The sequence below is a fragment of the Pedobacter sp. GR22-6 genome, assembly GCF_037402555.1.
In the GTDB taxonomy this organism is placed as follows: Bacteria; Bacteroidota; Bacteroidia; order Sphingobacteriales; family Sphingobacteriaceae; genus Pedobacter.
The window spans coordinates 1,551,318-1,608,988 of record NZ_JBBEUC010000001.1 but is presented as its reverse complement, the minus strand read 5'-3'; the positions used below and the strand labels follow the sequence as shown (position 1 = coordinate 1,608,988).

Sequence of the window (57,671 nt, the reverse complement as noted above, 5' to 3'; positions counted from 1 at the left end):
TCAAGGCGGATATCAGCATGACCTCAGGGAAGTAAAATTTAATGATGGTAAACAGCCCTATGGTGGTGGAGTTGAATTTAATGAAAAGGGATTCTCAGAAGCCAAATGGAGAACTAATCACTCCGTATACCGTAATGGCGATTTGTATCCCACTCATGGAATAGGCCCGATAGCAAACTACATTGACATCAATAGGGGCAATCGTTTTCTGAAATTAAATTCCTTCGCCACCAAGGCGAGGGGATTGCACAATTACATTGTAGAAAAAGGTGGAGCAGGACATCCCAATGCGAAAGTAAACTTCCGTCTGGGAGACATTGTAACTACTACAATAGACTGTGCAAATGGCGAAACCATCATTCTTCAGCATGATACCAATCTACCAAGACCTTATTCATTGGGCTTTAGAGTACAGGGGACTAAGGGACTTTGGATGGATGTCAATAAAAGCATTTATGTAGAAGGCGTGAGCAAGCCTCATCAGTGGGAGTCTGCGAAGGAATGGTTGGACAAATACGACCATCCCTTATGGAAAAAATATGGTAACGACGCACAAGGTGCAGGGCATGGCGGCATGGACTTTTTCGTTATCCATGCTTTTATAGAATCAGTAAAGCGTAATTTGCCAACACCCATGGACGTCTACGATGCCGCCGCCTGGAGTGCAATTACACCGCTGAGCGAACAGTCTATTGAAATGGGAAATGAAACCATAGATTTTCCCGATTTTACCAGTGGAAAATGGATGAACAGAAAACCAGTGTTTGCCTTTAATGACGATTATTAGACGGATTGATTTTTAATTCAGGCCTCGCAAATGGCAATGCGGGGCTTCTTATTTACACCATTTTTAAATTCTGATTTCTTAACATTAACTTAACATTAAGAATGCATCTTTGCATATGTTTTTACCAGTATTAGCACTTACATTTTCTTTTTTCGCGCTCTTTGCAACCTTTAAAATGGACAGCCTTACGCAATCGTTGTTGTTCATCCTACTGATTTCTTCTGTAGCTGGTCTTATTTATTTATTTGTATTATTTCCGGGATATTCGGGTTTGGCCGTCGCTATGGGTCTAGCTGCATTTATTTTCAGGCAAAATAGAAAATAGACAAAAAGTGTAGTTATTACTTTAAACAGGCCTTTTTTTTAATTGCAGTTACGAAAATAAAAGCCGGCTACTAAATAAAATTTAACAGCTAAAGAAATCGCGCGCCCAAATAGTTTAAAAAAAACCTATGGATTGGGTAATATTGTATTTAATAATTCTTAAATTTATTTCAACCAAAATAGGGGGAGTTTTAAAGATTATTGATTATGAAAACATTAGGGGAGAAATTTAGAATTTTACGTCAGAAAAAGGGGGTCAATCAAAAAGCAATGGCTGATTTGCTGGAGATTTCCATTCCAGCGTATTCAAAACTCGAGACCAGCATTACAGATCCCAATTTCAGCAGGATCAATCAAATTGCGGAGGTTCATAATTTGACATTGAGAGAACTGCTTGATGTAGGTGAAGAGGGGGGTAATGAGCACACACAATTAATTGACGAGTTAAAAAACAAGGTAAGCGAACTGGAAAACACCGTTATTCGCTTACAAAGCAAGTTAATCGATCTTTACGACAAGGAAGATCAAAGGAATAAAAAATAAGCTTAAACAGGAAGTAACCCTACTTCCTGTTTACCATATTAACCAGTAAATGGCAACTTTCAGTAAGCCAGTCGTAACCAGAAGCACCTGCAGGTTTTAAAAACAGTTTAGAACCAAATCCCAGAGCGCTGACCCCAGCATTCAGCCAATTATCTATATTCTCTTTAGTTACATCCACGCCACCTGTAGGCATAAACTTAAGGCCGGGAAAGAGCGGCTTAATTGCTTTGAGAAAACCAGGGCCTAAAGTATCTCCAGGAAAAAGTTTAACCAGAGGTGCACCCAATTCTTCAGCCAGGTTGATTTCTGTAGGAGTCATACACCCAGGTATCCACAATGTACCTTTCGCCAAAGCCAGCTTCGAAATATCCTCTTTAACAATAGGACTTACTAAAAAATCTGCACCAAGATCCAGGTACTGCTCTGCTTGTATTACATTTTTGATTGTCCCGATTCCCAGTTGCAGATCAGGAAAATTTTCATCCCGATATTGCAACAGGATTTTAAAATTTACTGCGGCATTGGATCCCCTGTTGGTAAATTCAAATACCCGTATACCACCCTCATAACAGGCTTTTACAATAGCCTTGCATTCTTCCGCATCTTCGTGATAATATACCGGGATAACCGGATATTGCTGTATGTGCGTTAATGTGTTTGTCTTCATTATTTTAATATCTATTGATTTAAGTCTGGAGGATTTATTTGTTATTTGTAAATAGCCCCGTTCCCAAAATCACCTTTTACAAATAGTTTTTGGTATCCGGCATTCGTTGCTTTATCAATGATTTCCTGACCATCCGTAGTATCGATCAACGCATAGATTAGTCCCGCCATAAATGCGTCTCCACTGCCAATCCTATCTATCACTCCATTTGTTTCCCGTACTTCAGAAATAAAATGGGCATCCCTTGTGTGGTAAGTACCATAGAATAAATTGTGTTGGGCATGGTCCATGAACCGGAAGGTATTAGCTACATGACTGCATTGCGGAAATTTTTCAAAGATCTCATTTGCTGATTTCTTTGCGTGTTCGAAATAGGCTTCAGTACTGGTCTGCCTGTCCAGGGAACTTTCTACAGCAGTTCCAAGCATTTTATTGGCCGCCCAGATATTCCCCATGATGACATCGCAATGCTGTACCAGTTCCGGCATCACCTCTATTGGTTGCTTACCATAATCCCACAAGCGGCTTCTATAATTCAGATCTATGGATATCTTCAAACCTTTCCTCTTAGCAGCCTCTAACGCTTCTTTACATACAAGCGCTGTATTTTCATTAAGGGCAGGAGTGAGTGCTGTAAAATGAAACCAGGTGTGGCCGTTCATTATCGAATCCCAATCAATGCTGTGAGGTATAAGTGAACTAAACGAGGAGAATTTCCTGTCGTATACAACTTCACCATTTGTAAGGCCGTTAGCAGAGAGTAAAAAATACAGGCCAAGTCTACTGCCCTGTGACAGTACTTTTGAAGTATCGGCACCCAGGTCTGATAACGTTTGCAGCGCATTTCCCGCCAATGCATTTTGCGGTGCTGCAGTAAGATAGGAGCAAGGCACAGCCCATTGTGCCAGTGAGGCCGCGACGTTGGCTTCAGAACCTCCGGGAAATAAGGATACGGTATGTTTTTTAGAAATGAACTGTTCTTCCGTAGCGCTAAACCTAAGCAAAAGTTCTCCAAAGACCAGAATGTTCTCTCGTTGCTGCATATTTATAAATTATCAATATGCAATTATACAGGTTTAACTTTTTAAATCCATCAGCCAGACCATTTATATAAACGCAATCGTTTTCGGCTTTCTATGTTTTAGATTTTGTAGAAGCACGTACTTGAATGCTCGTTTCCAATAAAATTGTTTCGTATTCAGGTTCCTGATATTTCTTTTCTATCAGGGAGATCAATTTGGAAGCTGCCAATTGTCCGATCTCGAAGGCGGGTTGATGAACCGTACTCAGAGCCGGGTGAAAAGCATCTGCCAGATCTGTATTTGTAAAACCAATCAAGGCAATATCCTGCGGAATCTGATACCCTAGTTTGTTCAATAAAGCCAAACAACGTGTTGTGATTTGGTCCGTACTGGTCAATATGGCATCAGGACGCTCCTTTAAGGCCATATAATATTGAATTGAGGCTTCCAAATCAGAGATTAGCCTTTTAGGATCGGAATAATCGCAGGAACGAAGCAGATCTGGTCTGTATGGAATACTGTAATCTTTTAATGCTTGTTTATAACCATTCAGTCGCTCAGTAGCTATGCTCAAAATCGTGTTGGTATTTAAATGTGCAATGCATTTGTAACCATTTTTGATTAGATGTACTGTCGCATCGTATGCACCTTTAAAGTTATTTGCACCTACTTTATGTGTATTGATCTGATCGCTCAACCGGTCAAATAATACAACAGGAAACCCAGACTCCTGCAATGACTTCAGATAGCTGAAATCAACAGTATCACAAGCTGGAGAAATCAAAATACCATCTACACCGCCAGCATATAACAATTCGATACAAGCCCTTTCCTGCTGTTGCGATTCCTTACTCTGCATAATGATGATCTGGTAAGACTTACCTGTACTTGCGCTGTCTATGCCATCCAACATCTGTGCTGCAAAATTATTTTCCAGTGAGCAGACCACCACACCGATCGACCTGCTTTTGCCTTCTTTCAATCCCTTCGCTAATCTGTTTGGGGAATAGTGGTGCTCCTGGGCATAATCCAAAACCAACTGTTTGGTTTCGGCACTGATTTCGTGACTATCGTTCAGCGATTTAGAAATGGTAGAAATGGATAAATTTAGCGCTTTGGCAATATCTTTCAGAGTAACGCTGTTGTTCATACGGTTCCTTATTGTGTGTAAAAGCGAATTTGCGATTTATAAACGAATAAAGTAAAGTTAATGATATATTTGAGCATCTTACTTTAAAAAAACACAAGAATGCCAATGCTCTATAACTACCGATTCTTTTTATTGCTAATACTGTTGCATTTCCTTTCTTCCTATTCCCGGATCGCAGACTAGATTAGGCCATTTGATTAGATTTGACAAATAAATGATATGTAATCCGAAAAGTGTTTTTACATTTGCTTAACGGTGTTAGATTATTTACACCCCGTCACAATTGAATTATGGGAAGCAAAGAAAGAATAGCAAGGCTCAAAGACGAAACCAGGCTCAATATACTGGATGCAGCCTTGGATATTGTGAAGGATGAAGGATGGCAGTCGCTGAGTATGCGTAAAATTGCTGACAAGATTGAATATACAGCACCAATCATCTACGAGTATTTCGCCAATAAAGAGGGGATTTTGCTGGAACTGACGAGGCGCGGTTATATTATCCTGGCGGGAGAGGTGAGAACAGCCATGCAGCAACATACGGATTTGGCCGAACAGTTGGAAGCGATGTGGATTGCATACTGGAATTTTGCCTTCAAATATAAAGAACTGTATCGTTTGATGTATGGGGTCGACACCAATTGCTGCGAACTTAAGAAATCGATGCCAGAAGCCGAACTTGCAGATGACATGATTTATGATGTGATAGAAAAGATCATGAAAGATGAAAAACCAGCTGAAGATCTGGTATGCAGAAAGTTCTATACATTCTGGTCTATTATACACGGATTGATATCCATTAATCTGGTGAATAAAGGTCGCGATGAAGAAATGAACCAACGCATTTTAAAAGATGCGATAAAAGGTATTATTAAATATATTAATGATTAAATCAAGATAAAAGGTATAAATACCTTTTTTTAATAACATTTACTTAACACTGTTAAATGACTTAAGAGGCATTTGCAGGTCAGTATTGCCAAATTTTCAACCCAAGTACCCATTAAATCAATATACATATGAAAAATCCGCCAAACTACACCCAATTACTTAACACTGTTAAACCATCTAATCACGTTATGAAAACATCAATACTCGTTTTAGCTATATTTCTTTATGGATGTTCAGGCAAGACTGAAACTCCACCTCCGGCGCCAATACAGGCACTGCCTGTCGCTTCGGTAGAAAAAACTTCAGAAACCACCTATACCGAATACCCAGCCTCCATTGAAGGCGCGGTAGATTTGGAGATCCGACCTCAGGTTTCAGGCGCTCTGGACAAGATTTTTGTAAATGAAGGCGCCCTTGTAGAAAAAGGACAGGCCTTATTTAAAATCAATGAATTGCCTTATAGGGAGGCGCTTAACAATGCCAAAGCAGCATTACTCTCAGCAAAAGCAGCTTCATTAAATGCACAGCTTGAAGTGGAAAAATTGACGCCACTTGTGGCCAATAAAGTCGTTTCAGAGTTCCAGTTGAAGAGTGCGAAAGCAAGCTACGAAGCAGCATTGGCCAACGTTGAGCAAGCAAAGGCCGGAGTAGGGACAGCGAATATTAATCTTGGCTATACCCTAATAAAGGCGCCTGTAAACGGCTATGTAGGTCGCTTGCCTAAAAAACAGGGAAGTCTGGTATCCCCAACTGATCCCGCACCCTTAACCTTATTGTCTGATGCACATGAAGTACATGTATACTTCTCACTTGGTGAAGATGATTTTATCGGTTTCAATGCGAAATATCCAGGGAAGAGCCTTACAGAGAAAGCCAGCAAAATTCCAGGTGTAGCCTTAGTACTGGCAGATCAGACTTTATATGCACAACAAGGTAAAATCGACATGGTAGACGGACAGTTCGACAAACAAACAGGTTCTATTTCTTTAAGGGCTACTTTTCCAAATGGTCAAGGAGTGCTGAGATCAGGAAACACAGGAAAAATCAGGATCGGGGTTTCGCATACAGATGCCCTGGTTGTTCCTCAATCTGCGACAATAGAAATGCAGGATAAAATATTTGTTTTTGCCCTGGCCGACAGTAACAAAGTTAAAAAGCTGCCAATTACCATCTTGGGTAAAAGCGGCACCAATTACCTGATCAAGGATGGGCTTAAAACTGGCGATCAAATTGTGCTGAGCGGTATCGATCGGCTACAAGAAGGTCAGGTGATTAAACCAGAAAAAGCAGCGCAAAAGGTCGCATTATTAAATTAATCTTTAAAAATCACAACAATGTTTAAAATATTCATACAACGACCTGTGCTGGCGACAGTGATCTCCATTCTACTGGTGATCCTGGGGGTTTTAGGTCTTACGAAATTGCCGCTGCAACAATTCCCTGATATTGCACCACCCTCGGTACTGGTAACTGCGGTATATCCGGGCGCAAATGCCGAGACGGTACTGCGTTCAGTTGCTCCATCCATAGAAGAATCCATCAACGGAGTGGAGAACATGAGCTACATGAGCTCTACAGCCAGCAATGATGGTTCATTGGCCATCACCGTATATTTCAAATTGGGTACAGATCCGGATCAGGCAGCTGTCAACGTCCAGAACAGGGTGGCCCAGGCAACCAGTCAGCTACCGGCCGAAGTAGTGCAGCAAGGGATCATCACTGCAAAACAGCAAAATAGTTTCATTATGGCAATCGGCATGTTTACCGAGGACGAGAGCAAATATGACCAGACGTTCGTAGCGAACTATGCGCAGATCAATATCATTCCTGAGATCAAGCGTATCCCCGGTGTGGGTGCCGCCAGTATTTTTGGTGGTGTAAAGGACTATTCAATGAGGGTATGGCTGAACCCGACCCAGATGGCTACTTATAAAGTGACACCAAATGAAGTTACACGAGCCATACAGGATAAGAGTCTTGAAGCTGCTCCGGGCAGATTCGGAGAGAAAAGCAAAGAAGTCTTCGAATATGTCATCAAGTACAAAGGAAAACTCAACAAACCAGAAGAGTACGAAAATATTGCTATCAGAGCCAACGCCGACGGAACAATACTCCGGCTAAAAGATGTAGCAAGAATAGAGTTCGGTGCCTATTCTTATTCGAGTTTAACACGCCTCAACGGTAAAAAAGGTATTGTAATAGGTGTAATTCAACTTGCTGGTTCAAACTCTAATGAAATCCAGATTGCGATCAATAAACTCATGGAGAAATCTGCAAAAGATTTTCCTAATGGAATTAAACATAACATCTTCTACAGTACAAAAATTGCTCTGGATCAGTCTATTGATCAGGTTAAACATACCCTGATCGAAGCTTTCATACTCGTATTTATTGTAGTATTTATTTTTCTTCAGGATTTCCGTTCCACATTAATCCCAGCGATCGCGGTTCCGGTTGCCATCTTAGGTACCTTCTTCTTCATGCAACTGTTCGGCTTCTCCATTAACCTACTAACCCTGTTTGCGTTGGTTTTAGCTATTGGTATCGTAGTCGATGATGCGATTGTGGTCGTTGAGGCCGTACATGCCAAGATGGAACATAAAAAGCTATCTCCTAAGATAGCGACAACAGAAGCCATGCATGAAATCACTGGGGCGATCATTTCCATTACACTGGTAATGGCTGCGGTATTCCTTCCTGTAGGTTTTATGGAAGGATCTACAGGCGTGTTCTACAGACAATTTGCATTTACAATGGCCATCGCTATCGTAATATCGGCTGTTAACGCCTTAACACTTAGTCCGGCCCTGGCTGCATTATTTCTGAAAGACCAACACTCGGATCATGATGCCGCAACACCGGAAAAGAAAGGTTTTAGTCAGAAATTCTTTGCGGGCTTCAACAGTAGCTTTAACGCCATGACAAATAGGTATGTGGGTGGCCTAAAGTTTCTTATCCGTAATAAATGGGTAAGTCTGGGTGGATTGGCAGTCGTAACGCTAGCTACAGTATGGATGGTCAAAACTACACCCTCCGGATTTATCCCAACTGAAGATCAGGGATTCATCGCCATAGCGGTAAATACCCCTTCCGGAACTTCACTTGATGGAACTTCTAAAGTGATGACGCAGGCAGAAAATGCTTTGAATGAGCTGGATGCCTCGAGGTTTGTAACCGCGATCTCTGGATTCAACTTGCTAACCAACTCTACAAGTCCATCTTCTGCAGTTTGCTTTGTACTGTTGAAACCCACGGAAGAACGTGGTAAAGTTAAAGACATCAATGCCATCATGGATCTGGTACGCGCCAAACTTGGCGGTATTACAGGAGGTAGTTTCTTCGTATTTAGTTTCCCTACAGTTCCCGGTTTCAGTAATGTGGAAGCACTGGATTTAGTATTACAGGACAAAACCGGCGGCAAACTAGATAAATTCAGTGGAATAGCTAATGGTTTTATCGGTGAGCTGATGAAACGTCCAGAGATCGCAGTGGCCTTTACTTCATTTAAAGCCGATTATCCTCAATTGCAGTTGGAGATCAACAACGAGAAAGCAGACCAACTTGGAGTAAGTGTGAAAGATATACTGCAAACCATGCAGACTTATTTTGGTAGCGCACAAGCTTCAGACTTCAATCGTTTTGGTAAATATTATAGAGTGATCGTCCAGGCTGATGTTGCAGACAGGGCCGACCCTACATCTATAGACAGGGTATTCGTAAAAAACAACTCTGGAGAAATGGTTCCAATAAACACGCTTGTAAAACTCCACCGCATATATGGCTCAGAGACCGCTTCGCGTTACAACCTCTTCAACTCGATCCAGGTTAATGCGATACCGAAGCCAGGATTTAGTTCCGGCGACGCCATTAAGGCCATACAAGAAGTAGCTACGGAGCAATTGCCATCAGGCTATGCTTATGAGTTTTCCGGTCAAACCAGAGAAGAGATTTCTTCAGGTGGACAATCTACGATCATTTTCATGTTGTGTCTGGTATTTATTTACTTCCTGTTGGCGGCTCAATATGAAAGTTACATTCTGCCACTAGCTGTGATTTTATCGATCCCTACGGGTGTTCTCGGTGTATTTATTGCTATTGGCTTCGCAGGAATAGAAAACAACATCTATGTTCAGGTTGCACTGATCATGCTCATCGGTTTGCTTGCGAAGAATGCCATCCTGATCGTGGAGTTCGCTTCGCAGCGCAGAAGGGCTGGACAGCCTTTGGTCGCTGCAGCACTCGAAGCTGCCAAACTTCGGCTTCGGCCAATCATCATGACCTCGTTGGCTTTCATCGTTGGTATTTTACCAATGAGCGTCGCTACCGGGCCTTCAGCTCAGGGTAACCATTCCATCAGTATAGGAGCAGCAGGAGGGATGCTGTCTGGAGTAGTACTGGGTCTGTTTATTATTCCAGTATTGTTCGTTGTATTCCAGTTCTTACAGGAAAAGATCAAACGCAATCCGACAGCACCCATTGTCAATCATAAAAATCACGTTAAAGAATTAGTCAATGAAATCGCATAACCATTTAAATATATTTCTTTTACTGGCTTTATTTGTAGCCGGATGTAAGGTATCGAAAGACGTCCTGAAACCCGCAGATGCTACGCCAGCAGCCTACAGGGGATCCATTGTTTCTGACACAAGCAGCATCGCTTCTATACCGGTAAAGGACTTTATATCAGCACCTGATGTCCAAAAGTTGATCGATACGGCAATTGCCAAAAACTACGATCTTCAGCTCGCGGTAAAAAACATAGAGGCATCAGAACTGCTGTTCAGGCAATCTAAACTGGGAAACCTGCCTACGCTAAATTTGCAGGTCACGGCCAATTCAAACAGACCTTCTGACAATAGTTTGAACGGATTGACGTCAAGTCAGTTTCTCGGCACTAAACACATCGAAGATTACAACGCAAATGTCGGCCTGAGCTGGGAAGCAGATATTTGGGGTAAGATCAAAAGTCAGAAACAAGCTGCGTTGGCCAGTTACCTGCAAACCGCAGAAGTGAGGAAAGCGGTACAAACCCGACTGATCGCCAATGTAGCACAGGGTTATTATCAATTGCTGATGATGGATGCCCAAATGGCCATTGCGAAAAAGAACCTGGCTCTAAACGACAGCACCTTGCGTATCATTCATATGCAATTTGATGCGGGTCAGATTACTTCATTAGCCATCCAGCAAGCAGAGGCACAGCAACTGGTTGCAGCACAACTGATCCCACAACTGGAGCAGAACATCAGCATTCAGGAAAATGCTTTGAAGATTCTTACTGGCGCGATACCTGGCCCTGTGGAGCGTAGTTCAAGTTTGGATCAAACGAAGGTACCCGAATATCTGTCGGCTGGTTTACCCTCCGCAATGGTGAGCAGAAGGCCAGATGTAAGGGCAGCAGAATTATCGCTTGACGTGGCCAATGCCAGAGTGGGGGTAGCAAAAGCAAGTATGTACCCATCATTGAGTATCACTGCCAGCGGTGGATTAAATTCTTTCAAGGCGAGCAACTGGTTCAATGTCCCTGCATCGCTATTTGGAGTAGTAGCGGGGGGCATCACACAACCTGTTTTTCAGAGGAAACAGTTAAAAACTCAATTTGAACTGGCTCAAATAGAGCGGGAGAAAGTTGTGATCCAATTTAGGCAATCCGTATTAACTGCTGTTGGAGAGGTATCCGATGAACTCGTAAAACTTGAGAAACTAAAGACTCAATATGATATTTCGCAACAAAGGGTAAATACACTGCAAAAAGCAGTAAAAAACGCAAATCTACTGTTTAGAAATGGAATGGCGACCTATCTCGAAGTCATTACTGCACAGAGTAATTCGCTACAAAGTGAACTGGAACTGGCAGCTATTAAGACCGCCAGGTTAAACGCCTCCATCGAATTGTATCGCTCATTGGGCGGCGGAATATAAGATGACTAAATTTTAAAAAAGGCCGATGAAAGTTCATCGGCCTTTTTTTTATTAAAGAGGGTATGCAGTATCACTTTTAGTCTCTGATAGCACGAAAAAGCTTTGGACGGTGCTCACGTTCGGCAGCGTCGCCAATTTATTGCGAAGAAACAAATGGTAAGCATCCATGTCGCTTGTAGCGATGCGTAAAATAAAATCATAAGCTCCGGTCATCTGAAAACATTCCATCACCTCGCTGAACTTTGCTACTTCGGTTTCAAATTCAACCAAAGTTTCCGCAGTATGCGCTTTTAAAAATACATGTGAGAAGGCGATCAGGCTTCGATTGATCTTTTTCCTGTCCAGAATGGCCACGATTCGCTTGATATAACCCTGCTTTTTCAAACGACGAATCCGCTCATGTATAGTAGCTATAGATTTGTTTAGTTTAAAAGCTATCTCCTTATGGTTCAGAGTCGCATCTATCTGCAACAATTTCAAGATTTCTGTATCGATTGGATCTAGGTCTGTTTGCATATCATTTATTATAACCCTATTATTAATTGAAGATGAAATGAAAAAAAATCAGCTAAGGGCATTATTAAAATACCAAAACTGAAAAAAAACACAATTTTAACCCAAATATCTGAATAATTTATGGATATGTGGCAGAAGCATTGTTTTTAAAGGCTATTGTATGGAGTTTTGTTAATATTAATTAAATCAAAATATGTCAGCTAATACCGCAGAAATTGCATGTTTATCTAACGATCTAGCCAGTAAGTTTGAACACTTATGGCATCTTGTCGGCAACACTCCGATGCTGGAACTGCATTACGAATATAAAGGTAAACCAGGTAAGATTTATGTGAAATGTGAACATTATAACCTCACCGGAAGCATTAAGGATAGAATGGCTTTAAACATTATGTACGAAGCATATAATTCATGTGCGATCAAACCGGGTGACACTATTGTAGAAGCCACTAGCGGAAATACCGGAATTGCTTTTGCCGCAATTGGCAAAGCGTTGGGACACAATGTAAAAATCATAATGCCAAACTGGTTGAGTAAGGAACGCATAGACATCATCAGAAGCATGGGAGCAGAGGTAGTATTGGTGACTAAGGAAGAGGGCGGATTTTTGGGCAGCATCAAGATGTGTGAGGAACTGTCTGCAAAAGGAGGAGTATTTCTTCCTAGACAATTTGAAAACCGTTACAACGAAGAGGCCCATGAGAAGACAACTGGCATGGAAATCTGGGAACAACTTAAATTGAATGGACTGACACCTGATGCATTTGTTGCAGGTGTAGGTACAGGCGGAACGGTAATGGGTGTAGGTAAAGCGTTAAAAGCACGCAATCCTTCGATCAGCATACATCCGTTGGAACCAGCAGAAAGCCCTACTTTGACAACCGGGTATAAAGTTGGGAGTCACCGAATCCAGGGAATTTCAGATGAATTTATACCTGAGATAGTTAAACTGGATCAGCTTGATGAAATCATTCAGGCCAATGACGGTGATGCGATCATTATGGCGCAGAAACTGGCCAAAGAACTGGGATTAGCGGTGGGAATTTCATCTGGTGCAAATGTGATCGGTGCGATTAAACTAAAAGAGAAAATGGGAGTCGAAGCTGTAGTGGTTACTTTACTATGCGACAGTAATAAAAAGTATCTCAGTACTGATTTAGTCAAAGAAGAGTCAATAAAGGAATCCTTTATTTCTACTGACACTAAATTTACAGGCTACAAACCTATTTGTCGTTTAAAATAGTCAAATTAGAACCAAATTTTATAAGTTTGTCAACACATAAAAAAACAATAAACATGAAAAATCTATTATTTTTAGCTGTAGGACTGTTTTTCAGTCTCTCAGCAAGCAGCCAGATCCTGAAGCCAGTAAAATGGGCTTATTCAGCAAAGAAAATTTCCAAAACCGAAGCTATTGTGGCAATGAGAGCAACAATCGATGAGGGATGGCACTTGTATTCTCAGTATATGGCGGATGGCGGACCTATCAAAACCTCATTTACTTTCGCACCTGCAAAAACCTATTCACTGAATGGTAAAACAACTGAGCCAAAACCGGTAACTAAATTTGAGAAAACCTTTGATATGAACGTAAGTTACTTCGAGAAGACCGTTACTTTTACTCAGAAAATTAAATTGACTGGTGCGGCTAATCCTGTTGTAAAAGGTACCGTAGAATATATGGTTTGTGATGATTCACAATGCCTTCCACCGGAAACAGTTGATTTCTCCATTGCTGTAAAATAATAAATACATAAATGATATTAAGAAATTTAAAAGCAAGCATTAAGGTGCTTGTTTTAGGGATCATATTTTTCTTAGGTGCGTCAACGTTAGTATCTGCTCAGGAAGCAGATACTACGTTTTCCGACATGGAGTTCACTGAAATCACTGACGATACCACAGCAACTACTGATACCGCATCTGTAGCTGCAGTTGCAAGTGTCGGTACAGATTCAATCAAGAAAGACTCCACAGCAACTACGGCTGCTGCAGCTCCTGTTAAGGCAGAAAAAGAAAAGACACTTTGGGAAACCTTCATTGCAGGTTTAGTTGGCGGATTTTTGGCATTTTTTATGCCTTGTATTTTTCCAATGGTTCCTTTGACCATCAGTTACTTTACAAAAAGAGCTGGTAGCAAAGAGAAGGGAATTGGTCAGGCGCTCATCTACGGGCTTTCAATTATTGTTATTTATGTAGTATTCGGATTATTGATCACTTTAATCTTCGGTTCTGCAGGATTAAATGCGTTCAGTAGTAGCGGATTGTTTAATTTCTTCTTCTTTATATTATTAGTTGTTTTTGCGATATCGTTCTTTGGTGCATTTGAAATCACATTGCCAAGTTCATTTGTCAATAAAATAGACAACAAAGCAGATAGCAGTAAAGGTCTTGGTGGAATATTCTTCATGGCGGCTTCATTGGCCCTGGTCTCATTTTCATGTACTGGTCCCATTATTGGAACCTTATTGGTGCAAGCGAGCTCTAAGGGAGAATTATTGGGCCCAGCTATAGGAATGTTTGGTTTTGCCCTTGCATTGGCTTTACCTTTCACATTATCGGCAGTATTCCCTGGATTCTTGAGCAGTATGCCAAAATCAGGTGGATGGTTGAACAGTGTTAAAGTATGCTTAGGATTCCTGGAATTGGCATTAGCATTGAAATTCCTGTCTGCAGCTGACTTGGCATGGCGTTGGGAATGGTTTGACAGAGAGGTGTTTCTTGTACTGTGGATCGTTATTTTTGTGATGATGGGATTATATCTTTTAGGTAAGATCAAATTTTCTCATGATAGCGATTTACCATATGTATCGGTTCCTCGTTTGTTCTTATCTATACTATCATTCTCATTTGCAGTGTATATGGTTCCTGGTCTTTGGGGTGCTCCTGTGAACGTGCTGAGTGGTTTAGCACCACCGATGTACACCCAGGATTTCTTATTGAATTCTGGCACTGGAAGCGCGGCTCCTACATCTTCTACCACATTCCCTGCTAAAGTTAAGCATAGCGAATTTCTGCATGCTCCAGTAGGATTTCATCCATTTTTCGATTTAGAAGAAGGTCTTGCTTACGCAAAACAAGTAGGCAAACCCGTGATGATTGATTTTACAGGTCATGCCTGCGTAAATTGCAGAAAAATGGAAGATAAAATCTGGATCGATGAAGAAGTAGGACGCCTGATTAAGGAAGAATACGTTCTAATTCAGTTGTATGTTGACGAAAGAAACGTTCCAATGCCAGCTGAAAAGGTGCACGAATCGAAAATCTTGAAAAGGAAAACCGATGATTTGGGGTATTGGAATTTAGATTTCCAAGCTACGCAATACGGATCAAATGCGCAACCATTGTACGTACTTACAACTGCGGATGATCTGAATCCACTGGTTCCTACTCAAGGTGCTATTTTTGATGCCAAAGAGTATGCAGCATATCTCCAAAGTGGCTTAGATGCCTTCAAAAATAAAACTAAGTAATACCCTTTACTTGTTAAAGAATAGGCCGGCACTCCCTGAGTACCGGCCTTTCTTTTTATCTTTGCTAACTAAACACAATCAGCATGAATGTACAAAGTGACATATTTCAAATGGAGTGCGAAATCCAGTGGGAGGATCTGGGAAACGGAATCCAGCGTCAGGTTTTTGGCTATGATGACAGGGTGATGCTTGTCAAGGCCAAATTTGAAAAGGGAGCAGTAGGCGAGCTTCATGAACACCACCATACCCAAGTCACTTATGTAGACAGTGGTGCCTTTGAGATGACAATTGGCGAGGAAAAGCGAATTATCAAAAAAGGAGATGGCTACTATGTTCCGCCTCATGTGATACATGGTTGCTTGTGCCTGGAACCTGGTATTTTAATAGATGCTTTCACGCCTCACCGTGAAGATTTCCTGTGAATAAAAGAGGGGTTATTTAACCCCTCCAAATGCTGCAAAGCATAGGTTTTTATGTAGCACTTCCACATCCTTAAAGCCCACACGTTTCATCAAATCCAATTGATAATTGACCGAGCGTGGTGTGTCTTCGTATTCAATATAGTCAAATACCTTTTGGCGATATTCAGGCCCTCCCAAGGCATCCAGATAATCACCATAATGTTGTTGGAACAAATGGTTGAGCGGCTCTGCATCATGTGTAACCAAATCAGAGATCCAGAAACAGCCTCCGGGTTTTAAGGCTTTATAAATTTTAGTAAATACATACTCCCAATCTTCATCATTACGCAAATGGTGCAAAGTCGCGGCAGCCAGAACGATATCATAGTGCCCATCCACGAGATTCAGTTTCCGCATATCCAGCTGGATTGTAGTTACAGTGCCAGTGGTCGCAAGCGAAATCCTTTCTTTCGCACGTTCCAGCATCGGCAAACTGAGGTCATTCAGTGTGCAGTTTAGATTAGGAATTTTGCTTAGCATTTTAAGCGTATAATTACCCGCACCGCAACCGATATCCAGCAGCTCCTTTGCATCCGGTACAATGTATTTTGCAGCATCCGTACAAAGTTCCATGGTCAGGGGAGCATCCAAGGTAGTCAGTTGCCCCGTATCCAAGTTAGAAAATCGTTCTACATCCTGATCAAAGCGTTGCTCGATCTCTTCATTGGTCGCTTTATTCGTATAATCGGTATTCATAACTATAAAAAGGTTAAAATGCTAATTTAGCAATAGAAAACTTTCTTTGATGCCAAAAAACGCTGAATAAATAACAAAATATTAAATAACGTATTGCAAGATGATCAGAACCTCATCATCAGTGTTCTACCAAAACCATCGGATGAAACCGCAACCGTTATAAAGTTACCGATCAACGGGAAACCCGATGTGATTCGGTACATACAGAAACCAGCTAAAAACAGTTCCGTAACATTGCAGCCCGGTCTGGCAGACTTCCATCTACCGAAAGGTGACATCTCGATACAAACCAAAGGAGATGCTGGGCTTGGAACTGAGCATCCCTGTTTTTATTTTCCCATAATATTATAATAATTATAATCAGTTGTAGGTGTATCTGTAAAACCAAACATCTGGCCAATTGCAACAATCTGCCCGCGTTTAAAAGTGCTATGATTTATTGCCTGCACTATATATTCAAAATTCTGGAAATTAGATTGAAAGCGAGGATTTACCACTAATGTCGTGTCTTCCATTACTTCCGGATTCAATACAGCGATATAGTCGGCCATTTCTTCAGACTGCTCAATGAGTAAATCAAATGCTTCTTCCAGACTGCCGGTAAATTCTTCATGAGTATTTACTGGGAATTTTCTAATCACAGACAACCAATAAACCTGAGTTTGCCAAATGTTTACAATGGTCGCTTTAATTGAAGGAAAACTGGAAGGAACTGCCTTTTGTAAAACCTCAAAAGGCTTTTCTCTCAGATAATTGATAAGTATCGCATTCGCCCAGAGATTATAGTCGGCCAAATTTTTTATGATGTAAACCGTACTGGTTGCTGCTTTTTGGGGATGGATATGGTCAGTAGTCATAGTGAATTATTTTAATTCAAAATAATACGCAAAGACTGACAACAGTATGGCAGCCTGTTTTATAAATTGAGATAAAAAACAAAAGTCAGGTGATGTGCCTGACTTTTGAATGTTTTCATAGGGGGATTGATTTATAGGAGAGCGTGATTAATATCTTTCTAATTCTGCAATTTACATTCCGTATACAAAGTACTAAAGAGTTCGGATTTGCTTAATCACATCCTTCTGACGTAATTCTATTGCAAACATAGCATGCTAAATCTTATTTATCAACTGCGTAAAAACACAGTTGCATATTTATATCGTCGTTATCTTGCAGGCCTGATAAAAGCAAAATACAAATAATGTAAAAGCCAAAGCCTTTAGCAAAATCATCGATATCTTTATCAATGCAGACCGTCTATTCTTTTTATAGTGCATGATCATATAATACCATTCATTAATCCCTGATTCAAAGCTAGTGATTGCCATGAAAGTGGTCAACTGTGAAAATACACAGTATCCTTATACCAAAAAGGCCGGAGGAATCCGGCCTTCATTGGCTGTTAATAATAGGGATGATTAATGTTTTGCGAAGGATACTATAAATCGACTTGCTTCACTCAATTAATCAAATAACCATGCCAGGCACCCAAATAAACATCAAACAACTATAAATCAAAGAATTAGATAAATCAACAACAGTAAATTACTGTGGAGATATTCTACAAAATGCACAGAAAGTAATCACATTCTTAAAAGAGGTCTTACTGAAAAAGTTCCAATTGATAAGAATTTCTGTTTTTATTCCCAATAACAGGTTGTTCCGAAAAATTTGACAGGGATATCCCCAATAGTCTTACCTTTTTATCAATTAAATCCACATGTTCAAGCAGTTGCTTTACCGTATCCAATATTACCTGATAATCTCCTACCGGATGTGGTAAAGATTGATTTCGGGTAATTTGACGGAAATCGCTATATTTAAGCTTCAACGTAATAGTACGACCTCTTAAGTTGTGTCGATACAACCTTTCAGAAACCTTATCTGCGAGTTTACCTAATTCTGTATGCATTTCATCAATGGTGATCAGGTCATGTTCAAATGTATCCTCCGCAGCAAGCGACTTAGCTACGCGCTCTGTGCGAACTTCACGCTCATCTATACCTCTGACAATCCGATAATAAAACTTTCCACTTTTACCAAAATAACGTACCAAGTCTTGTTCAGTTAACCGTTTCAAGTCTGCACCATTGTGCAAATGCATACTTTTCATGCGCTTCGCAGTTACTTTTCCTACGCCAAAAAAACGCTCAACAGGTAATGACTCCATAAAACTCGCGATCTTAGAAGGTCCTATAAACGTTAGTCCGTCCGGCTTATTCATGTCAGAAGCAATCTTTGCTACAAATTTATTAGAAGAAACTCCAGCAGAAGCAGTTAAGTTCAACTCTTCCTTAATAGCGTTCTTAATTTGCATAGCGATATCCAGTGCAGAACCGATTCCTAATTTGTCTTCTGTAACGTCCAGGTATGCTTCGTCCAAAGACAATGGTTCTATCAAGTCCGTATAACGCATAAAAATGGCCCTAATTGCCGCAGAAACGGATTTATATATTTCAAACCTGGGTCTCACAAAAATAAGCTCAGCGCAAAGATTAAGTGCCTGACGAGAGGGCATAGCTGACTTTACCCCAAACTTACGTGCCTCATAACTAGCAGTTGCAACAACTCCACGTCCATTTGGAGAGCCTCCAACGGCGATTGCCTTCCCCCTCAATTCCGGAAAGTCACGTTGTTCCACCGATGCATAAAATGCATCCATATCTATGTGGATTATCTTTCGCATTTCCTTTTAAAAATAAGCAAAAACTCAAGAGAGAAAACAATAGACGGCTGATGCTGTTTTCTGTATAACTTAAATATCAGAATATGGACACTATGCAAGAGAAAGATCTGAATCCTTACGAATTCACGATAGATATCAACGGGGAGCCACAAGCCATTCGCGTTGAGGTTCCAAAAGCGGGCGATTACATTGTCTATATCAACGGAGACCGAGTCGGTCACATTTATCCGATTATTGGTAACACGACCATTCAATGGAAAAGCAAAGATCCTATCGATCAGGAGTTGATCGATGAAATTGGAAAACAAATAGAAGTACTGAAATCTAATCATCTCTAAACCACCGTTAATACCAGTTATCAGAAATAAAGCCGACAACTAAGTATACAACATAAACAAACACAGTAAAATTACGGAATGCAATATACGAAAAAACTAATTATATTAGCATAATCACAATCCAATTCTAATTGTATAAGGTTGTATTAAAAGATTTTTTTGTTTAGGCGCTTAGATGGAAGAACGACTTGCCTGGGCTAAAGCGTTTGACTAATGAAGATAAACTTCACATTCAGGATCTTAATGATGTCCTGAATGTGGAGTTTTGTTTTTTCTTATGAAAGAAAGATAAAATGCCGTAGCAATTACAATAACCACTAAAGATAAAAGGACAATAGTGATTGTTAATCCGTGTGCTGACTGCTGATGTTCCATATTGTAAAATTTTCGATGAAGGTATAAAATTTTATATAAAATATAAAGCATAAATGTGTGCTTTTCGATATTTCCTATTAAGTTTGCAAGTATAAAACGGACGCCTACGTTTTATAATTACCAATAACTTTATTAACAGATTTACAAAAACTGTCACAGTTCGTTCAGTTAAATTTACTGAAGGCTTGTGGCTATTTTATTATCACTATTATTTAAATTACCAATAATGAAAAGGTATTCCTTCTTACTGGCATCTATCTTATTTATATTTTTCGCTCCAAGGAGCTATAGCCAGTCTTTCAATCGCAAGACCATCGAGAAAATCAATACTAAAGCGATAGAAAAAGCGTTAAAAACTAGTGTACGTATGTGGGGATTTGACACGCTAAAGCAACAACGAAACAGTTCCCAATTTAGCGGAGTAGTTGTCAGTGCAGAAGGGCATATCTTAACTGCCGCTCATGCCACGATCCCTGGCAATACCTACAAAGTCTTTTTCCCTGATGGGCAGGAACGGATAGCGGTAGCATTAGGGCGCATTGGTTTTAAAGACAAAAACAATTTACCAGATGTAGCAATGATGAAGATTGTTGGAAAAGGAACCTGGCCGTTCGCAGAACTTGGTTGGTCAGGAAGTCTTAAAACAAATGAACCTTGCCTAAGTATATCCTATCCCGAAACGCTGGATCAAAAACAACCTACTGTAAGATTTGGCCGTATTGTAGTTCCTTTAAATCAATGGGGCTTTGTTCAATCCAGTTGCAAAATGGAGCCTGGTGACTCAGGAGGTCCTCTTTTTGATTATTTAGGCCGTGTAGTTGCTTTACACAGCCGTATAGATCTTTCAGAAGAAGTGAATCTTGAGGTACCGGTAGACCTTTATAGAAAATACTGGACAGCTTTAAATAAAGTAGAAGATTACGCTGCCTTACCCGAGCAGCAAGATGCCTTTAGTAAAGATCCCTTAGCAGAAAAATTAATCAGTATTCCAGCCCTCGCTCAAATCGACAAGCAGTTTGAAAAAATAGAGCCAAAAATCAAAGGCACCAGTTTGATGATTAAAAGTAGGCTAAATGGAATTGAACAGCAGGCGGTAGGTACATTATTCATCTTGAACAATGCGACAATAAAAGGCAGAAATCCAAATGGGAGTTACCTTATAGCCAAAAGTACATTGGTAGGTACAGAGCCAAATATAGATTCAGAAAAAATTTCCGCCAAAAAATTGACAATTATTGGCAGAGATAAAGCGAACGACCTTGTATTGATGCAATTAGAAAGTCCGTTAAAGTCAGGAATTGTTTATCATTCGTTAAAAGATACTTCAGATATCAAATTTGAAGAAATAGGCAAATTTTTACTATCTGCATTACCTGATAAGGTCAGTAAGATCAGCATTTTGAGCAGTAAGAATATGGACCTACCGAGGAGATTCAGCGCGCCTTATTTTGGAGCCAACGCAAATTTTATCAATCAACAAATTATCCTGACCAGCATTACACCGGGTAGCCCGGCCTCAGAGGCTAAACTTGAACTTAAAGATCAGGTCACCGGGATAAACGGCATACCAATCAGTCAACCCCCTCAATATGGAGGCGAAATCATGAAATATGCACCCGGTGATACGATCACAATACAAGGCGTCCGAAATGGAACTGATTTTAATATATCGGTAGCGCTCAAAAGAATGCCTGTGAGAGGTAATCATCCTGCAGATCGCCTGGAAGGAGGTAAGAGTATTAGACTGGATGATTTCAAAAAAGTATTTGCGCATGATGCAGCGATTAAAGCTGATGAATGCGGCGGACCTGTTTTTGATGCAGAAGGTAAATTTTATGGAATTAACATTGCGAGATTCAGTAGGACTAGTACATTGACGATACCAAGCAACGTGGTTTATAAATTTATATCCGACACGTTGCAATAACTAAAGGATCTGGAATTTAAAATAATTCGCGAAGATAATCTTTCCATTTTTTTCAAATAAAAAACTAAAAATTTGGCCACTTCGGCCAAATTTAAATATATTCGTTCCAACAATAGGGATGATTGGCATTAGGGACAAGGTAATAACCAAGTCCCTTTTGCTTTTTTAGACCACCTGATGATTACAGTTGACGTTAAGCCATACAATAATGTACATTCGTTGAGCGATCTGACTACAAACTGCGCTTTGCCTACACCACAAACAATTGTCGGCTCAAAACGTTACTATCAAGTATGAACGACCAGTCTAAAGAAGAAGCGCTCAAATTGAAAAACAGTCAGATTTCAGTATGGATGATTTTGATCAACAGCGCATTACTATTGATTTATCTGAACTACGGTTACCTAACCGAAGATGAAAAATACCTAAATATCTTGCTTTTCGTACTCGGATTACTAGTCCTCATAGGCGGTTTTGCATTTAGTTACCATGGAAAGGGCTACAACATTGCCAAATGGATTTTTGGGCTCATGCTCGTCATTACCTTACTAATGGTGGCAATGGCAGTTTATGTCACAGGTTTAGGCAAGGCATTTCAACACTAGATGACATGAATTTGAATTTTATCAATAAAGTTTATTTAGGAATCACCATACTATTAGCGGTATTAATCATCCATAAAGTCTGGGCATATAAGTCTTCAGAGCGTTTTTACTATTATTCAAGTGTCTCTGCTCCTGTCAGTTTTCCGATCCATATAAACCGTATTGATTTGATCCTGCCAGATAATGAACTCGCTCTGGGTTTCTATAAGTCTGAACTAGAGGAGGTAAATGTGTTTATGACAAAATGGGGCAAAGAATATTATTTTCCAGAAGTCCACGAGCCGCTAAGGCTACCGCTAAAATTATCCCTGGATTACTGCGACTATCGTTCCCGGACGTTTTACAAAGACACAATTGATCTGCCACAGCAGGTGTTATTGGCTGCGTTTAAGAAAGCGGTAAAAGAGGAGCAAACCATTGAAATGTACAGTTCACAAGGGGATAAGTTTGGATTGAATTTCGTGGTAGGGATTGCGAACAACGGAAACATAGTGTTATGGCTCAGAGGTAAAGATTTTGAAAAAGTGATCTTTAAGAAAAAATTGCATGCCTATGAACCCGGAGCACAAGATTTACAATATGAACGTCAGCAGTTCAACAAGCAATCTTATCTGGATACTGTTTTTTCTGAGCTGCCAGATAGCATGCTGACCTTATTTAAAAATGGTTATGATAGATCAGCCAATTACATCGACAGCCCCAGCAAATACCTGGACTTGAAATAAAATCCAACAAAAAGCCAATTATCCTGTTGTATTTTAGTATCAATTGAAATTATATATGACGGAGAGACATACCTACCAAACGGGTATCATTGGCAACTGTGCATATCTGGCACACATCAATAAAAACACAAATATAGATTGGCTTTGCTGGCCAAGATTTGACAGTACTTTTATTTTCGGTGGCATACTCGACGAAAAAAAAGGAGGAGAATTTTCTATAAAGCCTGCCGGGGAGTTCATTTCCAGGCAATTCTATCTCGAAAACACGAATGTGCTATGCACCGAGATCAGCAATCCTGAAGGTAAATATAGGATAACTGATTTTGCACCCAGGTTTTATCAGCATGAACGCTATTATAAACCCTTGATGCTGATACGCAAGATAGAACCCTTGGAAGGAAATCCACGTGTGAAGGTAACCTGCAAGCCGGTATGCGATTACGGGAGTACAAAATTGAAAGGACGCAGAGGCAGTAACCACATTGAATTCGAAGGATGTGATGAAAGTGTTAGGCTAACAACAAATATATCGCTAAGTTATGTAGAAGATGAGCATTATTTTGCGTTAAACGAGACCAAATACCTGATCCTTACTTATGGCCAGGAACTGGAAGCGCCAATTGCGAGTACATCAGAACGTTTTCTTACGGAAACGGTCAACTACTGGCGCCGATGGATCAAGCATTCTAACATTGCAGGTTTTTACCAACATATTGTTATCCGTTCTGCCTTGATTTTGAAAATACACCAATATGAAGATACCGGTGCTATTATTGCAGCTAGTACAACAAGTTTACCTGAATCTCCGGGTAGTACCCGAAATTGGGACTATCGTTATTGTTGGATGAGAGATACCTATTATGTCATCACAGCACTCAATCACATTGGTCATTTTGAAGAAATGGAAAAGTACTTCGGTTATGTCACCGATATTTCTTTCAGGGATGATGAGCGTTACCAACCTTTATTCGGTATTGCCGGAGAGAGAGTACTTACTGAGCGAATCCTTACTGATATCGAAGGCTATATGGGCAATCAACCTGTAAGAGTCGGTAATCAGGCGTATGAGCACATCCAGAATGATATCTACGGGCAAGTCTTAGTTTCCATGCTACCACTCTACACAGATCACCGCTTTATTTTTCGCGAACGGCAAGACTCCGCACAATGGCTCGATTATTTATTAGCGAAGATTGAAAAAACTATTGATGAGAAAGATGCAGGAATCTGGGAATTCCGAAACATCGCCAACACGCATTGTTATACCAATTTGTTCCAGTGGGCTGGTGCTAATGCGGCTCTAAAAATGGCGAAGACAATTGGCAACGAAGTATATGAGGAGCGTGCTAACATTTTGATCGCAAAAGCAACGAAACATATAGAGGATTGTTACGATCCGGTACGTAAAGTATATAATCACGCAGTAGGAAGTGATCATCTGGATGCAAGTACTTTACAGTTGATTTTAATGAACTATCTGGACCCAGAATCACAACGTGCCAAAGATCACCTGATTGCATTAGAAAATGAACTAAAAGCTGAAAATGGCTTATTTTACCGATACCTGCATAAGGATGATTTCGGCAAACCCAAAACAACTTTCCTGATCTGCGCATTCTGGTACGTCGAAGCACTTGCCTGCGTTGGCAGACTGGATGATGCTGTGCGGGAATTTGAATCCCTCATTCAATATGCAAACCACCTTAATCTATTCAGTGAAGATGTAGATGAAAAAGATGGCAGTCAGTGGGGCAACTTCCCCCAGGCATATAGCCATGTCGGACTGATGAATGCCGCACATCGCATCGCAATTAAACTGGACAGACCTATATTTCTTTAACTTAGGTCTTTAAGCAACGCCCTTACTTGCTTAAAATCTTTTAGATAATATCGGGCAGCTGAAATATTGCTGCCCACTTTTATCGTGTAAGCTTCTGCTGGAAGGGCTTTAAAAATGTCTTCATCCGTATGATCATCTCCTAATGCAATGATGAAATCCGGATTATTACTATATAGCCAATTTTGTGCAGCCTTTCCTTTATTGACCTCTATGTTCTTAAATTCTATCACTTTATTGCCATCCATCATCTGTAAGCCTTTGTCCGCAATAAAGATTTTGAGGTGATTGATGATCTCATTTGCCCTCAGCTCACCCAAGCCCTTTTCTACTTTACGGTAATGCCAGACCAGAGAATAACTTTTCTCTTCTACAAATGATCCCGGTGTCCTGTCGGTGTAGGTATCCAATACGGTTTTTACTTCCTGTTTCCATTTATCTGTGAGTAAGGGCAGGGGCTTCCACTCTTCATTTAATTGTTTCTGCCAGGCACCATGCTCGGCAATCATATCAAGCTTAAGGTGGCCAAACCACTGCTCAAGGGTTTGATAACGCCGTCCGCTGATGATAATAACCCTGTTTTTAGGATCTTCAGTAAGTTTAGCAAGTATATCATATAATTCCTGATCTGGAGAAGCTTTATCTATATCCCCCTGGAAACCTACAAGAGTACCGTCGTAGTCCAAAAAGATATAGCGGTCCGAGGAATTTCTATAGTCCAGTACGATCTGGTCTTTGATACGCTGAACTGCGTATTTGGTGAGGAGCGATTGTTGTAATTCTTTTACTTCTAATAACTTATCCATAAAGTTTTTCACCCACAGGTGTATATTAAATTTTTTAACGATATGCCGCATATTTTCCATACGGGTTTGTTGTTCTTCCAATGGCATGTTAATGGCCTGTACAATGGCCCTCATCATGTCTCCTAAATTATTGGGATTTACGATCAGTGCATCATTTAATTCTTTCGATGCACCTGCCATCTCACTTAGTATCAATACGCCATCATTCTTAGTCCTTGATGCTACATATTCCTTACTGACCAGATTCATTCCATCTCGCATTGGGGTGACCAGGCAGATATCTGCAGTACTATATAGTGCAGAGAGAAACTCAACTGAAAAAGACCGATAGAAATAATGAATCGGCACCCAGGTAAGCGTACGATACCTCGAATTGATGTTGCCCACCAATTTATCAATATTGTCACGTAACTCTTTGTATTGCGGAACAGTATCCCTTGATGGCACCACAATCATATATAAAGCGACCTTCTCTATAAATTCCGGATGGTTTTGGAGCAAAAGTTCCAATGCCTGTAAACGCTGCAATATCCCTTTACTGTAGTCGAGCCTATCTATAGTTAGAATGATCTTTAATGCCTGCTGACTCTCTTTGAAAACAGCAGAATGCCTGGCTACTTTTGCATGTCTTGTAAGATTTTCAAACTTATCGCTGTCTATTCCCATTGGGAATGCTTCCACGACAACCTGCCTGTTCTTATGCAGGATAACATTATCTGAAAGCTTACTCGACGACAGCCTCGAAGAGGCACTCAGGAAATGTCTTACATCATCGAATGTGTGGAATCCAAGTAAATCTGCACCTAACATACCTTTAATGATCTCATCCCTCCAGGGGATCAGCCTGAAAATCTCGAAAGAAGGAAAAGGAATGTGCTGAAAGAAGCCAATGGTGACCATAGGCATCTCTGTACGAATGAGACAAGGCAGGAGCAGCAATTGGTAGTCATGTATCCATATGGTATCACCCTCTTCCAGATGCTGCAGTGCTACTGACCTAAATTTATAATTTACCTGCTTATAGAAATCCCAATAGCTCTGTTCAAAGTTGGCGTAAGTAGCTAAATAATGAAAGATAGGCCATAGCACCTCGTTTGAAAATCCTTCGTAGTAAAGGTTGATTTCTTCTGCTGTCAGGAAGACTGGAATCAGATTAAGCGCCGCCAGTTTCAGGCGAACTTCATCTTGTCGTTCTTTTGGTATTTCGATACCTGGCCAGCCGATCCATACATTGCTGCCATTTTTATAAACCGAGCCTAAACCAGTGGCTAAACCTCCTTCACTGGGTCTTAAAATGTACTCGCCGTTCTGTTCTGTAATCTTAACTGGAAGGCGGTTCGATATAATGATCGTTTTTTGATTAGTTATCATACGCTACTAAAACAACCGATTTTAAGCCATTTTGTTTGAATTCGCTAAGGAACGTCCTCTAATGCAAACAGAATGAATAAGATAAGAAAAGCCATTTGCGTTTATAATTCAGCTTCGTACATTGGCGTTAAATTTGCTTAGTCAAACAGCTTCATCCAAAGTAAAGACCTCATCATATGATTAAAAACCACCATTTATCTATTTTTATTACTGCTCTATTGTTCAGCTCCTGCTCCTCTATTTACATGCCTAACGTACCAAATACACCGATGCTTAGCCAGCAAGGCGAATTTAGTGGAGGCCTGCATGGTTCATTGAAAGGCAACTTCAGTCTAAATGGAGCTTACGCAATATCTGAACATTTTGGCGTGATTGGAAGTACTTCATATATGAATTCCAAAAGAACAAAAAAGGACTATAAGCATAAATTGTTTGAAGTGGGCGGAGGCTATTTCAATACTTTCGGACCTGATGATAACCGCATCATTGAAATTTATGCAGGGTATGGTAATGCAAAGACAAATCGTGTATTTAGAAATTATGATGAAAATGACGTGCTGACCGGTACGGATTTTGAAGAAGCTACATACAACAAAACCTTTCTGCAGGTCAACTATAGCTCCAAAAAAGCGAGTAACCTACGTCTATTTGGTACTGATTTCCCAATCAATGCAGGTACTGCACTTAGAATTACATCCGCAGAAATGAAAACCTTTATGCGCAATGGGGTGGGACAGATGCGTGAGGGAAATGTTTTTCTGGAACCAATTTTTTTTACGCGGATGAAAGTAAGTGAAACTGTGCAATTACAATATACCACCAGCGGGACATTCGGATTAAATAGTCGTGAGTTCATGAATGCAAACAATTCCTTATTTACTATTGGCGCGGTAATCAATGTAGGAGGGAAGAAAAGATAATTTCGTATGGATAATTGGCATAAAAAGAGAGGTTACTTTAAAAGCAACCTCTCTTTTTATGCGGATTCTAATAAACCGTAATGTTGGACAACAAAGGTCTGTCCTTTACTTTATCACTTTCATTTTTAATGATGAAGTATACATTATGCATCTTGCCATCTGTAACTGCTTCAATTGGGATAACCGGAGTTCTGGATGTAGATCCTGCCAGCAATTTTCCATTTGCATCGTCAAGTCTGACTTCTATGGAGTAATTGACATCTCCAGCCATATTTACTATTGCAAGTTTGAAACCAGTAACACCAGTCAGGTCAATTTGTCTTAAAATGATTCTTCCATCTTTTTGAGGGAATATGAGCGCCTTTTCATTATTGTAGTCCCTGCGCCCAAAATCCGGAGCATCCTTGATGTCATCAGCCTCCAGGATATTACTATTAAGGTTCACAACATTTGTAGCGCTTAAAGATTTCAAGCCTAGTGCAGCCATTCCCATGTCGGAATATGTTGCTTTAATTGCCATTACCGGTTTGTTTTTATTTACTGTTGCAGGAGGTATAATTTTACCGACCGCAGGCAGGGAAGGTTTACTTGTAGCCGTGGCACTTAAACTCATGATCCACTCCGCAATTTGCTTCGCTTCGGTCTCTTTCATGGTCGGGTGGGCAGGCATTGGTACTTCTCCCCATACGCCGCCTCCGCCTTTCAGTATCTTGTTACTAATGTAGCTAATGGCTTTGCTGTTCTTTTGATACTTGGTTGAGACCAGCGTAAATGCCGGACCTATAGATTTAGTAGATACCTTATGACAGGCTGCGCAATCTGATTTCATCATCAGGGATTTCCCGACCAGGCTTTGTGCAGCTTGCTGGTGTCCCAATTGTGCCCCTGCCATATCCAATCCTTCAGTGTAAGTATTAGAAACATAAATTCTGCTTTTATTGACTACAGCGCCCTTATCACTTACAACAACCTGATAACCTACAGGCTTCCCTGGAAAATAAAAGCTTTTATTGCCTGAGAGAATAATATCTACTTTGGGATGCTCATTTCCGGCAAACACCGAAATGCTTGCACTTTTTGAAGAGGCTTTATTATTGTCAATCACTTCTACACTGGTTGGATATTCACCTGCTTTTGTAAAAGTATGTTGCAATTCGGGCTTATTTGTAGTTTTCTTTAATCCTTTACCCAAATTCCAAATATAAGTAAGCACATCGCCATCGTCAGGATCTGTTGCATCTACTTTCGCAATCAACTGATAAGGTAATAAACCGCTGGTTTTTTCTATCCGAAGGTTCTTAACAGAAGGGGGGCGGTTACCGTCCAAATAATCTATTCTTACCAAACCCGCATCAGGATTTTTAGCAAACCACCCTTTCCCATATTCCAAAATATACAATTTGTTATCCGGTCCGAGTTCCATATCTATAGGTGCCGCAAAAGACATGTTATTCAGAAAAGGCTCCATGCTTTGATAATCTCCTGTTGGAGACATGGTCACTGCTTTTATCCAGCCACGCACCCATTCGTATATGAGCAGTTTTCCGTTATAATAGGCCGGATAAGCAGGTACACCTGCTTTTGGCCAATATACCGGCCCAGCCATTGCTGTGCGGCCTCCGCCGCCTACTTGCGGAAACTCTTTAGATTGTGCATAAGGATACCATATGTAAGCCGGCTGTGCTGGTGGTAATTGAGTATGACCTGTATTATTTGGTGAATTATTGAGTGCTAAAGCTGGATCAAAAGCAGCACCAGAGGTTCCATTTGTAAAATCATAAGCTTTGTAGGGATAATTATTCCCAATAAATAAAGGCCATCCAAAGTTACCAGCTTTACGGGCCTGGTTGATCTCATCATAGCCACGCGGCCCCCTCGATTCATCGTCATTGTTCGCATCCGGCCCCACTTCACCCCAATACAAAAAACCAGTTTTTTGATCTACCGAAATACGGTAGGGGTTTCTATTTCCCATCACATAAATCTCGGGCTTGGCTTTAGTATCATTTTTAGGGAATAAATTACCATCTGGAATGCTGTAAGTCCCATCTGTATTTAATTTGATTCTCAAAATCTTACCCCTGAGGTCATTGGTATTACCTGCAGATCTCCTGGCATCATATTGATGAAGACCCGGCCTGTTGTCCAAAGGAGCATAACCTTTGTTCACATATTGCTGTTTAGGCACATCAAAAGGTGTAGAATTGTCTCCGGTAGAAACGTATAAATATCCCTCTGGCCCAAAAGCAATAGAACCGCCTGTATGACAGCAAATTTCTCTTTGCGAATAAAATTCGAGTACTACTTTCTCAGAACTAAGGCTAATCTTATCGTTAACGAGTTTAAACCTTGACAATCTGTTTACAGAAGTCTTCAAAGGACTGTAGAAAAGGTATACAAACTGATTAGTCGTGAAATTAGGGTCTACAGCCATTCCCAACAAACCTTCTTCTGCATTTACATCAGGTGTATTTGTTTTTGAATAAACCTCAAGTTTACCCGCCTCTGTGAGTTTCTTTGTCTTGTTCTTATAAAGCATCACTTCTCCACGGCGTTGTGCAATCAGTACGTCCAGATTAGGTAAAACTGCAATTTCTGTGGGTTCAGTAAACTGTCCCTGCACCAGGCTTACTTTTACAAATCGGTCTTGGTCTGGCGTATCAATTTTTGTTTTTGTGGATCTTGCATCTGTATTTCGTGCAAATGGAAATATTGCTGCCATGGCAATGCCAGATAGCAATAAGGCAAAAGGTGTCTTCATTAAGCTTATATTGTGTGTTGGTTTCGATTATAAATATAGAGCTTAAATAATTAAGTTGAAAAAATTATATTTACTAACTAATTTTTATTGCTATGAAACTGAAAACCTTGCTATCGCTGGCTGCTCTTTTATTGATCATCAACACGGCCTTTGGCCAAACCAGTCCATTACCTGCAAATGAGGTATTAAATAATGCACTAAAAAAGGCTAAAGCAGAAAAGAAAAGTGTATTGCTCGTATTTCATGCCTCATGGTGTGGATGGTGCCGAAAAATGGACGCAAGCCTTAACGATCCGGCTGTGAAGCCGTATTTCGACAAGAACTATATCATTGCAGACATTGTAGTTTATGAATCTAAAGGCAAAGAAAATCTGGAAAACCCCGGTGCGGCAGACTTGTTGAAAAAATACAACAATGCAGACCAGGGCTTGCCTACATGGCTGGTATTTGATGCAAAAGGAAGCCTGATCGCAGATTCCCAAATGAGGCCGGAAGGTGTTGCACAAACTGCTAAAGGGGAAAATGTAGGCTGTCCTGCGAAAAAAGAAGAAGTAGCCTATTTTGTAAGCACCTTGAAAAAATCATCTAAATTGACTGAAAAGGAGTTAGGAGCCATCACTACTGTATTCCGAAAAAACGAAGTGGGTCACTAAGGAGGCATTTTTACAGATCTATAAAAGCAGAGGTTAGTTAATCAACCTCTGCTTTTTTTTAATTTTTTTTTTGCGCTTCAATCAGATAAAAAGGAGGAGGAAAGTGTTTTTTTTACACTCATCAGTTGGCCTCTGGCCTGTATCCTCGCTATAAGAGACAATCCAATTTAAATTTGAGGTTGGAAAATAGTTTTAGCAATCAAAATAAGCCTTATTTATTGATTAATAGGTATAGTTGTTTTTTGTAACAAAATTCTTATTTTGCAGCCCCTTTAATCAAATATGAAATTATTACTTTTAAATCTTTTTAAACCAAATCACACAATATGAAGCTTAATTACTTAAGGTTAGGAACAACGGCTTTTGTCTGGTTGTTAGGAACCGCGATTGTATCCGGTCAGCAACTGGCCGATCAACCGGAAATTAACCTGAACGATCTTGCATCGTTTAAAACGCCGGGGCAAACCTGGACGCTTGCTGGTGGGGTCGTTGCTAATCTGAACGAACAGAATGCATTGACTTTTACCAAGGGTACAGGGGTACTGGTTAATCTGCCAACAAAAAAGAACAACGGTTCTGATTTATTCACCGTTGGTACTCACGGAGATCTGGTACTTGAACTGGACTATCTCTTGGCGAAGGGCGCCAATTCAGGTATCTATTTTCAAGGTGCCTATGAATTACAATTAGAAGATTCCTGGACCAAAACAACGCCTTTATCTTCTACCAATGGTGGTATTTATGAGCGTTGGGATGATTCAAAGCCGGAAGGGCAAAAAGGCTTTGAAGGTTATGCACCACGTCAGAACGTCTCAAAGGCACCTGGAGTATGGCAACACCTAAAAGTGGTATTCCTGGCACCTCGCTTTGATGCAGCAGGAAATAAAACAGCTAACGCAAAATTTGTGACGGTAGAACTTAACGGTGTACAAATTCACGACAACGTGCAATTATTTGGCTCAACAAGGGGAGGAGCTAAAGAAAGTGCATCAGGACCTTTGCGCCTGCAAGGAGATCACGGTGCAGTTGCATTCAAGAACATTAAAATTTCGAAGCTGAACAATGAACAGTTGAACAGCAGAAGAGGAGGCAGTGATGCAGATCCAATCCTTATAGAAGCTCCAGTAAATACCATGATCCGCAGTTTCGTGGACATCTCAGGTGGACCACGTGTTGTACACGCTATTTCTATCGGTAGTCCTCAGAAAGTTCACTATGCTTATGACCTGGATAACGGTTTGCTTTTCCACGCATGGAGAGGCGATTTCGTTGATGCCACTCCAATGTGGGACGGTAGGGGTAATGGTTCATCAAGACCAAGAGGTACCGTTACAACATTCTTTAAAAAGCCGGCGCCTACATTAGCAAAATTGGCCGATGCAAATGCAGTATGGCCAGTTGATACTACTGGCACAAGCTTCAGAACTAAAGGGTATACCGTAGATACACAGGATCGCCCAACTTTCCAGTATAATGTATTTGGTGCTAAAGTAACAGATCAGATCCGTGTAACCGAAAGTGGCGAAGGTCTGATCAGATCAATCAGTACTGATAAACCAGTTGACAATCTTTATGCATTACTTGCTGAAGGTTCAAATATCGAAGACTTAGGCAAAGGCTTATACCTGATCAACGGTCAGTCGTATTTGAAATTTGAAGATCCCAAAACCAAACCTGTAATCAGGGAGGCTAATGGAAAGAAAGAATTAGTGGTGCTACTTCGCGGTCAATTAAATTATTCAATTTTATTTTAATCGGGATTAGGAGATAAAGATGAAACATACTTTTAAAATGCTGGCAATGCTGGCTTTAAGCTTTAGTACAACGGTGTTTGCCCAGGATGCACCAAAAGAAGAGGATTTTTACCGCGTCAATAAGGTAAGAATGCCAGAAGGACCTATCCTGGAAGTGGGCGGATTGGTGACTATGCCTAATGGCGACCTTGCCATCTCTACAAGAAGAGGTGAAGTTTACATTGTAGAAAACCCAACCAGTACCAGACCTTATTTCCGTAGGTTCGCTTATGGTTTACATGAAATACTCGGCTTAGCCTATAAAAATGGCGCGCTATATTGCGCACAGAGGGGTGAACTGACCAAATTGGTTGATACTGATATGGATGGTAAAGCTGATGTTTACGAAACTGTATATGCATGGCCGTTGAGTGGTCACTATCATGAATATAGCTTCGGTCCGAAGATCGCTCCTGATGGTTCCTTTTTCGTAACAGGTAACGTAGCTTTCGGTGACGAAATGTGGTATCGTGGTGAAAGCCGTGTGCCAATGCGTGGATGGACAATGAACATCACCGAAGACGGTGTGATGAAGCCATTTGCTACCGGTATGCGTTCTCCTGCTGGTTTGAACGTGATCGACGGTCAATTGTATTATACAGATAACCAGGGTGACTGGTTTGGTTCCGGTGCAATCTGGAAAGTTAACAAAGGCGATTTCTTGGGACACCCAGCTGGTTTGAGATGGACTGGAAGATCCGACTCTCCGGTTAAATTGACTGAAGAGCAATTCCGTTCTAAAATCGATGAGAGAAGAGAGGTAAACGCGCAGGGAAGAGCAATCAAACCTGAGAACAGGGTAGACGAGAAATTCAAAATGCTATTTGAAATGAAAAAGGACTTCCCTGAGCTGAGGTTGCCATCTGTATGGTTACCATATGGTATTTTAGGTATCTCTACTTCAGAGCCTGTTAAAATCCCTGCTGGCAATTTTGGTCCTTTCGAAGGTCAGTTATTAGTAGGAGATCAGGGAATGAGTATCATCTCAAGGGTCTTCATGGAAACTGTCAATGGTGTAGAACAAGGAGCCTCATTCATGTTCAGAAGCGGATTCCGCTCAGGAGTATTGAGATTAGCCTGGGGTACTGATGGTTCATTATTCGTAGGAGAAACCAACCGTGGTTGGGGTTCTGCAGGTGACGCCAACGAAGGACTTGAGCGCTTGGTTTATAACAAAGACAAAACACCTTTCGAGATGAAAGCTGTGCGCGCGATGTCTGATGGCTTCGAAATCGAATTCACCAAACCAGTTGATGTAAAGTCTGCACAGGATCTTGCTTCTTATAGTGTAGAGAGCTACTTGTACAAATACCATCCGGTCTATGGTTCACCTCCAGTAAACAAAGAAACCTTAAAAGTTAAAGGTGTTAAAGTTTCCGCTGATGGTTTGAAAGCCCGGATCATTGTAGATAACCTGCGTCAGTATTACATCCACACCATTATGTTGGAAGGTGTAAAAGCTAGTGAGAATTCTGGTGCATTATTACACCCAATTGCTTATTACACATTAAATAGTATTCCAACAGGAGAGAAGCTGTCAATGAGCGAAGTCAGCACTAAAAACTCTGCTACTGAAAAAGTAGTTGCTGCCACAGCCGCTGTTAAAAAAGGACAGGTGAAAAAAGCAGACGCCGCAGTGAAGTCTGGAGTTGCAAAAGAGAAAGCTGCTGCTACCGGTAAAACCGTAGCGGTACCTGCTGCTGCACCTACTTATGCTCAGGTAAAAGGTCTGTTGACTTCTTACACTTGCGTAGCTTGTCACAATCCTACCAAAAAACAGATCGGACCTGCATTTATTGATGTAGCAAAACGTAAGTACTCAAATGAGAAAATTGTTTCACTGATCCACAACCCTCAGCCGGAAAACTGGCCAGGTTATGCGACCGAAATGCCGCCTATGCCACAGGTAACAAAGGCAGACGGACTTAAAATTGCAGCATGGATCAACTCTCTGAACAAGTAGTGACTTAGTGTTTTTTATACAATATTAAAAAAAACGGCATAATACTTCATTTCTTGAAGGTTATGCCGTTTTTTTTAGATAATTTAGTCACTCAATAAAAACCATTATAAACTCATGAGTACACTTCACTACTACGATTACATTGTATTTTTTGTTTACTTTATAATCGTGTCATCTTACGGATTTTACATCTATTACAAGAAGAAATCCGCCACAAGCGATTCTAAAGATTATTTTCTGGCAGAGGGTTCATTAACCTGGTGGGCTATCGGCGCATCACTGATCGCTTCAAACATATCTGCGGAACAAATGATTGGAATGAGTGGTTCAGGCTTCAAGCTTGGTCTCGCGATTTCTGCCTATGAATGGATGGCTTCAGCGACTTTGATCATCGTAGCCATATTCTTCATGCCGGTGTATCTGAAGAATAAGATCTTCACCATGCCTCAGTTCCTGAGTCAGCGCTACAATGAAAAGGTAGCTATGATTATGGCTGTGTTCTGGTTGATGTTGTACATCGTGGTTAACCTGATGTCTATTCTTTATCTGGGTGCTTTAGCAATCAGCGGAATCTCGGATCTACCGATTACTTTCTGTATCCTTGGTCTGGCCGTATTCGCCATCATCATCACCTTGGGTGGTATGAAGGTTATTGGTTACACAGATGTTATACAGGTATTTTTCCTGGTATTGGGAGGTTTAGTAGCAAGTTACATTGCTTTAAATATGATCTCCGGTCAACAGGGTATTACCAAAGGCTTTACCATACTAACAGAAGGTGCTTCAGAACATTTCCATCTCATTTTCAAAAAGGATAATCCAAATTATATGGATTTGCCAGGCCTGAGTGTATTGATCGGTGGTATGTGGATTGCAAACTTAAGCTACTGGGGCTGTAATCAATACATTACTCAAAGAGCGCTTGGCGCATCCCTTCCAGTTGCAAGGTCAGGTCTGTTATTCGCTGCATTCTTAAAAATGCTAATGCCTGTGATCGTTGTAATTCCAGGTATTGCAGTATATTATATCATCAAAGAAAAAATCCCTGGATCCATTACCTCAGAGAGTTTACTGACTGCTTCCGGCGTTACCGATCCTAATAAAGCATATCCTGCATTACTAGGTTTGTTGCCGATCGGACTTAAAGGACTTTCATTCGCAGCGCTTACTGCTGCTATCGTAGCTTCCCTGGCTGGTAAGGCCAACAGTATCGCGACGATCTTTACACTGGACATTTATAAAAAGGCATTCAATTCCAATGCAGGTGAAACAAAGTTGGTGAATGTGGGTAAACTTACCGTGGTAGTTTCTATGTTGCTTGCTGTAGTGCTTTCACTAATTGTGGGTGATGCACTGATGGGTGAGGGTAAGCAAGGCTTCCAATACATACAGGAGTATACAGGCTTTGTTTCTCCCGGTATCTTTGCCATGTTTATCCTGGGCTTCTTCTGGAAAAAAACAACATCTAATGCGGCTTTATTTGCAACCGTAGGTGGGTTTGTCGTTTCAGTAATCCTGAAGTTCTTACCAGGATGGACGGATCTTTCTTTCCTAAATGAAATCGGATGGGCAGTAGCCAATGCCGATGGCATATTTGAAATTCCTTTTATGGACAGAATGGTGATCGTATTTGCTTTCTGTATCATCGGAATGTATTTCATCAGTATCTATGAAACCAAGAAAGGTGTTCAGACCAATGGTCTGGAAGTGGATGCAAGTATGTTCAAGGTATCGACCTCTTTTGCAATCGGTTCACTGATCATTTTCGCTATGCTTGTAGCACTTTACTCTGCATTCTGGTAGCCAGATATAATTGATAAAAGAAAAGGCGTTCTGAATCACTTCAGAACGCCTTTTTTATAAGGTAAAAATGGAGTGTAGCTAGTATTTAAACACTTTACCACCTACCATCACTTCCTGTGTTTTCTCATCAAATGTTGCTTTCTGGCCTGTTCTCGCTGCAGCATTGGTCATGATATTTGCTATAGAATGGTAATACCCTGCTTCTACAGGTGCATTTGTCTCTTTCCTGCTCCTGATGCATTCCATCCAATTGCGCATGTGCGCAGAGGTCAGCTTATCACCTCCTGTATTTGCTGATGCTGCTACCTTCTCTACCATATCCGTCAACTTCAGTTCAGGCAATAGATTTGGCTGCATTTTCATTGCAGCTGCAGCATTTTTACCTAAGCCTCCTTTCGGAGATACTGTATTTGTGATCAAATTAAGCTCCCCACCATTAGAGTAATAAATCTCCGCAGGATTTTCATCACCATTGTGCATTCTTGATGTAAACACCACCTGGAAGCCATTAGTTGGATCATTTTCTTTTCCATAGTCAAATACAGCAGTAGTGGTATCCCAATTCCTACGACCATCTTTCCATTGATAGATACCGCCATTTGCTACCACACTTCTAGGATGTTTCAGTCCGGTAAACCAATGGACAGTATCAATTTGGTGTGACATCCACTGACCTGGCATTCCTGATGAATAGGGCCAGAACAGGCGGTATTCCAAATATTTACGCGGATCCCATTCTTCGAATGGACGATTGATCAAAAAGCGCTTCCAGTCAGTATCCTCCTGTTTTAATCTGGCTACCAGGTCTGGCCGGCGCCATCTGCCTGGCTGGTTAACATTCCAACTCAGTTCTACCATTGTGATGTCACCAAACTTGCCATCTTTAATAAATTTTGAAGCAGCGTGATAGTTCGTTCCACTTCTTCTTTGAGAACCGATCTGCAGGATCTGTTTAGATCCTTTTACAGCTTTCAATGCTGCACGTGCATCAGACATCGTCTCTGCGAAAGGCTTCTCACAATATACGTCACACTTATTGTTCACAGCTTCGATGGCATGAGTCGCATGTTGAAAATCTGGTGTACTAATGATTACAGCGTCAATATCCTTCAACCCATAAAGCTCATCGTTGTTGCGGCAAGCAGTGATGTCGTGTCCGAATTTATTCTTTAAATGATCTACACCTAAGCCTCTGCGGTAATTCCATAGATCGGAAACTGCAACGATATCAAAATTCAGTTCTTTATGATGATTCAAGAAACTTGGAAGCAAGGAATCCTTAAATCTGTCAGAAAAGCCTACCACACCAACTCTCACACGGTCATTCGCGCCAATGATATTTCCGTAACTCTTAGCACTCATACCCATCGTACCCAGATAGGTACCTGCAGCAGCAATACCTGCCTGTTTTATAAATTTTCTTCTTGACTCTAACATGGTCTATATTTGATTTATAGTGTCTTAATTTTTATGCTTCTGAAAAATACCTGATCACCATGATCCTGTAGCAGGATATGACCTTTAGGAGCCATACCGAAATTTTTCCAATCCTTATATTTACTTCCTGCCACCAGTTCCTTAAATTCTGCTGAGCCCCTGGTATATTCTGTAATCTTAAATCCGTTCAACCAATATTCAACTTTATTGTTTGGAAATACCCTGATCAACCCTCTGTTCCATTCTCCGATCTTACGTTGCGCATTCGGGATTTTCTTACTGGTGATCAGGTCATATAATGAGCCCAGTGTACGGTTCCCATTTTTACCAAGTTTAGCATCAGGATGTCTTACATCATCCAAAATCTGGTATTCAAGTCCGATTGCAGAACCTTTTGTTTGCTCTGAAAGGGTTACAAAGTATTTAACACCACTGTTTGCACCTTCAGTCAATTTAAAATCAAATTTGAGCTCAAAAGCGCTATATTGTTTCTCGGTTACGATGTCGCCACCATTAGTAGACTCTGCACCGTTAGATTTTTCTACGCTTAGCTCACCATCCTTGATTAACCATCCTTTTTCCGGAAATACACCCTTACGTGCGCCAACCCAACCTTTAGTAGTTTTTCCATCCCAAAGCAACGAATAACCTTCTGATTTTTCCTGTTTGGATAGATCGTTTGGTATCATATTAACTACAAAAATATTGTCCATTTTGCTAGGCTTCAGGTTTTCCGTCTGAATACGGATGTTTCTCCATTTGATTTGTTTTCCTGGCTGATCATTTTTATCGATCGAATGTACCTGCAGAGCGATGAATCCAGAAAGGGTCAGGTTATCTACCACATTTGCAGTTGGCACACCATTCACCCAGGTGCGAATAGAACTTCCAATACATTCTACACGGTATTTGTTCCAAACTCCTTTTTTAAATGCTTCTTGTCCCTTAGGATTGATATCAAGGGGATATAACCAACCTCTGCGTGCCTCGTCATATAAACCGCCGCTCCATTTCCGGTCAGAAGGATCTATTTCTACCTGGTAACCGTGAACGCGACCGTTCTGATAATCGGCACTGCTCAGACTTCTGATCTGTACACCCGAATTCATCGAATTGTCTACCAATAGTTCCAGTTCAAGAATAAAATCCCCATAATTCTTCTCGGTGGCTAAAAATGAATTGGGTGTATTGGAAACCGTAGTTCCTACGATCTCACCATTTACCACTTCATACTTTGCCTGTCCGTTCAATTGTTTCCATCCCTGCAGATCTTTTCCGTTAAAAAGCTGCTGCCACTTCCCAGTTTGGGCATATGATGCTACCGGGGCGGTTCCCAGCATCAACGCTGCCAAAACTACTAGTCCTGTTTTTTTCATTTGTATATTAATTGTGTTTAGTGTATGCTATTTTTTACTGAAGTCTTTTGCTTGCTCATCCAAAACCGCGGCATTTGGGGTTTCTCCGGAATTGACAATAACCCTATATTTAAAAGTTATAGACTGGCCGGGCTTTAAAACCAGGTTCAATTTTTCTTTACCGTTGCTGAATACTTCCTGTCCAAGCGGATTTGCCGCAAACAAACCATAATCACGGGCATGCCAGTAAGTAGGATAACCCGGATTTTTTGGATGGTCTATCATCGCTACCGAGATCGGCTGACCTTCTTTATTGGCATAAAGCAGACACCATACAGCCCTGGTTCCCCAGACCCCGGCACCTTTTGTACCCGTGCTCGTTAAATAATTACCGTTGGCACCATTGCCGGAGGCTGAAACTTTGGTCACATTTCCCTGACTATCTGTAAATTCCTCTATCTTATCTGTAGCAAACTCGAGTTCTTTAGTAAGCCGCAATCCCAGCATCCCGTCCTTTACATCCTTAAATCTCACCGTATCCTGCATCGCTGTTAGTGTAGTAATCCTGTCTATATTCCTTGAACTGGTTGTACCAGAAAATAAAAACGTCGTCTTTTCCTTCAATAATACTTTCGCTGCCTGGTTCTCCCAGTTGGCTGAATAGCTTAAAGTTCCCTGATTTTTACTTTCTTTTACCGCTTCAACTTTAACATTTCTGATCCAGCCATATTTCGATTTTTTATCGGCAGGAATGTTGTAAGAGTTGTTCCAGAAATCCAATCCATTTACACTTTCATAATTCAGCCACAGCCCAACATGGTGTGGATGGTCTACACGTTCACCTTCCCTTGTATTTAAAGGAAATCCACGCGTTAACAACTGCCCATTTGCAGCTAGAATAGGGTAGAGTACAGGCTTCTCCAGATTGTCCGGATATATAAATGTGGTGAAGTGTTTTCCGCCAATATTAACCTCTACACTCTTCTTGTCATCATGTCTCAAAAAGGAGACTTTCTCGGTTTGGGCATTGAGGTGCAAGCTAAAAAGGCAACAGGCGCTGAGCAAAATTTTATTTTTCATATTTGGTTGAAGGCAATGGTCTATTGTCAGATCAAAAGTCAGGTTAAATATAACTTTCTTAAAAGTAATTCATTCAGAAAAATGGCTATTCGTATTGAAAAATTACGAAAACGATTGCGCTATTTTTCGGGAGAAATGGGGAATTAGCCTTATACTTGTAAGGTAGAAAAACGCAGTCTAAATGAACCGTAAGCACTTTTTATCTTTCGTGATTACAGCTGGTGCGCTGAGCTTCGGCGAAAAGGGCCGGGCAGCCTCCATAAAAGATAACAGGGAGTTCAGAAACCGCATTCCACCTTACCTCAAAACAGGTGATACCATCGGCATTACCAGCCCGGCCAGCTTTATTACCCGTGCAGAAATTCAACCTGCAGTTGCCCTGCTGGAAAGCTGGGGCTTCCGTACCAAAATTGGAAAAACCATTGGCAACAGGGATTTTAACCTGGGCGGAACTGACCTGGAAAGGACTTCAGATTTCCAGGAAATGTTGGACGATACAGCAGTAAAAGCCATTCTATGTGCCAGGGGCGGTTATGGTGTGGTCAGGTTGATCGACCAACTCAATTTCAGACAATTTAAGAAGCATCCCAAATGGCTGATCGGTTTCAGCGACATCACCTTACTTCATACGCATATCAATAGCAATTTTGGAATAGCCTCCATCCATTCCAAAATGTGTAATAGCTTTCCAAGTATATGGGAAGAGGCATCCCCTATACAGACAGAAACCATATTATCTATTCGCCAGGTGCTTACAGGTCAGGCTGTACGTTATACAGCGCCATACCACAGCAGCAACAGGCAGGGAAGGACCGAAGGTATCCTTGTCGGAGGTAACCTCAGCATGATTGAAACTGCCGCAGGCAGTCCTTCCGATTTAAAAACAGCAGGTAGGATCTTATTCCTAGAAGACACCAATGAACCGCTTTACAGCCTTGACAGAATGCTTTGGAACCTCAAGCGCAGCGGAAAGCTGGAAAAGTTAAAGGGATTGATTATCGGCGGCTTCAGATTGAAACCGGAAGCTCCGGGTGATGAATTTGGTAAGGATCTTCAGGAAATTGTTATGGAGAAGATTAAAAGTTACAATTATCCGGTTTGTTTTGACTTTCCTGTAGGCCATCAGGTCAATAATTTCGCACTCAAATGCGGCGCAGCACATATTCTTAATGTAGATCAAAATGGCAGCACACTTACCTCCATCTAATCCGGCTCCCATTCGCCTTTCAGAACTCACTCGTTGGCTCCAGCAGACGATTGAAGGCGTATTCGGTCAGCAAAGTTTCTGGATAATTGCTGATGTAACCAACTACACCTACAAACCACAAAGCAATTACCATTATTTCGAATTGGTCGAAAAAGATAAATCTTCCTCCAAGATCCTCGCGAAGATTGCTGGGAGGGCATGGGGAAATGCATCTATAAATATCTCTAATTTTGAAAAGGCTACCGGACAGAAGTTCAGAAACGACATCAATGTACTCATTCAAGTCAGCGTACAGTATAATCCTTCATTCGGACTGCAGCTCAACCTGATTGACATAGATACCAACTTTACTCTAGGGCAATTTGAACAACAGCGTAAAGCTACCCTGGAAAGATTAGTGAGAGAGAACCCTGATTTCATTCAGAAGCAGGGGGAGGAGTACCTCACCAGAAATGGTTCGCTTAAGCTAAACAACGTCATACAGCGAATCGCAGTGCTTTCTTCGGAGACATCCGCTGGTTACCTGGATTTTAAACACACCCTGGACCACAATGCCTTTAACTATAGGTTTGAAATCGACAATTATTTTACACTGGTGCAGGGAGAGGTGAATGCCAGGCAAGTCCTGACCAAACTAATCGAAGTATTTCAGTCAGGAAAACCTTATGATGTATTGGTAATCATCAGGGGCGGGGGAGCGCAAATGGATTTCCTGATCTTTGACAATTATGACCTGAGCCGGGCCATCGCCAGATTTCCCATCCCCGTGATCACCGGGATAGGTCATCAAAAAAATGAAACGATTGCCGACCTCATGGCGCATACTGCAACAAAAACACCTACTAAAGTGGCGGAGTTCATCATTGCCCACAACCGAAACTTTGAAGAATCAATACTCAATCTTCAGAAAATGATGTTGATCAAAACCTATCAGCTGATCAACCTTCAAAAAGACAGACTCGTACAACTCAACAACAATATCATTCATACCAGTAGGAATTCAATTCATCGAAACCAGCATGGACTAATGAACCTGTCAGCAACAATCCTTACCAATCCAAAAATCATTATATCCAACCGAAAAAAGGACCTCAGCAACCTATCCAGCAATCTACAATCTTACAGCAAAATGTATTTTGTCAACAAAGAGGCTTACCTGGGTCATTTCATCTCCATAATGAAGTTGATGAGTCCGCAAAACATCCTCAATAAAGGCTTTGCCATTATCAAAGTAAACAACAAAATTGTCAGCAACGCTGACGGCATTGAAAAAGGAACTGAACTGACAGTTCAATTTGCCGATACCCAAATTAATACCACCGTAAATGATAAAACCAAACACAATGGATCAGAATTTAACCTATGAAACTGCCTACAGAGAACTAACTGAAATTGCACATGAAATCGAAACAGAATCGGTATCTGTAGATGTGCTGGCCGAGAAAGTAAAGCGGGCCTCTGAACTGATCGAATTTTGTCAGCAAAAACTGAGGGCGACAGAAACAGAGGTCAATAAGGTTATTAAACAAATGGAAAATCCACAATAGCTATAGCCATTTATTAGTCTGATACCATTCCAAAGTCTTCGAAAGGCCCTTTTCAAGATCAAAATCAGGTTGATATGCCAAATCTTTCCTGGCATTTTCGATGTTACATGCCCAATTGACAGCGGTTAGCTCAGCCATTTTTTCTTTGTTCAAGGCAGGTGTAACCTTACTGTTTTTATACAGTAAATCCATCAGTGCAGCCATCGCAGCCACAACAAAAACAGGGAGGTGAAATTTCAAAACCCGCTTATTCAGCAATTTTTTAGTCAATTGACCCAGCGCATATCTGTCATAGACCCGACCGTCTGCAATATTATAACTTTTATTAACTTGCTTCACAAACAACGCGCTGATAATCACCTTAGCTAAATCTTCGACATATACAAAGCTTAGTTGTTGTCTAAAGTTACCGATATAAGGTTCCAGTCCCTGGTTGATGCTTTTGAATAAAATAAAAATGTCTTTTTCACGCGGACCATATACTGCGGTAGGCCGAATGACCAATAAAGGCAATCCGGACACCTCTTTTAAAAAGGACTCTGCAAGCAATTTACTTGCGCCATAACTGGTTACCGGATGTCCAGGGCTATCGTCTTCGATCCTTTCACTAAGTTCAGTAAGTGGTCCCAAAGCAGCGAGGCTGCTTACAAAAACAAATTTTTCCAAAGGAATATCCGCAGAAACCGCAGCCAATGCAAGGTTTCGTGTATAATCAGCATTCACCAGATTGTATTCCGCAGCAGTTTTTGCTTTCGTGATCCCAGCTGCATGGATAACGTATGCATATTGCATTTCTTCCAGCTGGATTTTTAATTCTTCTACAGAATTATAATTCAAATCAACATATTGAATATCAAAAGCACTCAAATGAACTCGGTCACTGCTTTTGCGGACTGCCGCATATACTTGCAAACCTGCTTGCAGGGCTTTTTCGATCAGATGATAACCGACAAAACCTGTCGCACCAGTGATCAATACCCGTTTACTCATATCTGCTTTTCGTAAATTCGGTATTTTTTATAAGGGTCACCTTTGATGGCTTTGATCGCATTATTCACCAGATCATTATGCTCCAGGGTCCAGCTGGCTTCTGCGTATTTCAACCCTTTCGCACGGTAGGCTTTGATGATATTTCCATAAATACAGGCTTCAATTCCCAGTTTACGGTAGCCATCGACTACGCCCAGAAGCAAAATACGGATGCCGGTTACCTTCTTCTTACCAAACAACAGTTTGAAGATGCCAGTAGGCAATAGCCTGCCTTTTTTGATCTTGATCTGTATCTGGTTCATATCCGGGATGGCTGCACCGAAGCCAACAAGTTTGCCTTCGTGTTCTGCTACCAAACAAAAATCCGGATCCAGTACCAATTTAAGGTCTTTGGCTTGATAATCAAATTCTTCATCATTCAATGGAACAAACCCCGTATTCTTATCCCATGCCTTATTGTAAACTTCACGAAGACTCGCGGCCTCCTGTTTAAAATTCTTCATGTTGATCTTACGAATGGTAATGTCACTCCGTTTCAGACGATCCTGAAGTCGATCCATCAGTTTAACCGACCGGTCATCGTAATTGTCACCGGTAAATCTCCAGGCGAGCAGGTCAACCTGCTTCGTTAAGCCCCATCCTTCCAATAATCCAGGATAATAGTTGGCATTGTACGGCATCATCACCACAGGCGGACTGTCAAATCCTTCAATCAGTAAACCACAGGATTCGTTGGTAGAGAAATTAACGGGCCCCATGATTTTACCTTGAACACCTTTCTCTTTCAACCATGAGGACGCAGTATCCAGCAATTGGTTAGCCGATTGCTGGTCGTTGATGCAATCGAAAAAACCAAAAAAACCGTCGTTGGCATTGTTCATCCTGTTATGGCTATTATTCAGTATGGCTGCAATTCTGCCCACCACCTGATCACCTTTATACAGAAGAAAGCATTGAAGAGCGGAGTGTTTATGAAAGGGATGTGTGGTCAACAAATCCTTTTGAGCGATGAACAATTCGGGCACGTAATTAGGATCTCCCTGATAGAGTTCATGAGGAAAATCGATAAACGTAGCGAGATCTTTTTTGCTGTTTACTGCAACGATGCTGTTCATATCGTTACCGGAGATAATTTTACTTCAATCTCTTTAGCTGCTGCTGCAATCTTCTCTACAGCTTCTTCGATCTGCGCGAAAGTATGCGTAGCCATCAAAGAAAAACGGATCAGCGAAGCGTCAGAAGGAACAGCAGGGGAGACTACCGGGTTCACAAAAATACCATTCTTACTCAGGATATTGGTAATCATGAAAGTCTTGTCATTATCCCTGATATAAACCGGAATAATCGGACTGTCGGTATGCCCAATATCAAAACCAGCATCAAGTAACAATTTTTTAGCGTGGTTGGTATTGGCCCAAAGCTGATCAATACGTTCAGGTTCTGATTCTATGATGTCAAGCGCAGCGATTACACTCGCTACTGCTGAAGGAGGCATACTTGCACTGAACATCAATGAACGTGCCCTGTGTTTTACAAACTCAATAGTTTCTTCGTCACCGGCAATAAAACCGCCCAATGAAGCAAGCGATTTACTGAAGGTACCCATGATCAAGTCTACTTTGTCTGTAAGTCCGAAATGTGAGGCGGTACCTGCACCGTTCAAACCTATTACACCTAAACTGTGTGCATCGTCCATCATGATGTTTGCCCCGAATTCGTCAGCAATTTTAACGATCTCAGGAAGGTTTACCAAATCACCTTCCATACTGAAAATACCATCTGCAACGATCAGTTTTGCTGCATCTTCAGGCAATCTGCTCAACTTCTTACGCAGATCGTCCATATCGTTGTGCGCATATTTGATCGAACGTGAAAAAGATAACCTGCTGCCATCTATAATGGAAGCGTGGTCGTATTCATCAAGGATCAAGTAATCATTTCTGTCCAGCAGACAAGAGATTACTCCCAGATTCACCTGGAAACCAGTACTGAAAAGTACTGCAGCCTCTTTGCCTACATAAGCAGCCAGTCTACGCTCCAATTCAATATGTATATCTAATGTACCGTTCAGAAATCGTGAACCGGCACAACCTGTTCCGTATTTGTCCACTGCAGCTTTAGCAGCTTCTTTAATTTTTGGGTGGTTGGTTAATCCCAGATAGGAGTTGGAACCGAACATCAGTACTTTCTTCCCGTCTATAATTACTTCTGTATCCTGTCCTGACTCGATTGCACGGAAATAAGGATATAATCCTCTTTCCTTAATTGCTGTTGCGTCTTTAAAAGCCGCTATCCTATCTTGTAATTTTTTGCGCATGCTAGCTAATACTATTTGTTTAGATGACGGGGTTGATTGTGAAATTCAACATTTTTGTCAATATTAAAACTTCCCCAAAGCTAAGATCATAAACACAGAAAACAAAACTTAGGACCAACCAAGATTCAATATATTAATTTTTAAAACAAAAATTACAATCTACTTATAATTTTCTCCTGAAATCTTCGTCTTCTTTGGTTTGTTTGGTTCGCCGGTCTTAGTAACCCTGACTTATCAGGTATAAAAGTCATAAAAATAATTCAACAAAACAACAGGTTGAGGTCAAAAAAAAACGGAGATAGACCTTACGATCTACCCCCGCTAAATTAACGCTCTCAACTATACTAACGAAATGCAGTATCAAACGGTTTTTAAAAAACTTAAAATATTTTAAAAAGAAACAGGGACAGACCTCTAAGGTGTATCCCTGCTATAATGATGGTTAGTCCACCACAGACTAACCTAAACCAAACAAACTATCCAGACAACTACAAACACTGTGCTAATGTTTGCAAGTGGAAAAATAAAGACAATATTATGACAATGCTTCAACTACTTGTCCGCTAATACGATTTTTATAAAGGTAGCGATAGAATCTGAGAACTAGCTTAGCTCTGATATAACAAGTAAATACGCATGCACCAAACATGGCCTACAGACATGTAATAGTCGTATTAGACATAAATTGCTCAGATTTACTGCCAGCCGGAAAACAATATTTACTTTTTTATGTTAAATAACTCATTAAACAATTATACTTATAACTGACACTAACATTGGAATTTAAGCAAAAAATGCTTACTTTTGTACAAATTTTTAGACATTAATGAAGATATTTATTACAGGCCTTCCTTTAGAAGTAGGGGAAGATGAATTAACAGCCGTATTTGGTGATTTCGGTCAAGTAAAATCACTTAGGATTATCAAGGATCGCGAGACTGGTCAGAGTCGTGGTTTTGGTTTCGTGGAAATGCCGGTAGAAGAAGAGGCAAAAGAAGCAATCAAACGCATGAACGGTGGCGATTACAATGGTAACCGCATCAAGGTTGCAGAAGCTCAGGAAAAACCAAATACCGGTGGAAACGGTGGCGGTGGCTTCAAGCGCAACAACCGCACAGAAAAAAGCTACTAATAGCTTTTTTCTCTTTCAGTTTAACTGATTCTATATTTTAAATATATTAGAGCAGCAGTGTAGGCCTATGCCAATACTGCTGCTTTTTTTTTATAAATTGCACCGATGAAATACGCGAAACTCAGCCTTTTGTTTATCTTATTTTTCTTTCAACTGTTCTCCATTTATCAGCAGTCGAGTTACTTGCAGTTAATCGCCCTTGGATTATTCGGTATTACACTGGCCGCTACCTTCATCCATAGTACCAAACTCAAGGGAAGATTCCATAAGCGACTCTTCGCAGGGATTCTTTTTTCAATTGTAGGAAACTATTTCCTGCTCCATGTTGGTTTAGATAGCAATCAGCAACTCAGCAGCTTTGTAGTGCTACTACTGTGTCACATTTGCTACACCAGTGCCTTTTATCTGGATTTCCGTTCGGCACCAGAACTCGACAAAAAGGGCGCCCGAATGGCCATAGGAATCGTTTTTCTCTTTTGTGTAGGTTTTTATTTTTACTTCAGACCCCATATTGGAGCCGCCAGGGTACCTTTCCTGGCTTATGCCATCACGATCAGTTTCATGATGATGATGGCCGCCTTCAGGCACTTCAGGGTCAATGGGCCAAGCTTTAAACTTATTCTGATGGGTGCTGTACTATTTCTATTGTCCGATGTACTGGCCACAGCGTATGTTTTTTTAGGCAGTTCAAGTCAGACCCTTTTACTGAGCACAGCTACTTTCATGGCTGCCCAATACCTGATCACCATAGGAGGCATAGAACGCCAGCTGCTCCGAAAAGATTAATCCTTCTCTTTATTAAGTACGGTAAAAACCTGCACCAACCGCTCACCGTTCTCATCAACCAGCGTTAGTGTATGTTTTCCAGGAAGGGGGCTCAGCGCCAACTGATGGTAATCTTTAGTGGTTGCAACATAGGCATTGTCAATATGCCAGTAGATCTTTGCAGCTGCATTTCGGTGAGTCGCGTTGAAAACCACTTTACCACGTGTTCCGTCAAGCTCAACAGGAATATAGATACTCGCATTTTGTTTTGGATAGATCATATCCATAACGTAAGCATTCCCCGCATCCTCGCAGCCTGGCTTAAAGGGCGGGAGTTCTTTATAGCTGCTGTTTTTGATCTTATAATAGTATTCCATTGCCGGAGGCAATATGAACCAGGTTTTATGCTGCATCATCCCTGGGGATTCACATGCGTCTGTAACCCTGTAGGTAGCGGTTCTGTCCAGGTGTATCAGTTTATGGTAAGGACAAAGTCCGGTTTTTTCTCCTGACGGAGAAACTTCTGCTAGTACCTGATCCGGGCAATAGTTTCCTGCTTTGTAACCACTCTGCCGGCATACAGCCATTTTTTTCAATTGATGATCGGGTCTGCGGAACCATTTTCCGGCAGGCAACAGTTTGAAAATATCAAACAATACCGGCGCGGCAGCATCAATACCGGTCAGGCCTGGCCGTCCTTCGCCATCCGCATTTCCTACCCATACACAGACCACATAGTCCGGATTTACACCCACAGCCCAGGCATCCCGGAAGCCAAAACTGGTACCGGTCTTCCAGGCAAGGCGCTGTGAAGACGAAAATTGTTCCCATAAGCCCTCTTCACCCGGTCGCATGACCTCCTCCATTGCATTAAAAGTATTCCATATGGACCCAAAATCCAGTACAGAACTGAGCTCTGTCTCCAGATCATCAAAGCGGGTATCGCGTCCTCCGGACGTGTAAACAGCTGCATCATAGTCATGCGGATTGTACCTTCCTTTGTATTCATTGAAGTGATTAAGTGTTCTGGCCATTCCCATATAAGTTTTCGCAAGATCCCACAACGTAACTTCGCTACCTCCAAGAATCAGCGAAAGCCCATAATGGTCCGCTGGCTTATTGAGTGTACTCAATCCCATCTGCTTCAATTTATCGTAAAAGCGCTGATATTTGTACTGTTGCAACATCTTAACCGCAGGAATGTTCAGTGAACGACTTAGGGCCTGATCCGCAGGAATCGCCCCGTCATAACCCAGGTCATAGTTTTGCGGAGCATAACCACCAATCTGTGTAGGAACATCTGGTATGAGCGTTTTGGGCAAGATAAATCCGTCATTCATCATACTGGCATACAACAGGGGTTTCAGGGTACTGCCGGGACTGCGCGCAGCGGGGATCATGTCCACATGGCTTTCCAGTTCTTTGAATTCAGGTTGGTAGTTATTCCCTACATAACTCAACACTGTTCCTTTACGAACATCCAGCACGAGTGCAGCAATGTTATTAATGTCGTTCGCCTGATAACGATTATGGTAACGCCTGAGCAATGCATTGACCCTCAATTGCAGGTCATAATTTAGTGTTGAAGTGATCTGGGTACCCGAAAGCCCGGATCCTGAATTTCGCAAAACACCTCTGCGGTAATCATTTTTAAATCGGTTAAGCAGGTGAGGGGCATGTTGGGGCAAATCCAAAGGCTTCCCTGGAATGGGCTCCAGTTTGGAAAGATTTGCTGTCTGCTGATCTAAAACGCCAAGCCTCGCCATTTTATCCAGCAGGTCATTGCGTTTTTTAATCAGCCTGGGAGAGTTCTTTCCCGGATGCACCAGTGAGGGGCTATTTGGCAAGACTGCCAACGTGGCCATTTCTCCCCAGGAAAGACTTCCTGGAGCCCGCCCAAAGTAACGCCATGCTGCCGCATCCAGCCCCACAACATTACTGCCGAAGGGCGCATTAGCTGCGTAAAGTTTCAGTATTTCCGCTTTTGAGCTAAAGGCTTCCAGCCTGAAAGCCAGCAGCACTTCTATCAGTTTCTGCCAGATGGTCCTGCTTTCCCGCCTCGACAAACGGATCACCTGCATGGTCAGCGTACTACCGCCACTCACTACGCCACCCGCTTTTAGGTTCAATTGCACCGCCCTGCCCATTGCCATCACATCTACTCCGGGATGTTGGTAAAAACGCTTATCCTCGAATGCTATGATGCATTTGGCAAATTTATCTGGTATACTATCTGCTTCCGGAAATCGCCATTGGCCATCATTTGCGATGGACGCACTCAGCAATTGCCCATCGGCAGCAGCTATGACAAAAGACGTGGGACTTTTAAATAGCCTCGAAGGCAGCGACAATAGAAATACCAGTAGCAGCAAAAGGCAGAACACATCTGCAAAAAGAACGATTTTCTCTTCCTTTAACATGGCTTTAAATTGAGCGACACAGGTAACATTTTCCCATAACAACTGATCTGTAATAAATCAATTGTCATGGAAAAAATTTTTACATTCTTAAAATTAGCTGCAGGCTTTATTCGCTTTTTACTGATCAATGTATGGCCCCGACTATAACTATTTAATCACCTGGACCCATTTTCCATTCTCAGTGGCACTGATCGTATTGTTATACATGGCCTCACACTGCACTGCCGACAGGTAATACCTGCCGATATACGAGGCGTTCAGCAACACTTTATACACAACCGTTTCATTTTCCCTGAGGTTGAAATAGGTAAATACCCGGTCGTCACGAATGTCTCTGTAAGTATACGGTGAAGATGCAATGATACTTTCATTGTCATTTACCCGTGTATTGATGATTTCCCATCCAGACGGGAAAATCTGTGTCAGCGCCATTTGTTCGTAATAGCCCATGCGGCCCGGGTTCTTCACCGTCACTTCAGCATAGAAATCTGTACCTTGTTTCAGCAGACCAGGATCAATAGACTTCCCGTTCAGCAATTTGTAACTTACGTTCATTTCCATTGCCGCAGGGTCGGTTGGCAGGAAGTTGTTCTGACCAGCGGCGGGCTGGCCTTGTACGATCAGCCTTGCAAATAAGACCCGGTCACCGCTATTGCTAACGGAAACCCCGCCTTTGAAGCTCAATGGTGTGCTAACGAGGTATTGACTGGTATTTACATTTCCTTTTTTCCCATCTATCGTATAGTTGTACCGGATTTTGTTCGCCGCGCTGTTCTGACCACAGAATTTGGCAATGGCCAATAAACTATAGGCCGTAGTTTGTGTACTATACCAGTTATCCTGACCCAGTTTTGCGGCCAGAGGTTGCAGCAACGCAGCAGCCTCAGATTTCCGGCCAAGCAGGTTCAAAGTTTCCAGGATCATGGCTTCATCACGTACATCAGAACCATAAGTTCCGCCTAACTGGCTGTAAGGCTTCACTTCCTTGGCTAAGCCCTTGATGAGGTTGCTGGCGGCATCAGCCTGTCCGGCCAATTTGTAAGCGGCAGCCAATCTCCATTTTGCCGTTACCGACAAGTATTCGAAGCCCCGCAAACGGTTCATCGCGGCAATATCCGGACGCTTGGCCAGTGCCAGTACATATAAACGGTAAGACTGCAGCAAATCCCCTCCATAGAAGTTATTGCTATTGGGCGACCAACTGCTGGCTTTGCTTTTCAAATAGCGGCTCAGTTCATCCATCATGCCAACGGGTAGGGTATAGCCGAGATTCTGCGCTTCTATCAGGAAATGGCCGGCATAATTACTGCCCCATTCATCCGATGAGCCTTCCCCAGGCCAATAACTCAGACCTCCGTCCGGAGTTTGGAAACCACGTAAACGTGTAATTCCAGCTTTAATATTCTTTTCTGTATTCGCTTTTTGCTGATCATTCAATGCACTGAGTTGTCCCAGGAACAACTGCGGGAATACGCCTGAGGTGGTTTGTTCCACGCAACCATGCGGATATTGCATCAGGTAACTCAGTCGTTTTTTCAGATTGATCGGCGGGATCGTAGATAGCTCTACCGTTCCGGAATTGGTTCCTGCCATACCTACAGGCGCATAATTGAGGGACCAATTGCTGCCAGGCTGGATTACCGCAGAAACTACGTTTGTTACGTAAGGATTCGGATTTCTGATGTCCATCTCCACGTCATACTCGGTTTTTTCCGATCCACTCTGGGCAATCAGTTTTACTTTCGCAATACCGGTGAGTTCCGGCGCCTTGATTTCAAAATAGGCCAATTGTTCGCCAGGTTTTGCAAACTTCAACTGAACCGTTTTCGGCCCGCTGACCTGCAGATTTTGGGCCTGCAGACTGAGGCTTACATTTTTAAGGTTAGCCTCCGTTGCAAATACCGTAGCCGGCAGGGTAAAACTTTCACCCGGTCCAATGACCCTCGGCAATGTAGCGAGCAGCATGAGCGGTTTTTTGACCTGCACAGATTTCTCCGCAAAGCCATAAGCTCCATCCTGACCGGCAACCACCATTGCCCTCACCGCGCCAATGTACTGTGGCAATTTAAATTTATGCGTAGCTGAGCCACCTTTACTCAATGCGAAAGGTCCCAGGTATTTAACTACAGGCACAAAGCGGTTCGCTTTGGCCGGGTTCAGGTTGCGGTTCAGCGATCCGTCGCCACCAATGCTCAGGATTCGCTCCAGATTTCCGCCCCACGCACCCAGTACATAGTCAAACAAGTCCCAGGTTTTCACACCCAATCCCTCTCTGGCGTAAAATACCGCATGCGGATTAGGGGTTTTGAACCTGGTGAGGTCCAGCAGGCCTTCATCTACAATGGCTATGGTATAGGTCATGGCCTTTCCATTGGCTTCCGAAACCGTAATGCTGCTTTCCGTCTCCGGTTTCAGTTTGTCGGCCATCCGGATTACCGGTTTCAAAATCGTCTGTGGATCTTCGATCAGCAAGGGAATGGCTCCATACATCCTGATCGGAAGGTCATTGACCGTTTGTGCATGCGGCTGTAATAAGGTCACATTGGCAAAAACATTGGGGGCCATGTTCTGCTCAGCTTTGAACTTAAACTGTGTCTGCCCGGCCTTGGTATCCGTCCAGAAGGTCTTCAAGACCTTACTGCCGTTCTCAATAGAGATAAAAGCCCTGCCGCCTTCGCCGGAAGGAATGGTCAGCACCACTTCTTCACCGACAATGAATTTCGTTTTATTGGCTGTAAAGGACAGCATAGCCGCTTCTGTCGGATTCGCACTTTGCTCACGCTGTGCCCATCCAGGCCAGTCAATGTACACTGATTTTCCGGTAACATGACCGCCATTCAGATCACGGACCAGGATGAGGTAACGTCCCCATTCGGGTTCGTCGATCCTTAAATTCCAGCTTCCTTTACCGTCCAGCAGGGTAATATTTTCTTTCTTAACGAGTTTATTGTAAGAGTTCTGGGTGAAATTGGCAAAGGAATTCTGGTCATCCTGTTCCCACCACCAACGCCACTGCACCTTGTAGAGTTCCACGTCAACGGTCTTTCCACCGCCAACAAGTTTACCATTGCGGTTTACATTCACAATCTCAATTTTATGATCCCTGCCCGTCACCAGCATGCCACTCATTTTGTCGCCCTCAGGTGTTTTGATTCCGTAATAATTGTTGTACACATGGTAAGGGATGCTGAAATTGTCGATGCTGAAATTACCACCGGCTTCAAACACCTTTGTTGTAAAATTGGCCTTCAACATACCGGGAGCAGTGTTGTTCTCTGCCAGGCTGGTATTTACACGCGCCGAACCATTCTCATCCAGCGTACCCTCGAAGACAGTTTTTACCTGCGACTGGAAATTTACTGTTGGATTGTCAAAAGTATACGAATCAAAACCTTTGAAACTGGTCTTCATCGTATTTAGGTTCACATCCACTTTTGCCTTTAGGTGTTTTCCTACGGCACCGAAGAGCCAGTTGGCCGATAAGGTTGCATAAGATGCGCCACCGCTGCCCAGATATCCCGCATTGCCGATATCAAAGTTGATTTTCAAGCGGTTGGGCATTACCGTTTCTATTTTGATGGTCTTCGTGAAGCTTGCCCCACCCGCTTTTACCTTAGCCATCCAGTTGCCGGTAGGTGAGGTGCTTTCAGTCGCCGTTTTAAAGGCGTAAAAACCATTCAGGGGTTTTCCGTTGATGATGCGTTTGTACAATTGACCCTGTGGATTGTAGAGTTCAAAAGTTACCGGGTAACCGCCAGGCAGTTTTTTCAATTTATCTTCCAGGATAAAAGAAACATATACGGAATCACCCGGACGCCATACGCCGCGCTCTCCGTAGATGAAGCCTTTCAAGCCATTTTGGACTACATCACCACCCACGTCAAAACGGCTGAGTGGGAGGGAACTGCCGTCATCCATTTTCAGGTAACCGCGCTCCGTTCCATTTTTGGCCACAAGCAAAAACGGCTTACGCTTCAGATCGAAACTCGCCATACCATCACCATCGGTTTTTACTTTATGGATCAATTGCCTCTGGTAATCCAGCAATTCCAGTTCTACGCCACTCATCGGTTTGGCAGTCAGTAGATCCGTTGCAATGATCAACATGCTGTTGTCATTGCCCCGCTTGGCAATCAGCCCGATATTAGAGGCCATTACGTTCCTGCTTGCCCATTTATCATTCGTATAATAGGAAGGCGTACATGGATTATCACGGTCTTCCCAACGGTAATTCCTTGGATAATAACTGTTGTAGCGTTCCCAGAAATCATCATCTTCGTCTATTTTCTCTCCGTAACCATAGTATTCTTCATCATCACCCTGAGCACTTTCCGTCTCTACAGGATTGTCTGCACATTTGAATACATTATATTCTCTTCTGAATCCTATAGTGATGCGGTACATTGCTCCAGGTTCTGTTTTGATCAGCTTGTCCAGGTCCAGTGTGAAACGGTTTTTCTTGTGCAGGTCCAGGGCTTTGTCTTCATCCAGTCGGATCACTTTCTGCACCACAGGTTTCCCGACACGCCTCAACTCGCCACCATCACGATAACCATTGGTCTGGAAAAACTGGGGAATGTTGTTTTCATAGATTTTGATAATGGTCACATCCACAGCCTTTAGGTTCACCGCCTCAAAAGGCAATACCAATCTGCCTGAATTTGGTAAAATTGTACCGGTTCCCGCGATTACTGCCGAAGGCAGCTTATTTTCGAATACGATGTTGGCCGATTTTCCTGCACTCAATCGCTTGCCAGCTGTGTTTTCTATGCCTTCATTGACACTTAAGGTATAATTTCCTTCCAAAGCCAAGGTGGTGTAAACCTTAACCTGACTGCCATCTATGGTAAACCTGAGATCCGACTGTCCGGCCATTGAAATCAGGCCGGAAAGGTCCTGCGCTACCCCCACAGGTTCCGAAAATTGAACCAGGGCATAATCTTCCTGTTCCTGAATAGCCCTCATATCCAACACCTTAAAGACACCTGATGCAGGAACAGCAAGCTCAACCGTCCCCTTTCCATCCGCATCTATAGCATCTCCAGACCAGTTCAATTTGAGCACTTGCTCGCCCGCCGACTTTTTGATGCTGTCGATGGTAAATGTATAGGTGTTTTTTTCGGGTTGATGCTGCCATTTGATCTTCAATGGCTGTTTAAAATCAAGTTCCAATGCTTTTTCTATGGCTTTAGGATCTTCCTCATCTGAAGTATTGACCTCACCCTTCAACTTCATGTATTCCATGGCCGTATTGTTCTGGGAAACCAGCCCCTGATGGCTCAGGCTCATTCCAGGTTTGATGACCCGGAAATCAAATTCAAAATCTTCCAGACCTTGCTCCACTTCGGTTAACTTACCAAGTTCGAAGGTAGCCTCATAGTCTTCACCGGGTTCCAGTGGTTCATCCGGCCTAAACTCTACAGTTTGGGCATCAATCCAATAGGTCTTGCCCTTTACGGAAGGAGAGAAGCTGAACAGATCACGGGAGTCGGCTACGCCGACATCGTTCATGGTCTTCACTTCACTGGCCAGGTGCAAGCGGATAAAACTTTTCTTGGAGATCGTTCCTGAGGTATAGGCCTCAATGTATTGCGCATACTTTTGGTTGTAGTCTGCAGGCCTTTTCTTCTTTAAAAAGAACCAGGCTGCAATGCCAAACAGCAGTACAACAATGGCAGCAATAGACAGGGCTTTTCGATTCCGGGAGAAAAAAGACCCGGTCGGAGAGGGAGATGTTGGGGATTCCATACGCTAACGTTTTTCATATTATAGGTGCGTAGGAAAAGTAATAAAAATTGACGGTTAATAAAAGCAAATTAATTATCCGCTGTATGAATAACTGTATATCAGTGCGTAAAATGATTATCTGATCATTACACCGGGTTTATCTACCAGAGGAATGTGGATGAGGTTCTCGTCCACGATACTTTCCGGAAGAAAAATAAACTTCTTATCGAAAATAACCCCATCGATATAATAGCTCAGCCAATACTCGTTAGTGAGACCGAAAACCTCAGTATCAATGGCCTCTACACCCTTGAAAGACCGGGCATCCAGGTCCCCTAAAAAATGCCTCAGCACAGAGGTTTTCACCATCTTCCCATCTTTTTCACCGTAACCTTTAGAACTGATCAGCACGTTAGAAAGCGCACGATCTTTTAAATTGACTAAGTAGACCGTCCAGTTTTTTACTTCCGGCGTCTCTCCGATCAATACGACTGCCATCGCCACATCTTCAACTATATTTTCTGGAAGGTCTTTTTTCATAATACTATCATATTTTTTATGGCCATTGCGAGTCCGGAAGCAACTTCATCATGAACCAAGGTTAATCGTACCTCGCAATAACGGCAGTGTGCTACATCTTAACGGCTAAAAAAAATTGCTACTTCTTAGCCGCTGTCTTT

General features: G+C 41.8%; 44 protein-coding genes (2 of these 44 cut by a window edge). 25 read left to right on the top strand and 19 right to left on the bottom strand.

The genetic code is table 11. The features are described from left to right. Window positions 1-787: the 3' portion of a Gfo/Idh/MocA family protein gene (locus WAE59_RS07525; protein ID WP_337855327.1), read on the top strand. It extends 566 nt beyond the left edge of the window; only the last 787 of its 1,353 coding nucleotides appear in the window; its start codon lies off the left edge, out of view; the stop codon is at window positions 785-787. A gap of 531 nt (window positions 788-1,318) precedes the next feature. Next, window positions 1,319-1,654 carry a helix-turn-helix domain-containing protein gene (locus WAE59_RS07520; protein WP_337855326.1) on the top strand — a complete coding sequence of 112 codons (336 nt, stop codon included), beginning with the start codon at window positions 1,319-1,321 and terminating at the stop codon, window positions 1,652-1,654. A 19-nt stretch (window positions 1,655-1,673) separates the two neighbouring features. Here WAE59_RS07520 and WAE59_RS07515 read toward each other — a convergent pair whose 3' ends face one another. From WAE59_RS07515 to WAE59_RS07505, 3 genes are all read right to left on the bottom strand, one after another. Beyond that, window positions 1,674-2,321 (bottom strand): bifunctional 4-hydroxy-2-oxoglutarate aldolase/2-dehydro-3-deoxy-phosphogluconate aldolase, encoded by a 648-nt coding sequence (locus WAE59_RS07515; protein ID WP_337855325.1) that lies wholly within the window; start codon window positions 2,319-2,321, stop codon window positions 1,674-1,676. A 41-nt stretch (window positions 2,322-2,362) separates the two neighbouring features. Further along, the gene (locus WAE59_RS07510; RefSeq protein ID WP_337855324.1) at window positions 2,363-3,364 is read right to left on the bottom strand and encodes a sugar kinase; all 1,002 of its coding nucleotides are present in this window, start codon (window positions 3,362-3,364) and stop codon (window positions 2,363-2,365) included. 91 nt (window positions 3,365-3,455) lie between these two features. Beyond that, the gene (locus tag WAE59_RS07505) at window positions 3,456-4,493 is read right to left on the bottom strand and encodes a LacI family DNA-binding transcriptional regulator (RefSeq protein ID WP_337855323.1); all 1,038 of its coding nucleotides are present in this window, start codon (window positions 4,491-4,493) and stop codon (window positions 3,456-3,458) included. A gap of 290 nt (window positions 4,494-4,783) precedes the next feature. Here WAE59_RS07505 and WAE59_RS07500 point away from each other — a divergent pair, with 290 nt between their 5' ends. The 4 genes from WAE59_RS07500 (at window position 4,784) to WAE59_RS07485 (ending at window position 11,305) form a co-directional block, all read left to right on the top strand. Continuing rightward, window positions 4,784-5,383, top strand: coding sequence for a TetR/AcrR family transcriptional regulator (locus tag WAE59_RS07500; protein ID WP_337855322.1), 600 nt, complete (start codon window positions 4,784-4,786; stop codon window positions 5,381-5,383). 188 nt (window positions 5,384-5,571) lie between these two features. Continuing rightward, window positions 5,572-6,699: an efflux RND transporter periplasmic adaptor subunit gene (locus WAE59_RS07495; protein ID WP_337855321.1), complete on the top strand. Its 1,128-nt coding sequence runs from the start codon at window positions 5,572-5,574 to the stop codon at window positions 6,697-6,699. An 18-nt stretch (window positions 6,700-6,717) separates the two neighbouring features. Then, window positions 6,718-9,909, top strand: coding sequence for an efflux RND transporter permease subunit (locus WAE59_RS07490; RefSeq protein WP_337855320.1), 3,192 nt, complete (start codon window positions 6,718-6,720; stop codon window positions 9,907-9,909). Further along, window positions 9,896-11,305 carry a TolC family protein gene (locus WAE59_RS07485; RefSeq protein ID WP_337855319.1) on the top strand — a complete coding sequence of 470 codons (1,410 nt, stop codon included), beginning with the start codon at window positions 9,896-9,898 and terminating at the stop codon, window positions 11,303-11,305. Before WAE59_RS07490 ends, WAE59_RS07485 begins: the two co-directional genes overlap by 14 nt. A gap of 51 nt (window positions 11,306-11,356) precedes the next feature. Here WAE59_RS07485 and WAE59_RS07480 read toward each other — a convergent pair whose 3' ends face one another. Continuing rightward, window positions 11,357-11,821 (bottom strand): Lrp/AsnC family transcriptional regulator, encoded by a 465-nt coding sequence (locus WAE59_RS07480; RefSeq protein WP_337855318.1) that lies wholly within the window; start codon window positions 11,819-11,821, stop codon window positions 11,357-11,359. 193 nt (window positions 11,822-12,014) lie between these two features. On the opposite strand from WAE59_RS07480, the gene WAE59_RS07475 reads away from it, so the two are divergent. From WAE59_RS07475 to WAE59_RS07460, 4 genes are all read left to right on the top strand, one after another. Further along, window positions 12,015-13,064: a PLP-dependent cysteine synthase family protein gene (locus WAE59_RS07475; RefSeq protein WP_337855317.1), complete on the top strand. Its 1,050-nt coding sequence runs from the start codon at window positions 12,015-12,017 to the stop codon at window positions 13,062-13,064. A gap of 53 nt (window positions 13,065-13,117) precedes the next feature. Beyond that, window positions 13,118-13,567, top strand: coding sequence for a protein-disulfide reductase DsbD N-terminal domain-containing protein (locus tag WAE59_RS07470; RefSeq protein ID WP_337855316.1), 450 nt, complete (start codon window positions 13,118-13,120; stop codon window positions 13,565-13,567). A gap of 11 nt (window positions 13,568-13,578) precedes the next feature. Beyond that, window positions 13,579-15,294 carry a protein-disulfide reductase DsbD family protein gene (locus tag WAE59_RS07465; RefSeq protein WP_337855315.1) on the top strand — a complete coding sequence of 572 codons (1,716 nt, stop codon included), beginning with the start codon at window positions 13,579-13,581 and terminating at the stop codon, window positions 15,292-15,294. Window positions 15,295-15,377: 83 nt separating this feature from the next. Next, complete coding sequence (locus WAE59_RS07460; RefSeq protein ID WP_337855314.1) at window positions 15,378-15,716, top strand: cupin domain-containing protein; 339 nt, start codon at window positions 15,378-15,380, stop codon at window positions 15,714-15,716. A 12-nt stretch (window positions 15,717-15,728) separates the two neighbouring features. On the opposite strand, the gene WAE59_RS07455 is transcribed toward WAE59_RS07460, so the two are convergent. The 3 genes from WAE59_RS07455 to dinB form a co-directional block, all read right to left on the bottom strand. Next, window positions 15,729-16,451, bottom strand: coding sequence for a class I SAM-dependent methyltransferase (locus tag WAE59_RS07455; RefSeq protein WP_337855313.1), 723 nt, complete (start codon window positions 16,449-16,451; stop codon window positions 15,729-15,731). Between the two features lie 329 nt (window positions 16,452-16,780). Next, entirely contained in the window at window positions 16,781-17,308 is a 528-nt protein-coding gene (locus WAE59_RS07450; RefSeq protein ID WP_337855312.1) for a DinB family protein, read from the bottom strand. Window positions 17,309-18,054: 746 nt separating this feature from the next. Next, complete coding sequence (dinB, locus tag WAE59_RS07445) at window positions 18,055-19,113, bottom strand: DNA polymerase IV (protein ID WP_443147252.1); 1,059 nt, start codon at window positions 19,111-19,113, stop codon at window positions 18,055-18,057. A gap of 107 nt (window positions 19,114-19,220) precedes the next feature. Between dinB and WAE59_RS07440 the strand changes: the two genes are divergently transcribed. From WAE59_RS07440 to WAE59_RS07420, 5 genes are all read left to right on the top strand, one after another. Continuing rightward, the gene (locus WAE59_RS07440; RefSeq protein ID WP_337855310.1) at window positions 19,221-19,475 is read left to right on the top strand and encodes a hypothetical protein; all 255 of its coding nucleotides are present in this window, start codon (window positions 19,221-19,223) and stop codon (window positions 19,473-19,475) included. 562 nt (window positions 19,476-20,037) lie between these two features. Continuing rightward, complete coding sequence (locus tag WAE59_RS07435; RefSeq protein ID WP_337855309.1) at window positions 20,038-21,777, top strand: trypsin-like peptidase domain-containing protein; 1,740 nt, start codon at window positions 20,038-20,040, stop codon at window positions 21,775-21,777. A 293-nt stretch (window positions 21,778-22,070) separates the two neighbouring features. Beyond that, window positions 22,071-22,382 carry a hypothetical protein gene (locus tag WAE59_RS07430; protein WP_337855308.1) on the top strand — a complete coding sequence of 104 codons (312 nt, stop codon included), beginning with the start codon at window positions 22,071-22,073 and terminating at the stop codon, window positions 22,380-22,382. Window positions 22,383-22,387: 5 nt separating this feature from the next. Beyond that, on the top strand, window positions 22,388-23,107 hold the full coding sequence (locus WAE59_RS07425; RefSeq protein ID WP_337855307.1) for a DUF2931 family protein: 720 nt from the start codon (window positions 22,388-22,390) through the stop codon (window positions 23,105-23,107). A 55-nt stretch (window positions 23,108-23,162) separates the two neighbouring features. After that, a complete protein-coding gene (locus WAE59_RS07420; protein ID WP_337855306.1) occupies window positions 23,163-24,947 on the top strand; it encodes a glycoside hydrolase family 15 protein in 1,785 nt (594 codons plus the stop codon). Here WAE59_RS07420 and WAE59_RS07415 read toward each other — a convergent pair. Beyond that, window positions 24,944-27,121: a bifunctional alpha,alpha-trehalose-phosphate synthase (UDP-forming)/trehalose-phosphatase gene (locus WAE59_RS07415; RefSeq protein ID WP_337855305.1), complete on the bottom strand. Its 2,178-nt coding sequence runs from the start codon at window positions 27,119-27,121 to the stop codon at window positions 24,944-24,946. The genes WAE59_RS07420 and WAE59_RS07415 overlap by 4 nt on opposite strands. 176 nt (window positions 27,122-27,297) lie before the next feature. On the opposite strand from WAE59_RS07415, the gene WAE59_RS07410 reads away from it, so the two are divergent. Continuing rightward, on the top strand, window positions 27,298-28,041 hold the full coding sequence (locus WAE59_RS07410; RefSeq protein WP_337855304.1) for a hypothetical protein: 744 nt from the start codon (window positions 27,298-27,300) through the stop codon (window positions 28,039-28,041). Between the two features lie 67 nt (window positions 28,042-28,108). Here the strand turns inward: WAE59_RS07410 and WAE59_RS07405 are convergent, their stop codons facing one another. Then, window positions 28,109-30,802, bottom strand: a complete 2,694-nt coding sequence (locus tag WAE59_RS07405) for a PQQ-dependent sugar dehydrogenase (protein ID WP_337855303.1) — start codon at window positions 30,800-30,802, stop codon at window positions 28,109-28,111. A 92-nt stretch (window positions 30,803-30,894) separates the two neighbouring features. Here WAE59_RS07405 and WAE59_RS07400 point away from each other — a divergent pair, with 92 nt between their 5' ends. From WAE59_RS07400 to WAE59_RS07385, 4 genes are all read left to right on the top strand, one after another. Then, window positions 30,895-31,455: a thioredoxin family protein gene (locus WAE59_RS07400; protein WP_337855302.1), complete on the top strand. Its 561-nt coding sequence runs from the start codon at window positions 30,895-30,897 to the stop codon at window positions 31,453-31,455. Window positions 31,456-31,781: 326 nt separating this feature from the next. Next, window positions 31,782-33,209: a 3-keto-disaccharide hydrolase gene (locus WAE59_RS07395; protein WP_337855301.1), complete on the top strand. Its 1,428-nt coding sequence runs from the start codon at window positions 31,782-31,784 to the stop codon at window positions 33,207-33,209. Window positions 33,210-33,228: 19 nt separating this feature from the next. Continuing rightward, the gene (locus WAE59_RS07390) at window positions 33,229-35,211 is read left to right on the top strand and encodes a hypothetical protein (RefSeq protein ID WP_337855300.1); all 1,983 of its coding nucleotides are present in this window, start codon (window positions 33,229-33,231) and stop codon (window positions 35,209-35,211) included. A gap of 114 nt (window positions 35,212-35,325) precedes the next feature. Then, the gene (locus WAE59_RS07385) at window positions 35,326-37,014 is read left to right on the top strand and encodes a sodium:solute symporter family transporter (protein WP_337855299.1); all 1,689 of its coding nucleotides are present in this window, start codon (window positions 35,326-35,328) and stop codon (window positions 37,012-37,014) included. Window positions 37,015-37,092: 78 nt separating this feature from the next. On the opposite strand, the gene WAE59_RS07380 is transcribed toward WAE59_RS07385, so the two are convergent. The 3 genes from WAE59_RS07380 to WAE59_RS07370 are packed head-to-tail and all read right to left on the bottom strand — an operon-like array spanning window position 37,093 to window position 40,886. Further along, window positions 37,093-38,451: a Gfo/Idh/MocA family protein gene (locus tag WAE59_RS07380; RefSeq protein ID WP_337855298.1), complete on the bottom strand. Its 1,359-nt coding sequence runs from the start codon at window positions 38,449-38,451 to the stop codon at window positions 37,093-37,095. Between the two features lie 14 nt (window positions 38,452-38,465). Then, window positions 38,466-39,827, bottom strand: a complete 1,362-nt coding sequence (locus WAE59_RS07375; protein ID WP_337855297.1) for a 3-keto-disaccharide hydrolase — start codon at window positions 39,825-39,827, stop codon at window positions 38,466-38,468. A gap of 27 nt (window positions 39,828-39,854) precedes the next feature. Beyond that, window positions 39,855-40,886, bottom strand: a complete 1,032-nt coding sequence (locus WAE59_RS07370) for a PmoA family protein (protein ID WP_337855296.1) — start codon at window positions 40,884-40,886, stop codon at window positions 39,855-39,857. Window positions 40,887-41,067: 181 nt separating this feature from the next. Here WAE59_RS07370 and WAE59_RS07365 point away from each other — a divergent pair, with 181 nt between their 5' ends. The 3 genes from WAE59_RS07365 to xseB are packed head-to-tail and all read left to right on the top strand — an operon-like array spanning window position 41,068 to window position 43,640. Continuing rightward, window positions 41,068-42,093 carry a S66 peptidase family protein gene (locus WAE59_RS07365; protein WP_337855295.1) on the top strand — a complete coding sequence of 342 codons (1,026 nt, stop codon included), beginning with the start codon at window positions 41,068-41,070 and terminating at the stop codon, window positions 42,091-42,093. Continuing rightward, on the top strand, window positions 42,068-43,459 hold the full coding sequence (gene xseA / locus WAE59_RS07360; protein WP_337855294.1) for an exodeoxyribonuclease VII large subunit: 1,392 nt from the start codon (window positions 42,068-42,070) through the stop codon (window positions 43,457-43,459). Before WAE59_RS07365 ends, xseA begins: the two co-directional genes overlap by 26 nt. Continuing rightward, window positions 43,437-43,640: an exodeoxyribonuclease VII small subunit gene (xseB, locus tag WAE59_RS07355; protein WP_337855293.1), complete on the top strand. Its 204-nt coding sequence runs from the start codon at window positions 43,437-43,439 to the stop codon at window positions 43,638-43,640. Before xseA ends, xseB begins: the two co-directional genes overlap by 23 nt. On the opposite strand, the gene WAE59_RS07350 is transcribed toward xseB, so the two are convergent. From WAE59_RS07350 to spt, 3 genes are read right to left on the bottom strand one after another with little or no spacing between them, the layout of a single operon-like run. After that, window positions 43,641-44,630, bottom strand: coding sequence for an NAD-dependent epimerase/dehydratase family protein (locus WAE59_RS07350; protein ID WP_337855292.1), 990 nt, complete (start codon window positions 44,628-44,630; stop codon window positions 43,641-43,643). It abuts the gene before it with no gap. Further along, entirely contained in the window at window positions 44,627-45,745 is a 1,119-nt protein-coding gene (locus WAE59_RS07345) for a hypothetical protein (protein ID WP_337855291.1), read from the bottom strand. Before WAE59_RS07345 ends, WAE59_RS07350 begins: the two co-directional genes overlap by 4 nt. Further along, a complete protein-coding gene (gene spt / locus WAE59_RS07340; RefSeq protein ID WP_337855290.1) occupies window positions 45,742-46,947 on the bottom strand; it encodes a serine palmitoyltransferase in 1,206 nt (401 codons plus the stop codon). Before spt ends, WAE59_RS07345 begins: the two co-directional genes overlap by 4 nt. 826 nt (window positions 46,948-47,773) lie before the next feature. On the opposite strand from spt, the gene WAE59_RS07335 reads away from it, so the two are divergent. Together WAE59_RS07335 and WAE59_RS07330 are read left to right on the top strand one after the other, a co-directional pair. Further along, window positions 47,774-48,079: an RNA recognition motif domain-containing protein gene (locus WAE59_RS07335; protein WP_337855289.1), complete on the top strand. Its 306-nt coding sequence runs from the start codon at window positions 47,774-47,776 to the stop codon at window positions 48,077-48,079. 105 nt (window positions 48,080-48,184) lie between these two features. Further along, window positions 48,185-48,865: a lysoplasmalogenase gene (locus tag WAE59_RS07330; protein ID WP_337855288.1), complete on the top strand. Its 681-nt coding sequence runs from the start codon at window positions 48,185-48,187 to the stop codon at window positions 48,863-48,865. On the opposite strand, the gene pbpC is transcribed toward WAE59_RS07330, so the two are convergent. The 4 genes from pbpC to topA all read right to left on the bottom strand — a co-directional run. Then, complete coding sequence (pbpC, locus tag WAE59_RS07325) at window positions 48,862-51,264, bottom strand: penicillin-binding protein 1C (protein WP_337855287.1); 2,403 nt, start codon at window positions 51,262-51,264, stop codon at window positions 48,862-48,864. The two genes, WAE59_RS07330 and pbpC, sit on opposite strands and share 4 nt — an antisense overlap. 147 nt (window positions 51,265-51,411) lie before the next feature. Beyond that, window positions 51,412-57,012, bottom strand: coding sequence for an alpha-2-macroglobulin family protein (locus WAE59_RS07320; RefSeq protein ID WP_337855286.1), 5,601 nt, complete (start codon window positions 57,010-57,012; stop codon window positions 51,412-51,414). Window positions 57,013-57,126: 114 nt separating this feature from the next. Further along, complete coding sequence (locus tag WAE59_RS07315) at window positions 57,127-57,531, bottom strand: hypothetical protein (protein ID WP_337855285.1); 405 nt, start codon at window positions 57,529-57,531, stop codon at window positions 57,127-57,129. Window positions 57,532-57,649: 118 nt separating this feature from the next. After that, window positions 57,650-57,671: the 3' portion of a type I DNA topoisomerase gene (gene topA, locus WAE59_RS07310; protein ID WP_337855284.1), read on the bottom strand. 2,579 nt of this gene lie beyond the right edge of the window; 22 of the gene's 2,601 nt are visible here — the last part of the coding sequence; its start codon lies off the right edge, out of view; the stop codon is at window positions 57,650-57,652.

Coding starts and splice junctions, on each gene's coding strand:
- WAE59_RS07520 (WP_337855326.1), top strand. CDS start 1,319: ATGAAAACATTAGGGGAGAAATTTAGAATTTTACGTCAGAAAAAGGGG.
- WAE59_RS07515 (WP_337855325.1), bottom strand. CDS start 2,321: ATGAAGACAAACACATTAACGCACATACAGCAATATCCGGTTATCCCG.
- WAE59_RS07510 (WP_337855324.1), bottom strand. CDS start 3,364: ATGCAGCAACGAGAGAACATTCTGGTCTTTGGAGAACTTTTGCTTAGG.
- WAE59_RS07505 (WP_337855323.1), bottom strand. CDS start 4,493: ATGAACAACAGCGTTACTCTGAAAGATATTGCCAAAGCGCTAAATTTA.
- WAE59_RS07500 (WP_337855322.1), top strand. CDS start 4,784: ATGGGAAGCAAAGAAAGAATAGCAAGGCTCAAAGACGAAACCAGGCTC.
- WAE59_RS07495 (WP_337855321.1), top strand. CDS start 5,572: ATGAAAACATCAATACTCGTTTTAGCTATATTTCTTTATGGATGTTCA.
- WAE59_RS07490 (WP_337855320.1), top strand. CDS start 6,718: ATGTTTAAAATATTCATACAACGACCTGTGCTGGCGACAGTGATCTCC.
- WAE59_RS07485 (WP_337855319.1), top strand. CDS start 9,896: ATGAAATCGCATAACCATTTAAATATATTTCTTTTACTGGCTTTATTT.
- WAE59_RS07480 (WP_337855318.1), bottom strand. CDS start 11,821: ATGCAAACAGACCTAGATCCAATCGATACAGAAATCTTGAAATTGTTG.
- WAE59_RS07475 (WP_337855317.1), top strand. CDS start 12,015: ATGTCAGCTAATACCGCAGAAATTGCATGTTTATCTAACGATCTAGCC.
- WAE59_RS07470 (WP_337855316.1), top strand. CDS start 13,118: ATGAAAAATCTATTATTTTTAGCTGTAGGACTGTTTTTCAGTCTCTCA.
- WAE59_RS07465 (WP_337855315.1), top strand. CDS start 13,579: ATGATATTAAGAAATTTAAAAGCAAGCATTAAGGTGCTTGTTTTAGGG.
- WAE59_RS07460 (WP_337855314.1), top strand. CDS start 15,378: ATGAATGTACAAAGTGACATATTTCAAATGGAGTGCGAAATCCAGTGG.
- WAE59_RS07455 (WP_337855313.1), bottom strand. CDS start 16,451: ATGAATACCGATTATACGAATAAAGCGACCAATGAAGAGATCGAGCAA.
- WAE59_RS07450 (WP_337855312.1), bottom strand. CDS start 17,308: ATGACTACTGACCATATCCATCCCCAAAAAGCAGCAACCAGTACGGTT.
- dinB (WP_443147252.1), bottom strand. CDS start 19,113: ATGGATGCATTTTATGCATCGGTGGAACAACGTGACTTTCCGGAATTG.
- WAE59_RS07440 (WP_337855310.1), top strand. CDS start 19,221: ATGGACACTATGCAAGAGAAAGATCTGAATCCTTACGAATTCACGATA.
- WAE59_RS07430 (WP_337855308.1), top strand. CDS start 22,071: ATGAACGACCAGTCTAAAGAAGAAGCGCTCAAATTGAAAAACAGTCAG.
- WAE59_RS07425 (WP_337855307.1), top strand. CDS start 22,388: ATGAATTTGAATTTTATCAATAAAGTTTATTTAGGAATCACCATACTA.
- WAE59_RS07420 (WP_337855306.1), top strand. CDS start 23,163: ATGACGGAGAGACATACCTACCAAACGGGTATCATTGGCAACTGTGCA.
- WAE59_RS07415 (WP_337855305.1), bottom strand. CDS start 27,121: ATGATAACTAATCAAAAAACGATCATTATATCGAACCGCCTTCCAGTT.
- WAE59_RS07410 (WP_337855304.1), top strand. CDS start 27,298: ATGATTAAAAACCACCATTTATCTATTTTTATTACTGCTCTATTGTTC.
- WAE59_RS07405 (WP_337855303.1), bottom strand. CDS start 30,802: ATGAAGACACCTTTTGCCTTATTGCTATCTGGCATTGCCATGGCAGCA.
- WAE59_RS07400 (WP_337855302.1), top strand. CDS start 30,895: ATGAAACTGAAAACCTTGCTATCGCTGGCTGCTCTTTTATTGATCATC.
- WAE59_RS07395 (WP_337855301.1), top strand. CDS start 31,782: ATGAAGCTTAATTACTTAAGGTTAGGAACAACGGCTTTTGTCTGGTTG.
- WAE59_RS07390 (WP_337855300.1), top strand. CDS start 33,229: ATGAAACATACTTTTAAAATGCTGGCAATGCTGGCTTTAAGCTTTAGT.
- WAE59_RS07385 (WP_337855299.1), top strand. CDS start 35,326: ATGAGTACACTTCACTACTACGATTACATTGTATTTTTTGTTTACTTT.
- WAE59_RS07380 (WP_337855298.1), bottom strand. CDS start 38,451: ATGTTAGAGTCAAGAAGAAAATTTATAAAACAGGCAGGTATTGCTGCT.
- WAE59_RS07375 (WP_337855297.1), bottom strand. CDS start 39,827: ATGAAAAAAACAGGACTAGTAGTTTTGGCAGCGTTGATGCTGGGAACC.
- WAE59_RS07370 (WP_337855296.1), bottom strand. CDS start 40,886: ATGAAAAATAAAATTTTGCTCAGCGCCTGTTGCCTTTTTAGCTTGCAC.
- WAE59_RS07365 (WP_337855295.1), top strand. CDS start 41,068: ATGAACCGTAAGCACTTTTTATCTTTCGTGATTACAGCTGGTGCGCTG.
- xseA (WP_337855294.1), top strand. CDS start 42,068: ATGGCAGCACACTTACCTCCATCTAATCCGGCTCCCATTCGCCTTTCA.
- xseB (WP_337855293.1), top strand. CDS start 43,437: ATGGATCAGAATTTAACCTATGAAACTGCCTACAGAGAACTAACTGAA.
- WAE59_RS07350 (WP_337855292.1), bottom strand. CDS start 44,630: ATGAGTAAACGGGTATTGATCACTGGTGCGACAGGTTTTGTCGGTTAT.
- WAE59_RS07345 (WP_337855291.1), bottom strand. CDS start 45,745: ATGAACAGCATCGTTGCAGTAAACAGCAAAAAAGATCTCGCTACGTTT.
- spt (WP_337855290.1), bottom strand. CDS start 46,947: ATGCGCAAAAAATTACAAGATAGGATAGCGGCTTTTAAAGACGCAACA.
- WAE59_RS07335 (WP_337855289.1), top strand. CDS start 47,774: ATGAAGATATTTATTACAGGCCTTCCTTTAGAAGTAGGGGAAGATGAA.
- WAE59_RS07330 (WP_337855288.1), top strand. CDS start 48,185: ATGAAATACGCGAAACTCAGCCTTTTGTTTATCTTATTTTTCTTTCAA.
- pbpC (WP_337855287.1), bottom strand. CDS start 51,264: ATGTTAAAGGAAGAGAAAATCGTTCTTTTTGCAGATGTGTTCTGCCTT.
- WAE59_RS07320 (WP_337855286.1), bottom strand. CDS start 57,012: ATGGAATCCCCAACATCTCCCTCTCCGACCGGGTCTTTTTTCTCCCGG.
- WAE59_RS07315 (WP_337855285.1), bottom strand. CDS start 57,531: ATGAAAAAAGACCTTCCAGAAAATATAGTTGAAGATGTGGCGATGGCA.